Annotated in this window: 55 protein-coding genes; 39 read left to right on the forward strand and 16 right to left on the reverse strand. The window is 56.6% G+C overall.

Annotated features, from left to right (window positions below):
- Positions 1–147: 147 nt before the first annotated feature.
- Entirely contained in the window at positions 148–633 is a 486-nt protein-coding gene (greB, locus tag DBY66_RS16340; RefSeq protein WP_039380962.1) for a transcription elongation factor GreB, read from the forward strand.
- Positions 634–686: 53 nt separating this feature from the next.
- On the opposite strand, the gene yjbE is transcribed toward greB, so the two are convergent.
- Positions 687–932: an exopolysaccharide production protein YjbE gene (yjbE, locus tag DBY66_RS16345; protein ID WP_039380960.1), complete on the reverse strand. Its 246-nt coding sequence runs from the start codon at positions 930–932 to the stop codon at positions 687–689.
- Positions 933–1,430: 498 nt separating this feature from the next.
- Here yjbE and ompR point away from each other — a divergent pair, with 498 nt between their 5' ends.
- Entirely contained in the window at positions 1,431–2,150 is a 720-nt protein-coding gene (ompR, locus tag DBY66_RS16350) for a two-component system response regulator OmpR (protein WP_001157751.1), read from the forward strand.
- Positions 2,147–3,505, forward strand: a complete 1,359-nt coding sequence (gene envZ, locus DBY66_RS16355; RefSeq protein ID WP_039380956.1) for a two-component system sensor histidine kinase EnvZ — start codon at positions 2,147–2,149, stop codon at positions 3,503–3,505. The genes ompR and envZ overlap by 4 nt, the downstream gene beginning before the upstream one ends.
- 55 nt (positions 3,506–3,560) lie before the next feature.
- Here envZ and pckA read toward each other — a convergent pair whose 3' ends face one another.
- The 5 genes from pckA to DBY66_RS16375 all read right to left on the reverse strand — a co-directional run bounded on the left by pckA (position 3,561) and on the right by DBY66_RS16375 (position 9,221).
- On the reverse strand, positions 3,561–5,180 hold the full coding sequence (gene pckA / locus DBY66_RS16360; protein WP_039380954.1) for a phosphoenolpyruvate carboxykinase (ATP): 1,620 nt from the start codon (positions 5,178–5,180) through the stop codon (positions 3,561–3,563).
- A 268-nt stretch (positions 5,181–5,448) separates the two neighbouring features.
- Positions 5,449–6,321, reverse strand: coding sequence for an Hsp33 family molecular chaperone HslO (gene hslO / locus DBY66_RS16365; RefSeq protein WP_039380951.1), 873 nt, complete (start codon positions 6,319–6,321; stop codon positions 5,449–5,451).
- Positions 6,322–6,346: 25 nt separating this feature from the next.
- Entirely contained in the window at positions 6,347–6,748 is a 402-nt protein-coding gene (gene hslR, locus DBY66_RS16370; RefSeq protein ID WP_039380949.1) for a ribosome-associated heat shock protein Hsp15, read from the reverse strand.
- A 13-nt stretch (positions 6,749–6,761) separates the two neighbouring features.
- Complete coding sequence (locus tag DBY66_RS18090; RefSeq protein WP_255421007.1) at positions 6,762–6,890, reverse strand: hypothetical protein; 129 nt, start codon at positions 6,888–6,890, stop codon at positions 6,762–6,764.
- Between the two features lie 195 nt (positions 6,891–7,085).
- Positions 7,086–9,221, reverse strand: coding sequence for an intracellular growth attenuator family protein (locus DBY66_RS16375; RefSeq protein ID WP_071669286.1), 2,136 nt, complete (start codon positions 9,219–9,221; stop codon positions 7,086–7,088).
- 388 nt (positions 9,222–9,609) lie between these two features.
- On the opposite strand from DBY66_RS16375, the gene nudE reads away from it, so the two are divergent.
- Positions 9,610–10,176 (forward strand): ADP compounds hydrolase NudE, encoded by a 567-nt coding sequence (nudE, locus tag DBY66_RS16385; protein ID WP_104086019.1) that lies wholly within the window; start codon positions 9,610–9,612, stop codon positions 10,174–10,176.
- A gap of 30 nt (positions 10,177–10,206) precedes the next feature.
- Here nudE and mrcA read toward each other — a convergent pair whose 3' ends face one another.
- Positions 10,207–12,756 carry a peptidoglycan glycosyltransferase/peptidoglycan DD-transpeptidase MrcA gene (gene mrcA, locus DBY66_RS16390; protein ID WP_039380941.1) on the reverse strand — a complete coding sequence of 850 codons (2,550 nt, stop codon included), beginning with the start codon at positions 12,754–12,756 and terminating at the stop codon, positions 10,207–10,209.
- Positions 12,757–12,909: 153 nt separating this feature from the next.
- Between mrcA and pilM the strand changes: the two genes are divergently transcribed.
- The 12 genes from pilM to trpS all read left to right on the forward strand — a co-directional run bounded on the left by pilM (position 12,910) and on the right by trpS (position 22,932).
- Entirely contained in the window at positions 12,910–13,725 is an 816-nt protein-coding gene (pilM, locus tag DBY66_RS16395) for a pilus assembly protein PilM (protein ID WP_039380938.1), read from the forward strand.
- Positions 13,719–14,261, forward strand: a complete 543-nt coding sequence (locus DBY66_RS16400; RefSeq protein ID WP_039380935.1) for a PilN domain-containing protein — start codon at positions 13,719–13,721, stop codon at positions 14,259–14,261. The genes pilM and DBY66_RS16400 overlap by 7 nt, the downstream gene beginning before the upstream one ends.
- Positions 14,254–14,742, forward strand: a complete 489-nt coding sequence (locus DBY66_RS16405) for a hypothetical protein (RefSeq protein WP_094111195.1) — start codon at positions 14,254–14,256, stop codon at positions 14,740–14,742. Before DBY66_RS16400 ends, DBY66_RS16405 begins: the two co-directional genes overlap by 8 nt.
- Positions 14,732–15,139: a HofP DNA utilization family protein gene (locus DBY66_RS16410; protein ID WP_039380932.1), complete on the forward strand. Its 408-nt coding sequence runs from the start codon at positions 14,732–14,734 to the stop codon at positions 15,137–15,139. Before DBY66_RS16405 ends, DBY66_RS16410 begins: the two co-directional genes overlap by 11 nt.
- On the forward strand, positions 15,057–16,316 hold the full coding sequence (hofQ, locus tag DBY66_RS16415) for a DNA uptake porin HofQ (RefSeq protein ID WP_108570286.1): 1,260 nt from the start codon (positions 15,057–15,059) through the stop codon (positions 16,314–16,316). Before DBY66_RS16410 ends, hofQ begins: the two co-directional genes overlap by 83 nt.
- Before the next feature lie 483 nt (positions 16,317–16,799).
- Positions 16,800–17,321, forward strand: a complete 522-nt coding sequence (gene aroK, locus DBY66_RS16420) for a shikimate kinase AroK (RefSeq protein WP_039380929.1) — start codon at positions 16,800–16,802, stop codon at positions 17,319–17,321.
- A gap of 39 nt (positions 17,322–17,360) precedes the next feature.
- A complete protein-coding gene (aroB, locus tag DBY66_RS16425) occupies positions 17,361–18,449 on the forward strand; it encodes a 3-dehydroquinate synthase (protein ID WP_108570287.1) in 1,089 nt (362 codons plus the stop codon).
- Between the two features lie 120 nt (positions 18,450–18,569).
- On the forward strand, positions 18,570–19,598 hold the full coding sequence (locus DBY66_RS16430) for an SPOR domain-containing protein (protein WP_108570288.1): 1,029 nt from the start codon (positions 18,570–18,572) through the stop codon (positions 19,596–19,598).
- A gap of 94 nt (positions 19,599–19,692) precedes the next feature.
- Complete coding sequence (dam, locus tag DBY66_RS16435; protein WP_039380921.1) at positions 19,693–20,502, forward strand: adenine-specific DNA-methyltransferase; 810 nt, start codon at positions 19,693–19,695, stop codon at positions 20,500–20,502.
- 65 nt (positions 20,503–20,567) lie between these two features.
- Complete coding sequence (gene rpe, locus DBY66_RS16440) at positions 20,568–21,251, forward strand: ribulose-phosphate 3-epimerase (RefSeq protein ID WP_039380919.1); 684 nt, start codon at positions 20,568–20,570, stop codon at positions 21,249–21,251.
- The gene (locus DBY66_RS16445; RefSeq protein WP_094111201.1) at positions 21,235–21,912 is read left to right on the forward strand and encodes a phosphoglycolate phosphatase; all 678 of its coding nucleotides are present in this window, start codon (positions 21,235–21,237) and stop codon (positions 21,910–21,912) included. Before rpe ends, DBY66_RS16445 begins: the two co-directional genes overlap by 17 nt.
- A 15-nt stretch (positions 21,913–21,927) precedes the next feature.
- Positions 21,928–22,932 carry a tryptophan--tRNA ligase gene (gene trpS, locus DBY66_RS16450; RefSeq protein ID WP_094111202.1) on the forward strand — a complete coding sequence of 335 codons (1,005 nt, stop codon included), beginning with the start codon at positions 21,928–21,930 and terminating at the stop codon, positions 22,930–22,932.
- Positions 22,933–23,022: 90 nt separating this feature from the next.
- On the opposite strand, the gene tsgA is transcribed toward trpS, so the two are convergent.
- Positions 23,023–24,201 (reverse strand): MFS transporter TsgA, encoded by a 1,179-nt coding sequence (gene tsgA, locus DBY66_RS16455; protein ID WP_039380910.1) that lies wholly within the window; start codon positions 24,199–24,201, stop codon positions 23,023–23,025.
- Positions 24,202–24,461: 260 nt separating this feature from the next.
- Here tsgA and ppiA point away from each other — a divergent pair, with 260 nt between their 5' ends.
- From ppiA to DBY66_RS16480, 5 genes are all read left to right on the forward strand, one after another.
- Positions 24,462–25,034: a peptidylprolyl isomerase A gene (ppiA, locus tag DBY66_RS16460; RefSeq protein WP_039380907.1), complete on the forward strand. Its 573-nt coding sequence runs from the start codon at positions 24,462–24,464 to the stop codon at positions 25,032–25,034.
- 101 nt (positions 25,035–25,135) lie between these two features.
- The gene (locus tag DBY66_RS16465) at positions 25,136–25,306 is read left to right on the forward strand and encodes a YhfG family protein (RefSeq protein WP_071669295.1); all 171 of its coding nucleotides are present in this window, start codon (positions 25,136–25,138) and stop codon (positions 25,304–25,306) included.
- Positions 25,296–25,889, forward strand: a complete 594-nt coding sequence (locus DBY66_RS16470) for a putative adenosine monophosphate-protein transferase Fic (protein WP_039380904.1) — start codon at positions 25,296–25,298, stop codon at positions 25,887–25,889. Before DBY66_RS16465 ends, DBY66_RS16470 begins: the two co-directional genes overlap by 11 nt.
- Before the next feature lie 41 nt (positions 25,890–25,930).
- On the forward strand, positions 25,931–26,506 hold the full coding sequence (locus DBY66_RS16475) for an aminodeoxychorismate/anthranilate synthase component II (protein WP_104086033.1): 576 nt from the start codon (positions 25,931–25,933) through the stop codon (positions 26,504–26,506).
- An 87-nt stretch (positions 26,507–26,593) separates the two neighbouring features.
- A complete protein-coding gene (locus tag DBY66_RS16480) occupies positions 26,594–27,814 on the forward strand; it encodes an aspartate aminotransferase family protein (protein WP_039380899.1) in 1,221 nt (406 codons plus the stop codon).
- Here the strand turns inward: DBY66_RS16480 and DBY66_RS16485 are convergent, their stop codons facing one another.
- Both DBY66_RS16485 and crp read right to left on the reverse strand, forming a co-directional pair.
- Positions 27,815–29,890, reverse strand: coding sequence for a YccS/YhfK family putative transporter (locus tag DBY66_RS16485; protein WP_108570289.1), 2,076 nt, complete (start codon positions 29,888–29,890; stop codon positions 27,815–27,817).
- Between the two features lie 60 nt (positions 29,891–29,950).
- A complete protein-coding gene (crp, locus tag DBY66_RS16490) occupies positions 29,951–30,583 on the reverse strand; it encodes a cAMP-activated global transcriptional regulator CRP (protein WP_000242755.1) in 633 nt (210 codons plus the stop codon).
- A gap of 290 nt (positions 30,584–30,873) precedes the next feature.
- Here crp and DBY66_RS16495 point away from each other — a divergent pair, with 290 nt between their 5' ends.
- A complete protein-coding gene (locus tag DBY66_RS16495; protein WP_108570290.1) occupies positions 30,874–31,278 on the forward strand; it encodes an OsmC family protein in 405 nt (134 codons plus the stop codon).
- Between the two features lie 127 nt (positions 31,279–31,405).
- Here DBY66_RS16495 and DBY66_RS16500 read toward each other — a convergent pair whose 3' ends face one another.
- The 3 genes from DBY66_RS16500 to DBY66_RS16510 form a co-directional block, all read right to left on the reverse strand.
- Positions 31,406–32,275 (reverse strand): phosphoribulokinase, encoded by an 870-nt coding sequence (locus DBY66_RS16500; RefSeq protein WP_039380889.1) that lies wholly within the window; start codon positions 32,273–32,275, stop codon positions 31,406–31,408.
- Positions 32,276–32,336: 61 nt separating this feature from the next.
- Positions 32,337–32,555 (reverse strand): YheU family protein, encoded by a 219-nt coding sequence (locus DBY66_RS16505; RefSeq protein WP_039380886.1) that lies wholly within the window; start codon positions 32,553–32,555, stop codon positions 32,337–32,339.
- Positions 32,552–33,574 (reverse strand): hydrolase, encoded by a 1,023-nt coding sequence (locus tag DBY66_RS16510; protein ID WP_039380883.1) that lies wholly within the window; start codon positions 33,572–33,574, stop codon positions 32,552–32,554. The genes DBY66_RS16505 and DBY66_RS16510 overlap by 4 nt, the downstream gene beginning before the upstream one ends.
- Positions 33,575–33,634: 60 nt before the next feature.
- On the opposite strand from DBY66_RS16510, the gene DBY66_RS16515 reads away from it, so the two are divergent.
- On the forward strand, positions 33,635–34,237 hold the full coding sequence (locus tag DBY66_RS16515; protein WP_039380881.1) for a LysE family translocator: 603 nt from the start codon (positions 33,635–33,637) through the stop codon (positions 34,235–34,237).
- Position 34,238: 1 nt separating this feature from the next.
- On the opposite strand, the gene DBY66_RS16520 is transcribed toward DBY66_RS16515, so the two are convergent.
- The gene (locus DBY66_RS16520; RefSeq protein ID WP_094111207.1) at positions 34,239–35,219 is read right to left on the reverse strand and encodes a LacI family DNA-binding transcriptional regulator; all 981 of its coding nucleotides are present in this window, start codon (positions 35,217–35,219) and stop codon (positions 34,239–34,241) included.
- 233 nt (positions 35,220–35,452) lie between these two features.
- Here DBY66_RS16520 and tauA point away from each other — a divergent pair, with 233 nt between their 5' ends.
- The 4 genes from tauA to tauD are packed head-to-tail and all read left to right on the forward strand — an operon-like array spanning position 35,453 to position 38,874.
- Positions 35,453–36,433: a taurine ABC transporter substrate-binding protein gene (tauA, locus tag DBY66_RS16525; RefSeq protein WP_108570291.1), complete on the forward strand. Its 981-nt coding sequence runs from the start codon at positions 35,453–35,455 to the stop codon at positions 36,431–36,433.
- Positions 36,434–36,443: 10 nt separating this feature from the next.
- Complete coding sequence (gene tauB / locus DBY66_RS16530) at positions 36,444–37,211, forward strand: taurine ABC transporter ATP-binding subunit (protein ID WP_094111208.1); 768 nt, start codon at positions 36,444–36,446, stop codon at positions 37,209–37,211.
- The gene (tauC, locus tag DBY66_RS16535; protein ID WP_108570292.1) at positions 37,208–38,038 is read left to right on the forward strand and encodes a taurine ABC transporter permease TauC; all 831 of its coding nucleotides are present in this window, start codon (positions 37,208–37,210) and stop codon (positions 38,036–38,038) included. Before tauB ends, tauC begins: the two co-directional genes overlap by 4 nt.
- Positions 38,035–38,874: a taurine dioxygenase gene (tauD, locus tag DBY66_RS16540; RefSeq protein WP_039380866.1), complete on the forward strand. Its 840-nt coding sequence runs from the start codon at positions 38,035–38,037 to the stop codon at positions 38,872–38,874. Before tauC ends, tauD begins: the two co-directional genes overlap by 4 nt.
- 155 nt (positions 38,875–39,029) lie before the next feature.
- Here the strand turns inward: tauD and DBY66_RS16545 are convergent, their stop codons facing one another.
- On the reverse strand, positions 39,030–40,934 hold the full coding sequence (locus DBY66_RS16545) for an ABC transporter ATP-binding protein (RefSeq protein ID WP_039380863.1): 1,905 nt from the start codon (positions 40,932–40,934) through the stop codon (positions 39,030–39,032).
- A 115-nt stretch (positions 40,935–41,049) separates the two neighbouring features.
- Here DBY66_RS16545 and kefG point away from each other — a divergent pair, with 115 nt between their 5' ends.
- From kefG to slyD, 4 genes are all read left to right on the forward strand, one after another.
- A complete protein-coding gene (kefG, locus tag DBY66_RS16550; protein ID WP_039380859.1) occupies positions 41,050–41,601 on the forward strand; it encodes a glutathione-regulated potassium-efflux system ancillary protein KefG in 552 nt (183 codons plus the stop codon).
- Positions 41,601–43,403: a glutathione-regulated potassium-efflux system protein KefB gene (kefB, locus tag DBY66_RS16555; protein WP_094111211.1), complete on the forward strand. Its 1,803-nt coding sequence runs from the start codon at positions 41,601–41,603 to the stop codon at positions 43,401–43,403. The genes kefG and kefB overlap by 1 nt, the downstream gene beginning before the upstream one ends.
- Positions 43,404–43,498: 95 nt before the next feature.
- Complete coding sequence (locus DBY66_RS16560) at positions 43,499–43,693, forward strand: YheV family putative zinc ribbon protein (protein WP_039380854.1); 195 nt, start codon at positions 43,499–43,501, stop codon at positions 43,691–43,693.
- Positions 43,694–43,889: 196 nt separating this feature from the next.
- Complete coding sequence (gene slyD, locus DBY66_RS16565) at positions 43,890–44,432, forward strand: peptidylprolyl isomerase (RefSeq protein ID WP_104086026.1); 543 nt, start codon at positions 43,890–43,892, stop codon at positions 44,430–44,432.
- A gap of 62 nt (positions 44,433–44,494) precedes the next feature.
- Here the strand turns inward: slyD and DBY66_RS16570 are convergent, their stop codons facing one another.
- Positions 44,495–44,713, reverse strand: a complete 219-nt coding sequence (locus DBY66_RS16570; protein ID WP_039380849.1) for a protein SlyX — start codon at positions 44,711–44,713, stop codon at positions 44,495–44,497.
- Between the two features lie 279 nt (positions 44,714–44,992).
- On the opposite strand from DBY66_RS16570, the gene fkpA reads away from it, so the two are divergent.
- The 8 genes from fkpA (at position 44,993) to fusA (ending at position 51,054) form a co-directional block, all read left to right on the forward strand.
- On the forward strand, positions 44,993–45,823 hold the full coding sequence (gene fkpA, locus DBY66_RS16575; protein WP_104086027.1) for an FKBP-type peptidyl-prolyl cis-trans isomerase: 831 nt from the start codon (positions 44,993–44,995) through the stop codon (positions 45,821–45,823).
- A gap of 192 nt (positions 45,824–46,015) precedes the next feature.
- Entirely contained in the window at positions 46,016–46,738 is a 723-nt protein-coding gene (locus DBY66_RS16580) for a transcriptional regulator (protein WP_065648594.1), read from the forward strand.
- Positions 46,738–47,124, forward strand: coding sequence for a sulfurtransferase complex subunit TusD (gene tusD / locus DBY66_RS16585; RefSeq protein WP_108570293.1), 387 nt, complete (start codon positions 46,738–46,740; stop codon positions 47,122–47,124). The genes DBY66_RS16580 and tusD overlap by 1 nt, the downstream gene beginning before the upstream one ends.
- The gene (tusC, locus tag DBY66_RS16590; protein ID WP_039380838.1) at positions 47,124–47,483 is read left to right on the forward strand and encodes a sulfurtransferase complex subunit TusC; all 360 of its coding nucleotides are present in this window, start codon (positions 47,124–47,126) and stop codon (positions 47,481–47,483) included. The genes tusD and tusC overlap by 1 nt, the downstream gene beginning before the upstream one ends.
- Before the next feature lie 9 nt (positions 47,484–47,492).
- The gene (gene tusB / locus DBY66_RS16595) at positions 47,493–47,780 is read left to right on the forward strand and encodes a sulfurtransferase complex subunit TusB (RefSeq protein ID WP_104086028.1); all 288 of its coding nucleotides are present in this window, start codon (positions 47,493–47,495) and stop codon (positions 47,778–47,780) included.
- Positions 47,781–47,904: 124 nt separating this feature from the next.
- The gene (gene rpsL / locus DBY66_RS16600; RefSeq protein WP_010616440.1) at positions 47,905–48,279 is read left to right on the forward strand and encodes a 30S ribosomal protein S12; all 375 of its coding nucleotides are present in this window, start codon (positions 47,905–47,907) and stop codon (positions 48,277–48,279) included.
- Positions 48,280–48,375: 96 nt separating this feature from the next.
- Positions 48,376–48,846: a 30S ribosomal protein S7 gene (gene rpsG / locus DBY66_RS16605; RefSeq protein WP_007886246.1), complete on the forward strand. Its 471-nt coding sequence runs from the start codon at positions 48,376–48,378 to the stop codon at positions 48,844–48,846.
- A 93-nt stretch (positions 48,847–48,939) separates the two neighbouring features.
- Positions 48,940–51,054 (forward strand): elongation factor G, encoded by a 2,115-nt coding sequence (fusA, locus tag DBY66_RS16610; RefSeq protein ID WP_039380834.1) that lies wholly within the window; start codon positions 48,940–48,942, stop codon positions 51,052–51,054.
- The last annotated feature ends 120 nt before the right edge of the window (positions 51,055–51,174 follow it).

Below are 51,174 nucleotides of genomic sequence, written 5' to 3' on the forward strand. Positions count from 1 at the left end.
TAGCCCACGGAGCGACTGTAAACCCTAAAGCCGCGTAATGCGGCTTAGGCAGGTTGCGTTGAAGTGGGAATCCTCGCCCTTTAGGGCGGGGAGCAGTCAATGTACGCAGCTGGCGACCTGCAAAACTGACATAAACGAGCCGATGTAATGAAAACTCAACTGATTACCCGCGAAGGCTACAACAAGCTGCGCGCCGAGCACGATCATCTGTGGAATGAGAAGCGTCCGGAGATCACCCGTATCGTCTCCTGGGCCGCCAGCCTCGGCGATCGGTCAGAAAACGCGGACTATACCTACAATAAACGGCTGCTGCGGCAGATTGACCGGCGGGTACGCTACCTGCGCAAATGCCTCGCTGAGCTGAAAATTGTTGATTACGCCCCGCAGCAGGAGGGCAAAGTCTTTTTTGGCGCGTGGGTAGAAGTGGAGAATGAGCAGGGGGAACAAAAGCGTTTTCGCATCGTCGGACCAGATGAAATCTATGGCGATAATGTGAAAGAGTACATCTCGATCGATTCACCTATGGCGCGGGCGCTGATCAAAAAAGAGGTCGATGATGAGGTCACCGTTAACACGCCTGAAGGACAAAAGATCTGGTTTGTGAATCAGATTACCTATCACGACAAGGCGTAAGTGAACTGCACTGCGCGTGGTGAGCCACAGGCAGCGCAGTCCCGGTATAGCGCTTACTTGCCCGGCACCGTTGCGGTAGTGGTTGAGGTGCTGCTGCCATTGCCATCGCCACCGCCACCGCCCATGGTAGCCAGCGCCACGCCCAGCAGTGCTGCTACTGCGCCCACGCCAATTGCATCCGAGTTGCCTTTTGCTGTCGTTGACGCCTGCGCACCGGCGGCTTCACCGACTGACGTTGCCGCCTGAACCTGGGTAAGGCTGGAGAGAACCAGCGCGCTCAGCAGAACAACTTTTTTCATTTTTCTTCTCCACATGACACCGATCGGGTCGATACAGCAGAAGTGTCGGAGATCATCGGGCCGGGCGAAAGTGGTGTTTACTCGCTGATTTAACTGTCTTTATTTATAAATGGTCTTGGATTGTGCCGCCGCTGGGACTCTTCCGAGAGCGTTATAAGGCGCTAACCAGAATCTGCGCAGTTTTGTGCTGCCGGCGGTCTGCTATCCCGCTGAATTGATGTGAAAGCGCAGGGCAGGCTCTGGCAGAGCGGGAAAAGTGCGGTCGAGCCACGCGCAGTGAGAAAAAGTGCCGTTTTTTCAGACAAGCGCTAATCAGGGTAAAATCGGGTGGCAAAAGCGGGAGCGGAGCCGCATTTCAGGCAAGAAATTAAATATAAGCTCCTGTTTAATATGCTTTGTAACAATTTCGCTTAGAATATAAACCATAAATATCTGTCACAGACAGGTCCCTTATCCTCACAATATTGCTTCAGGCAATGGCGCCTTTGGGAGTTGAACATGCAAGAGAACTACAAAATTCTGGTCGTTGATGACGATATGCGTCTGCGCGCGCTGCTGGAACGCTATCTCACCGAACAGGGCTTTCAGGTGCGCAGTGTCGCTAATGCTGAACAGATGGATCGCCTGCTGACGCGTGAATCGTTTCATCTGATGGTGCTGGATTTAATGCTGCCAGGCGAAGATGGCCTCTCTATCTGTCGCCGTCTGCGCAGCCAGAGTAACCCGATGCCGATTATCATGGTGACAGCTAAGGGTGAAGAGGTTGACCGCATTGTCGGGCTGGAAATTGGGGCGGATGACTATATTCCCAAACCGTTTAACCCGCGTGAACTGCTGGCGCGGATCCGCGCGGTGCTGCGTCGTCAGGCCAACGAGTTGCCGGGTGCGCCTTCACAGGAAGAGGCGGTTATCGCCTTCGGCAAATTCAAACTGAACCTCGGCACGCGTGAAATGTTCCGTGAAGATGAGCCTATGCCGCTCACCAGCGGTGAATTTGCCGTGCTGAAAGCGCTGGTAAGTCATCCGCGTGAGCCGCTTTCGCGTGACAAGCTGATGAACCTGGCGCGCGGACGTGAATACAGCGCCATGGAACGCTCAATCGACGTGCAGATTTCGCGCCTGCGCCGCATGGTGGAAGAAGATCCCGCGCATCCGCGCTATATCCAGACCGTCTGGGGTCTGGGCTACGTTTTTGTGCCGGACGGCAGTAAAGCATGAGGCGACTGCGCTTCTCGCCCCGCAGTTCCTTTGCCCGCACCCTGCTGCTGATCGTTACCCTGCTGTTTGTCAGCCTGGTAACGACGTATCTGGTGGTGCTGAACTTCGCTATTCTTCCCAGCCTGCAGCAGTTTAATAAGGTGCTGGCCTATGAAGTGCGTATGCTGATGACCGATCGGCTGCAGCTGGAAGATGGGACACAGCTGGAAGTGCCACCCGCCTTCCGGCGCGAAATTTACCGCGAGCTGGGGATTTCGCTTTATACCAACGCGGCGGCAGAAGAGAGCGGGCTGCGCTGGGCGCAGCACTATGAGTTTCTGAGTGAGCAGATGGCGCAGCAGCTGGGCGGCCCGACCGATGTGCGCGTCGAGGTCAATAAAAACTCGCCGGTTGTCTGGCTGAAAACCTGGCTTTCGCCCGATATCTGGGTGCGGGTGCCGCTGACGGAAATTCATCAGGGCGACTTCTCGCCGCTGTTCCGCTACACGCTGGCAATCATGCTGCTGGCGATTGGCGGAGCCTGGCTGTTTATCCGGATGCAAAACCGGCCGCTGGTGGATCTGGAGCACGCGGCACTGCAGGTGGGTAAAGGCATTATTCCGCCGCCGCTGCGTGAATATGGAGCCTCTGAAGTGCGTTCGGTGACGCGCGCCTTCAATCAGATGGCGGCTGGCGTCAAGCAGCTGGCTGACGATCGCACCCTGCTGATGGCGGGCGTCAGTCACGATCTGCGCACGCCGCTGACGCGCATCCGTCTGGCGACCGAGATGATGGGTGAGCAGGATGGCTACCTGGCGGAGTCGATTAATAAAGATATCGAAGAGTGCAACGCCATCATCGAGCAGTTCATCGATTATCTGCGTACGGGTCAGGAGATGCAGACCGAGCGGGCCGATCTCAATAGCGTGCTGGGAGAAGTGGTCGCGGCTGAGAGCGGCTATGAACGCGAGATTGAGAATGCGGTGATGACCGATGAGCTAATGCTGAATATCAATCCGCTCTCGATTAAACGCGCGGTGGCAAATCTGGTGGTAAATGCTGCGCGTTATGGTAACGGCTGGATCAAAGTCAGCAGCGGCCAGGAGCTTAACCGCGCCTGGTTCCAGGTTGATGATGATGGTCCCGGTATTAAACCCGATCAGCTGCAGCATCTGTTTCAGCCGTTTGTGCGCGGCGACAGCGCCCGCAGTACCAGCGGCACCGGGCTGGGGCTGGCGATTGTGCAGCGCATAATCGATGCGCATGAAGGATCGCTGGAGATTGGTGCCAGCGAGCGCGGCGGATTACGTATCCGCGCCTGGCTGCCGATGCCGGAAAACAGCACCGCGCTGGCCAGCGTCGCGCACAGCACCTGAGCAGACAGAAAAAAGGGCGGCAGTGATGCCGCCCGCTGCAGTAATTCAGCCGTGCTTACAGCTGCGGACCCGCCTGTACCAGCGCTTTACCCGCGTCGTTGTCGGTATACTTCTCAAAGTTAGTAATAAAACGCTGTGCCAGATCCTGCGCGGCCTGCTGCCACTCCGCTTCGCTCTGCCAGCTGCGGCGCGGATCCAGCGTGGCGGCGTCCACCCCGGCCAGCTGCGTCGGGATCTGCAGATTGAACACCGGCAGGGTCACGGTCGCGGCGTTATCCAGCTCGCCTGCCAGAATCGCGTTGATAATCGCCCGGGTATCTTTCAGTGAGTTGCGCTTGCCGCTGCCGTTCCAGCCGGTGTTAACCAGATAAGCCTGCGCGCCCGCCGCTTCCATGCGCTTAACCAGCACTTCAGCATATTGCGTCGGATGCAGGGTCAGAAATGCGGCGCCAAAGCAGGCAGAGAAGGTTGGCGTTGGCTGCGTGACGCCGCGTTCAGTGCCGGCCAGCTTGGCTGTGAAGCCGGAAAGGAAGTGATACTGCGTCTGCTCTGGCGTCAGCCGCGAAACCGGCGGCAGCACGCCAAACGCATCAGCCGTAAGGAAAATGACCTTTTTCGCATGACCCGCTTTGGAAACCGGCTGCACAATGTTTTCAATGTGATTGATCGGATAGGAGACGCGGGTGTTTTCTGTTTTGCTGCCATCGGCGTAATCCACGCTGCCGTCGGCACGCACCACCACGTTTTCCAGCAGCGCATCGCGGCGGATAGCGCGATAGATTTCCGGCTCTGCCTGTTCAGACAGGTTGATGGTTTTTGCATAGCAGCCGCCTTCAAAATTGAAGACGCCGTCATCATCCCAGCCGTGCTCATCATCGCCAATCAGCTGCCGCTCAGGATCGGTGGAGAGCGTGGTCTTACCGGTGCCGGAGAGGCCAAAGAACACGGCCACGTCGCCCGCTTTACCCACGTTCGCGGAGCAGTGCATGGAGGCGATGCCTTTCAGCGGCAGCAGATAGTTCATGATGGCGAAGAGGCCCTTCTTCATTTCGCCGCCGTACCAGGTACCGCCAATCAGCTGCATGCGTTCTGTCAGGTTAAATGCAACAAAATTTTCTGAGTTCAGCCCCTGCGCCTGCCAGTCCGGATTGGTACACTGCGCCGCGTTCATCACCACAAAATCAGGCGTGAAGCTGGCCAGCTCTTCATCGCTCGGGCGGATAAACATGTTTTTCACAAAGTGTGCCTGCCAGGCCACTTCCATCACAAAGCGTACGCTCAGGCGGGAGTCAGGATTGGCACCGCAAAAGGCATCCACCACAAACAGGCGTTTGCCTGAAAGCTGCTGGGTACAGCGATCCTTCAGCGCCTGCCAGGTCTCCTGCGAAAGCGGCTGATTATCGTTTTTACCGTTGCCGGTGCCATTCCACCACAGCGTATCGCGCGTCGTGTCATCGCGGACAATATATTTATCTTTCGGTGAGCGGCCGGTAAAAATGCCGGTATCCACGGCGATTGCGCCGCTCTGCGTCAGGGTGCCTCGCGCATAACCCTCCAGCTCCGGGCGGGTTTCTTCCTGAAACAGCGTGTCATAGTCAGGGTTATACACCACTTCGGTAGTGCCGCTGATGCCCAGGTCGGCGAGGTCTTGCGATGTCAGGCCGTTAACGCGCATGTGACTGCTCCTTAAATCGGTACTTCATTGCATTTTTAGGGGGTGTCTGCCGCGTGGCGCACTCGGTTGCGCAGGACAGATCGCGCGCAGTGTACACATCTGAGCAGAAGCGGAAAGTGAAGATAGTTAAAAATGCGAACTGGAACGTGACAAGCGGAGAAATCGGCTACTTATAAAAGTAAAGTTAGTGAAAATTAGTTAATTTCCGTGAAAAAACATGGGGGTATAGTTTTACGCGAAACGGGCGGCGTGGCCGCCCGCAGCGGAATCAGTGCAGCTGGTCGCTGTCGCTGACAGATTCGTTCCGGATGGCAGCAATATCGACCGCGTCATAGACATAGTGCGTGCCGCAATAGTCGCAGTGCATATCGATTTTGCCATCTTCTTCGAGGATCTCATCCACTTCGCTCTCTGGCAGCGTTTTAAGCACTTCACCGCAGCGCTGGCGCGAGCAGGTGCACTTAAACATAACGGGCAGCGGATCGTAAACGGTGGCTTCTTCCTGATGGTAGAGACGCCACAGCACATCGTTTGCCGGCAGCGTGATCAGCTCTTCCGCTTTCACCGTCTCCGTCAGCATGGCCAGATGATTGAAATCATCCTGACTGGTCTCCTGCGCGGGCAGCACCTGCAGTAAAATACCGGCTGCGCCCTGCTCAGTAGTACGGATAAACAGGCGGGTAGGCAGCTGCTCAGAACGCATGAAATAGTCTTCCAGACAGCCTGCCAGCGTATCCGCCTCAAGACCCACCACGCCCTGATAACGTTCGCCTTTTTCTGGTGTAATGGTGATAACCAGATAGCCGTTACCTGTCATCTCTTTCAGCGTGCTGCCGGGCGCAATCTCTGCACCTTCTTTCACGCGCGCCACGCCACGCAGCTCCTGACGGTTATTACCGTTGATCACTGCCAGCGTCAGCGGACCGTCACCCTGCAGCTGCACCGTGATATCACCGTCAAATTTCAGCGTGGCGGTCAGCAGACTGGTCGCAACCAGCAGCTCGCCCAGCAGCGTTTTTACCGGCTCTGCGTAGTCATGATTGCGGATAATGTCCTGCCAGGTGTGGGAGACATTGACCAGCTCGCCGCGCACGGCAACGTTTTCGAACAGGTAACGGTGTAATTGATCTTGAACAGACATAAGTTTTCTCTCGCAGGGGTGGAAACTATTCATCACCCGACAGTTTAAATTTCATCAGATCGCGGCGCTCTTTTTTATCAGGCCGGCGATCCGGATGTGGCATAGTCAGCGCGTTCAGTTTGCGTGCCAGCGCCGTTTTTTCCCGTTTTTCCACGCTGGCGGCGGTTTCGCTATACATCAGTTGCGCTTCGCTGGCGGGGCGGCGCTGATCGCTGATGGCGTTAACGATCACCGTCCGCTCATCGTTTCCCTGTCGCAGCGTTAACTCCGCGCCGGATTCAACCAGCTTGCTGGGTTTGCTGCGCTGACCGTTATAGTGAACCTTGCCGCCTTCGATCATTTCACGTGCCAGCGCGCGGGTTTTATAGAAGCGCGCGGCCCACAGCCATTTATCAAGGCGTACGCCGTCGCTGATTTTCTCTTTCATTGTGGCTCCTGCTTTAACGCAGCGTTTCACCTTTACCGGTAAACGGGTCCGGCAGGGCGGCGCTGAAAAAGGGTGGCGGCCAGTCGGCGTCGGAAGCGGCTGACGTCCGGGTCTCTGCACCAGACGCTGGCCGGGCTCTCATCACCGCGTCGCGCTATATGCAACCGGCTCTGACGCGAACTTCGCAGAGGAAAAGCTGCAGATACCCGGAGATATGGGCAGAAAGTGATAAATCAAGGTGCGACGCGATGCCGCACCCTATCAGTTTAGCGTAAATGCCGGCCCCGACAGCCGTCGCAAAAAAATGCGCGTCAGGGTAGCACAGAAGGGCGGAGGGTCAGAACAGCGAGCGCACACTCTGCATAGTGCTGAGATTGTGGTTAAAGCATTTATCGTAATATTGCTGAATTTCAGCCATGCGCAGCCGGTTACGATGGATGCGACGCAGCGTCAGTAACCCGTTCACCAGCGCGGAAATCAGCAGTATCAGCATCAGCACAACGCTGCCGATGTAGCGCCATTGCGCCATGGCATCCGGTTCGTTATGCAGCATGATATGGCGTGTCCCGTTAGCGTCGGTACTCATACTGGTAATGATGCCGCTGGCGCTGAACGGCGTATGCAGCAGCATGCCCGCGATACGCTGCAGTTCGCGCCACTGTGAAGGCGCGTCCAGATCAAACAGGGAGACGGCAGGCTGCGGCTGCGTCACCAGCTGCCGGCCTTCATCGCTGATGATAAGAAAGCCGCCCGGCGGCGGGCTGTTAAGCGTTTCCGCCGCACGACGGGTTTCACGGGAAAAGAAGGTTGACGTCGCGGTATTCACCAGATTCTCCAGCGCCTCGGCACTGACAGGCCTTAACAGCACATTCATGCCGCTGAGTTTGCCGGTGTCCGCGCGGTGGATCAGCGAATCCCAGTCTTTTGCATTGCCCAGGTTAACCAGCGCATTTTTCAGCCGGACGCAATCCTGCTGCTGGCTGCAGAGATCCTGCGTCCTTAGCACCAGCTCGGAAAAATCATCCAGCAAAATCATGCCTGACTTCTGAATTGCTGAGGCGAGCTGCGGATTAAGCTTGGGATCGGTACTGGTTTCCGGATGCAGCTGGCGCAGGGTGGTATCCAGCAGCGCAGCGGCCTTGTCAATAATGTCAGACTGCGGCTGAGGCAGCGGAGCAGCTTTGTTCCAGTAGATAGCAGAGCAGTCAAAAGGCATGTAAGCGTAGGTGCGATTGCTCTGGTAATTGCCTGGCACCGAGCACATACCGGTTCCCGTCACCCTGAGCACATCGCCGACGTGCAGCGGCAGGGCAGAGAGCTTATCCACGCTGTCGACCTCAAGACTTTCCGTGCCTTTGACCCAGGCCAGGCTCAGCTTGAGCGGCATACTGAGCGGGATCCAGGTCAGCAGCATTGCCAGTACCAGCAGTGAACCGCAGGCCAGTACCAGATTCTTGCGCCACCGCTGGACCGGGAAATTCCTGACTTCATCCTGCAGCGACAAAAAACGCCCCTGACGCACAACCTGGCGGTTCAGATAGATATCCACTTCGGTGATCTGTCCCAGATCGTGAGCGATATAAGGCTGCCAGTGCGGCGGGTAGATGAGATCGATAATGCCCAGCGAAATGTTGCTCTGCTCCTGGTTCGATTCACCAAACAGGCCCCAGCGTTTCGGCGCACCGCGCAGGCAGTGAATATCACGCAGTCTTTTCTCACCGGGAAAACGACAGAGGAACCAGAGGCTGACGGCGATCATTACGCAGCCAGGCACCACCAGCCAGAGCAGGAGATTGCCCGGCAGCACCAGACCGAGAAAAAACAGCAAAAAAGCGCAGCTGATAACGACCGCTTCACGCGTACCGTCAGGCCGCGAAAGCTGGTACTCCTCGTGCGACTCTTTGCGCACCCGCAGTAACTCAACGTTTTCACTCTCTGCTTTACGGATAGAGGCGTTGGTACTGGCAGGCTGGATCAGCGGCGGCAGGGCGGGTTGCTCAATGGCGTAGTTAACCAGCGAGTGACCATTCAGCGAGATGACCAGCGGCAGCGTCTGCGTGCGGATCAGCTCAACGTAATTTTCATCGGCAATATACTGTTCCCAGAGCGGTGGCAGATGCACTTCCACTTCATCGAGATAGTAGCGCCATTTGTGCGGATCGTCGGTTGAGAGACCGTAGCGGGTGATGGAACGGGTAACCGGGTAGACATGATTGCTCTGAGCCGTCAGCGTCAGCGCTTCCGCTTCCGTGGCAAAGCGGGCGCGGGTGCGCGGCGGCTGACGTTTTGCCAGCGCAGCCAGATACTTTTCTACTGCGATGCGCTCATCATCAGAGAGTTTGCGGCAGGGCGGACTGATAAACGGCAGAGGTCGCGCTAACGGCGGACGATGCCGCATAGCGTACCAGTAAGTGATACCTGCTAATGATGAGCCGATCAGCATCACTGTCAGGATGACAATAAAAGTGCTCATGCTCAGCTCATTCCAGCCAACGAAATGCCTTCACGTTAACGTTCTACTCCCGGCGAAAATCGTAAGATGTGTCAATTCTGGCGAGCAGAAGAGGTTCTGACAAGAAGAAACACAGATAAAATAATGCGCTAAATCATCGGATTATAAATTATTAGATTAATCCCTGATAGGATGTTAACCAGGCAATACTCAATTAAATATCGGTATTTTCTGAATTTCGCGTTGAGGCGTTGACTTATGCTTAAAGCGAGCGAGCGCATAGCGCGCCATACGGCGGGCCGCGCAATCCGGCAGCGGCTTAGCCTGCGTTGCCTGTCGCACATTTGCGCGGCCTTCGGTATGCTGGCGCTATCGCATTTCACAAGGTTGTGCAACGTCTGAGGCTGATATGACCACTCCATTGAAAAAACCTGACATCCTCAAGGTAGAAGCGGTGGCCCGCTCCCGCCTGTTTACCATTGAAGCCGTCGATCTCGCTTTCAGCAATGGTGCACGCCGCGTTTATGAGCGCATGAAGCCTTCTGAACGCGAAGCGGTAATGATTGTGCCGATTCTCGGCGACGACGTTATCCTGATTCAGGAGTATGGGGTGGGGCTGGAAAGCTATGAACTTGGTTTTCCAAAAGGGCTAATCGATCCGGGCGAAAGCGCCTTTGAGGCGGCCGACCGGGAACTTAAAGAAGAGGCTGGCTACGGCGCGACGCATCTTGAAGCCCTCGGCAAGCTCACCATGGCACCCTCTTACTTCTCCAGCAAAATGAATATCGTTGTGGCTGAAGGCCTCTATGAAGAGAAGCTGGAAGGGGATGAGCCGGAACCGCTGGTGGTACGACGCTGGCCGCTGAAGAATTTGCTGGCGCTGCTGGAAGAACCCGACTTCAGCGAAGCGCGTAACGTCAGTGCGCTGTTTCTGGTGCGCGAATGGCTGGTAAAACAGGGCCGGCTTGATTACTGAATAGAAAAGGCGCCCGCAGGCGCCTGTTTATCAGAACAGTTCGTGGCTTTCGCCATTGTCCATAATGGTTGTGCCGACGTCGTGCACGCTATATTCCACCGGCTGCGTGCCGTCAATGAAATACTCCTGACGCGTATTGCCACCACCGTTAGCCAGTTTGCCGGTTGCCCGGTCAATAGTCACGGTGACCACGCCTTCCGGCGGCGTCAGCGGCTGCACCGGTACGCCCTCCAGCGCAGATTTCATATAGTCATCCCACGCCGGCTGCGCGCTCTTGGCTCCGCCCTCGTAACCGGAAATCTGATCCGGAATCGCACCTGATACGGTTGAACGTCCCAGCGCGCGTGAATCATCAAAGCCAATCCAGACCGACGTCACCACACCCGGGCCATAGCCGGAGAACCAGGCATCTTTAGAGCTGTTTGTCGTACCGGTTTTTCCGCCAATATCATTTCGCTTCAGATCGCGTCCGGCACGCCAGCCGGTACCCATCCAGCCCGGCTCGCCAAAGATATTGGAGTTAAGCGCGCTTTTGATCAGGAAAGAGAGCGGGGTATTAATCACGTGCGGCGCATACTGCTGATCGCCTGCTGGCTGCGGCTGTGCCGGAACCTGCTCCAGCGCTGGCTGTGGCACCGTCTGATTCTTCGACTCATCAGAGGTGGCGACGTTCTCCACGCTCTCTTCATTCAGGGCAACTGACTTCTTCGTATCACCATAGATCACCGGCAGATTACACTGCGGACAGGCAATCTTAGGCTTTGTTTCAAAAATCACGCCTCCCTGCTCATCCTCAATGCGGGTGATGAAATAGGGGTCAACCAGGAAACCGCCGTTTGCCATGACCGCATAGCCACGCGCCACTTGCAGTGGGGTGAATGAAGCCGCACCCAGCGCCAGCGACTCGGTATGAATAATATTTTGCGCCGGGAAGCCAAAGCGCTGCAGATATTCCGCAGCATAATCGACGCCCATCGCGCGCATGGCGCGTACCATCACCACGTTTTTAGACTCTCCCAGCCCCTGCCGTAAACGGATAGGACCAGCATAGGTTGGCGGCGAGTTTTTAGGCCGCCAGTCTGCGCCTGCGCCGGCGTCCCAGCGGGAAATCGGCACATCGTTGAGGATAGAAGCCAGCGTCAGACCACGATCCATAGCGGCGGTATAGAGGAAAGGCTTGATGTTCGATCCCACCTGGCGCAGCGCCTGGGTGGCACGGTTAAACATGCTCTGATTGAAATCGAATCCGCCCACCAGCGCGCGCACTGCGCCATCTTCCGGATTCAGCGACACCAGCGCAGAGTTCACCAGCGGTACCTGACCCAGCCACCACTCATCGCCCACTTTACGTACCCAGATCTGCTGACCAGCCTGCAGCACCTGCGTGATACTGCGCGGCGTCGGGCCCTGCAGCGTGTCTGATTTATAAGGGCGCGCCCAGCGCACGCCGGAGAGTTTCAGCGCGACCGTGCTGCCATCTTTCAGTAAGGCCGTGGCCTCCTGAGCGCTGGCGCTGGTCACCACTGCGGCATTCAGCGGTCCGTAGGCGGGCAGTGTTTTCAGCGTTTTAAGAATACGCGGCTGATCCCAGCTGGTCTCGCCCACTTTCCATAATACGGCGGTCGGGCCGCGATAGCCGTGGCGCATATCATAAGCCATAACGTTATTACGCACCGCCTGCTGCGCCGCCTCCTGCAGGCGACGGGTTACGGTGGTATACACCTTGTAGCCGTCGTCATAGGCGCGATCGCCGTAACGTTTCACCATTTCCTGACGCACCATTTCACTGAGATAAGGGGCAGAAAAGGCGATCTCAGGACCGTGATAGCTGGCGGTCAGCGGCGTATTACGGGCCTCTTCATACTGCTGCTGTGTGATGTCGTTCTGATCCAGCATGCGCGCCAGCACCACATTACGACGCGCCAGCGCCCGGCTGTGCGAATAGAGCGGGTTGAAGGTTGAGGGCGCTTTCGGCAGGCCAGCGATCATCGCCATTTCACTCAGCGACAGCTGATCGACCGTTTTACCGAAATAGACCTGCGCCGCCGCGCCAACGCCATACGCGCGATAGCCGAGATAGATTTTATTGAGGTAAAGCTCAAGGATCTCATCTTTGCTCAGCAGCTGCTCAATGCGGATGGCCAGGAACGCTTCCTTGATTTTACGCATCAGCGTACGTTCAGGGCTCAGAAAGAAGTTACGCGCCAGCTGCTGAGTAATCGTACTGGCACCCTGCGACGCATGGCCTGACATCAGCGCGATGCTGGCGGCACGGAAAATCCCCACCGGATCGACACCGTGATGCTCATAAAAGCGGCTATCTTCGGTCGCGATAAATGCTTTGATCAGCTCTGGCGGCATCTGCTTCAGCGTCAGCGGTACGCGGCGTTTTTCACCATACTGGGCGATCAGCTCGCCATCGGCGCTGTAAACCTGCATCGGCGTCTGCAAACGCACATCTTTCAATGTGTTCACATCGGGCAGCTGCGGCTCTATATACTTGTACAAGCCATAAACCGTACCGGCTCCCAGCAAAATGCAACACACTGCAAGAATCAATAAATACTTTACGAACTTCACCTGAGAATTCCCATCTGTTGGCGTTTGGGCAGTTTATAAACAATCGCGCGGTAGTATAAAGGCAAGCCTGACGCTTTGATATACCCGTCATTTGCCTGTCATTCAGCATAGCCGGGTTTAGCGTTTACCTTTGATGATAAGGAGATCGCGCGTATGGCTTTTCAGCGCTGGCAAATTGGACTGGATATTCAGAACAGGCACCTGTGTGCGCTGGGTATTGAACGCCGTCGTCATGGCTGGCAGCTGCGACACTGGTGGCAGCAAGCGCTGCCGCACGATACGTTACGCAACGGCGTGTTGCAAAGCTCGCCGCTGTTACAGGAGATGTTAGCGTCGTGGCGGCGGCAGCTGCCGGCGCAGTTTTCCCTGCGCGTTGGCCTGCCGCCACAGCTGGTTCTGCAGCGGACCTTGCCGCTGCCCGACACCTCGCTGCGCGAACCCGCTTTAAATCGTTATGTCACTGCCGCCGCCCGTACCCTCTTTCCGGTGGAAACCGCGCTGCTGGCGTTTGACTATCAGTGTGACGCGGCTGAAAACAGGCTGCAGGTTACGGCGGCACGGCGGGACGTAATGGCGCAATGGCTGCAGCCGCTGCAGCAGGCGGGTCTGGAGCCTGACATCTTTGAACTGAGCACGCAGGCCCTGATGCAGGTCGCACAGCAGCTGCCGCTTGCCCCCCATACGCTGCTGATCCACCCGGCAGGCGAGCACGGGTTCTGGGTGTTTAATGATGGCGCGCTGCGCTGCGGGAGCGTCACAGGCGCGCTCGATGCAGACACTGTTACACAGCTCTTTCCGCAGGTATCGGACTCGCTTTGTACCTCTTCGTCAGCCCTGACCACACTACAGGCGAAGCTGTGCCTGCCGCTCTCATTATTACGCTACCAGCAGCCGCCTCTGCCCGCACAGCAGGGCGACTTTACGCTGGCGCTGGGACTGGCGCTGCGTCCCGGAGACAGCTCATGCTAAGGGTTAATCTGCTGCCGTGGCGTGAGCGGCAGTGGCAGAAGTGCTGCCGGCAGACGAAATATCTGCTGATTACCGCGTTAACACTGCCGCTGCTCGTTGCGCTGGTGCTGGGAGGATATAGCAGACAGCAGCTGACTCAGGCTGAAAGCGCGACAGAACAGGCCCGGCAGCGACTGCTCGCGCTGCGGCACCTGCGCACGCAACAGCAATCACTGCTGCAGGCGCGCGACAGGCTGCTGGACTTACAGCAGCAGCGTCAGCAGGTGGCGCTGCAGTATCAGCACTGGCAACGTTTCTGGCAGCAGCTGCCGGGGCTGCTGCCGGATGCATTGTGGCTGGAGCGTATCGATCGTCAGCAGCAGCTGCTGCGCGTCGAAGGGTGGAGTGACAGCGTGGCTGCGGTGAGCGAGCTGCGCCATCGGTTGCTGGCACAGCCGCTGTTTGCCGCCGTCAGGCAGAGGGCGATAACCCGGCAGTCCGATGGCCGATACCGCTTCACGCTGCAGGCGCGGATGCGGGAGCCGCGCAATGAATGAGCTGATGTGGCGCTATGCGCTGTGGCCTTTTGCCTGGCGTGCCGGTTGCAGCACGCTGGTTGCCGCAGCCGTGCTGCTGCTGCTCTGGCTGCTGCTGCTGCAACCCCAGCAGCAAGCGCTGGCACAGCAGCGGACAGCGCTGACAGCGCTTACCGCGCAGCAAAGCCAGCTGCAGCAGGCGCTGCAGCCGTCAGTCGCCACGCTTACGCAGGAGATCGCTATGTTACAGATGCCGCAGCGCGGCAGCGCGGCCAGCGCATCGCTGGAGCAGCTGGTGAACACGCGTGGCGCGCAGCTGCAAAACTGGCAGCCGCAGGCTCAGCCATCAGAACTGGTGCTGCAGCTGGAGTGGCGTGAATTTATGCCGCTGTTCAGTGAGCTGGCCGGAACCGCTCAGCCGGTACCGCAGCGTTTTTCACTGCGGTCCGGCGCGCGTCTGCTGACGGCAGAGCTGTGGCTGGAGCAATCCGATGCGGAGTAGCGCGCTGCTGTGCCTGCTGCTCTGGGTCGGTGCCGTCGCAGCACGCAATCCTTTCGTCCCTCTGACCACCCGCGCCTGCGAACCGCCTGCCGCCACGCCGCAGAACTGGCGTCTGCAGGGCGTGGCAGGTCGCGCACCCCACTTTGTCGCCTGGGTAATATCGCCCGAGGGGAAAAGCTACCGGCTGGAGCCATCCATTCCTTTTCCGGTTTATCCCTGGCAGGTCGCGGGGATAACCGCGCGCACGCTGACGTTAACCGCGCCGCGCCGCTGTGTGAAGCAACAGATCGTTTGGGTAATTAAAGGAGGCTTTTATGAAACGGATCGTGATGCTGCTGGGGCTTATGTTAAGCACCCCGCTGCAGGCGCAGACCAGCACGCTGAGCCTGGTATTTGACGATGCGCCGGTAGAGCGCATTCTGCAGGCGCTGGCGGATTATCAGCAGACTAATCTGCTGATTGCGCCTGGGGTTGAGGGACGACTGTCGCTGCGCCTGGAGAAGGTAAGCGCAGAGCATGCCCTGTCGCTGATTTCCCGCCTGACCGATCTTGTTCTGATAGAAGAGGAGGGGGTGCTGCTGGTCTATCCGCAAAGCTGGCAGCAGCGTCAGATGCAGCGGGTCCGGCAGGAGCAGGAAGATAAACAGGCGCAGCGGACGCTGGAGCAGCGCACCGTTACGCTTCATTATGCCAGCGCCAGCGATATTCACCGCAGCCTGCAGGGAGAGCCTTCACTGATGTCAGCACGCGGCAGCGTCACGGTCGATAGCCGTACTAACTCACTGCTGCTGCGCGACACGGCACCGGCTCTGGAAAGCACGACGCGCTGGATCAAAGCCCTCGACCGGCCGCTGGAGCAGGTGGAGCTGCAGGCGCATATCGTGACGCTTAACGAAGAGCATCTGCGTGAACTGGGCGTCAGCTGGCAGCTCTCTCCGGCAGATGCGGTAGCGGCGACGCTGCGCAATCCGCAGCTTAGCCTGCCGCTGGCGGTCAGTACGCCAGCACTGCGCGCCGGGGTGACGCTGGGTAAAATGAGCGGTGAATTGCTGAATCTTGAGCTGAGCGCGCTGGAGCAGGAGAATCAGATCGATATCATCGCCAGCCCGCGGCTCTTTACTGCGCATCAGCAGACGGCCACCATCAAACAGGGCACCGAAATTCCGTACGAGGTGAAGTCAGGCAACAGCGGTGCGACGGCAATCGAGTTCAAAGAGGCGGTGCTGGGTATGGAGGTCACTCCCACGGTTCTGGGCAACGGTCGCATTCAGCTGCGGCTGCGGCTGAGCCAGAACATGCCTGGCCGCAGCCTGACGCTGGGAGAGAACCAGGTGCTGAGCATTGAAAAGCAGGAAATTGAGACGCAGGTGACGCTGCGTGATGGCGAAACGCTGGCGCTGGGCGGCATTTTTCAGCAGCAGCGCACGCAGAGTGAAAAGCGCGTGCCGTGGCTGGGAGAAGTGCCGCTGCTGGGCGCGCTGTTCCGGCAGCAGCTGCACGAGCAGAAAAAACGTGAGCTGGTTATCTTTATTACCCCCAGACTGGTCAGGGAAGCAGCGCTTTCTGCCGGATAAAGCGGAAAATTCGTTCTGTAGTGCCGTGCGCGTTGACGCCAGAGAGGAATTAGCTTACAAGGTTTAGCGATTTTAAAACGGTGTAGCGGTACGCGGCAGGATAATCTTCCGACGGGCGTCAGTCACAAGCGATACTGGCGTCAAAAAAGAAATATGCCAGCATAAAGTGGGCAGCAGCAAGCAGATAAAGGGCCGTTTTCAGCGCTAATATCAGCCGATGATAAGCACCGGCAACCCCCGGCCTGCGCAGCTGTAGCCCGTTTAATGAAGGCACGTAAGGAAGAGCGTTACCGTCTCGCGAACCAAAGACCATACCTGTGTGCAGGTTGCCGGAGGCGATTTATTCGGTTGCCAAACGGCCATGAGTGTTGAGATAATTTTCTATCTGACTCTTGCTAATGCTTATGAGGTCTCAGTTCCTGTCCCGCCAGCAACGCGCTGAACGCGGGGTATCATCAACGAATTCTTAGTAATACCGACAAAATGGCAGAGAAACGCAATATCTTTCTGGTTGGGCCGATGGGTGCCGGCAAAAGCACTATTGGTCGTCAGTTAGCTCAGCAACTCAATATGGAATTTTTCGATTCCGATCAGGAAATTGAGCGACGTACCGGAGCGGATGTAGGCTGGGTATTTGATGTGGAAGGCGAAGCTGGTTTCCGCGATCGCGAAGAAAAAATCATTAACGAGCTGACCGAGAAACAAGGCATCGTACTGGCGACCGGCGGCGGTTCCGTCAAATCCCGTGAAACGCGCAATCGTCTCTCCGCCCGCGGCGTGGTTGTCTATCTGGAAACCACCATCGAAAAGCAGCTTGCCCGCACGCAGCGCGATAAAAAGCGCCCGCTGCTGCAGGTTGATGAACCGCCTCGTGAAGTGCTCGAAGCACTGGCAGATGAACGCAATCCGCTTTATGAAGAGATCGCTGACGTCACTATTCGCACTGATGATCAAAGTGCCAAAGTGGTCGCCAATCAGATCATCAACATGCTGGAAAAAAATTAATCCAGCATCCTGAGGGCTCAGCAACAGGTATCGGTCATCATGGAGAAGATCACTGTCTCACTGGGGGATCGTAGTTACCCCATTACCATTGCTGCCGGATTGTTTAAGGATCCGGCTTCTTTTTGGCCGCTGAAGGCAGGCGATCGCGCCATGCTGGTAACCAACCAGACGCTGGCCCCGCTCTATCTCGGGAAAGTCGCAACGCTGCTGACCCAGGCGGGCATCCATGTTGATCAGGTGATTTTGCCTGACGGTGAGCAGTATAAAACGCTGACCGTCATGGATGAGGTCTTTACCGCGCTGCTGCAGAAGCCGCACGGCCGCGACACCACGCTGATTGCGCTGGGTGGCGGCGTGATTGGCGATCTCACCGGATTTGCCGCTGCCAGCTATCAGCGCGGCGTCCGATTTATTCAGGTGCCCACCACGCTGCTGGCGCAGGTTGACTCGTCAGTAGGCGGAAAAACCGCCGTCAATCATCCGCTCGGTAAAAACATGATTGGCGCGTTTTATCAGCCCGCCTCAGTGGTTATCGACACGGATTGCCTCTCCACGCTACCGCCGCGCGAGCTGGCGTCTGGCCTGGCAGAGGTGATCAAATACGGCATTATTCTGGACGGTGAATTCTTCCACTGGCTGGAGCAAAATCTTGATGCGCTGCTGGCGCTGGATGCGCGCGCAATCGCCTGGTGTATTCGCCGCTGCTGCGAGCTGAAAGCGGAAGTGGTTGCTGCCGACGAGCGTGAAAACGGCCAGCGTGCGCTGCTCAATCTGGGCCATACGTTTGGTCATGCGATTGAAGCGCATATGGGCTATGGCAACTGGCTGCATGGCGAAGCCGTGGCCGCAGGTATGGTGATGGCCGCGCGTACGGCGCAACGGCTGGGGCAATTTACCGCAGCAGAGAGCGAACGCGTGATTGCGCTGCTGCAGCGTGCTGGCTTGCCGGTAACCGGTCCCGCTGAGATGACAGCTGAAGCGTATCTGCCGCACATGATGCGCGACAAAAAAGTGATCGGGGGCGAGCTGCGTATGGTGCTGCCTCTCGCTATTGGTCGCTCTGAAGTGCGTGCCGGTGTTGCACATGATATGGTGCTGGCTGCAATTAACGATTGTCGCAGTAACTAAGCGCGAATGTAGCGTTCTGACAGCAGACCGTCATATAACGCTGCGGCAGGCAAGTTCAGGCTGAAGAAGAACGTTGTGATACGGTGTGTCGGAGACGCACCGTTTTACGGAGGAGGCGAGATGGATGAGTTCAAACCGGAAGATGAGTTAAAACCTGATGCCAGCGATCGCCGTCCCGCGCGATCCCGTAAAGCGTCTTCTGCGCCAAAGGCCAAAGCGCCGGTCTCCCGTCAGCATATGATGATGGGGATTGGCATTCTGGTGTTGCTGGTTCTGGTGCTGGGCATTGGTTCAGCGCTGACCGGGCCGGATGATAAACCCGCGGCTAACCGCAGCAGCGGCAGTGCGTCGACATCTGGCGGCAGTGAAAAACATATCGATCTCTCTGACTCCACCTCCATGAGCGGCCAGCAGGCAGCGGCCCCAACGGCTGAAGGCAGCGCGCCACAGGATACGACGCAGCCGGCAGCCGGCAGTGAAGGGCAGGCGATCTCAATTCCTTCCGTGTCATCCACGCCAACGCAGGCGCAGGTAACAGAGGCGCCTGCGAATCAGCAGCGCGTCACGCTGCCAGGCGATCTCAACAGTGCGCTGAGTAATCAGCAGGGCTCGGTAGATGCTGCCGCACAGGGTGCGCAGGGCGGCTCTTCTCTGCCCACCGCGCCGGCTACCGTAAGCGGTAATGCTGGCAGCACAGCAGGAAAAGCTGTTACGCCGCCAGCTGTGCGGGCGGATAACGCGCCGCGTGCCAGCAGCAGTTCACGTTCCACCGCATCCGGGACCAGCCATAAACCAGCGGCTGCGGCAAAACCGTCTGCGACCCGCGAGAGCCAGACCCACACCACGGCGGCGCACAACCCGCCTGCCAGCAGCGCCAGCAAGTCTCTGCCTTCAGGGGGTAACTATACGCTGCAGCTGAGCGGAGCGTCGAAGCAGGAGAGCCTGACGGCGTGGGCAAAAAAACAGAATCTGAGCGGCTATCACGTGTATAAAACCACACGTAACGGTCAGCCCTGGTACGTGCTGGTCAGTGGCGCTTACGCGACGCCTGCCGAAGCGAAAAGGGCTGCGGCTGCGCTGCCTGCAGAAGTACGTGCGGTTAATCCGTGGGTAAAACCGCTGAGCCAGGTTAAGAAAGAGAGTCAGTAAATTGATGTGGGGCCCGCTGCTGCGGCCCCGTTTAAGCGCAGATCTGCTGTCGGTTTCACCACAGCTACAATGAAGATGTAATAACCACGACAGCATGAAAAAAAATCGCGCTTTCCTGAAATGGGCCGGTGGGAAATACCCACTGCTTGACGATATTCGTCGTCACCTGCCACAAGGCGACTGCTTAGTTGAGCCTTTTGTGGGCGCCGGTTCCGTATTTCTCAATACCGATTATGACCGCTACCATCTGGCGGACATCAACGGCGATCTCATTAACCTCTACAACATTGTCAAAACGCGTACGCAGACATTTATTGCGGATGCGCGTCAGCTGTTTACGCCGGAAGGAAACAGCGCTGAGCACTATTATGCGCAGCGGCTGGCATTTAACGCCAGCCGCGATCCCTACCAGCGCGCCGTGCTGTTCCTCTATCTGAATCGTCACGGCTATAACGGCCTGTGTCGCTACAACCTGCGCGGTGAATTTAACGTGCCTTTTGGCCGCTACCGCAAACCCTACTTTCCGGAAGCTGAACTACTCTGGTTTGCAGAGCGCGCGCAGAAAGCGACCTTTGTCTGCGAATCGTACGATGTTACCCTGAACAGCGCTGCTGCAGGCTCGGTGGTCTATTGCGATCCGCCCTATGCGCCGCTGTCGGCAACGGCCAACTTCACGGCCTATCACACCAACAGTTTCAGCCTGCGCGAGCAGCAGCATCTCGCGGAGCTGGCCGGGAAGCTGGCTAAGAGCCAGATACCGGTCCTGATTTCCAATCACGATACGCTGCTGACCCGGGAGTGGTATCAGAACGCGGATTTACATGTAGTAAAAGCCCGGCGTTCTATCAGCCGAAGCATAAGTGGTCGTACGCAGGTGGACGAACTGCTGGCGCTTTTCCGCTAGCCTGTTTCGTCCGCGACCAACGCATTACGTCAGCTGAGACTGGCGCACAACATTGGGAGAATCGGATGAAACAATTTTTACTGGCCCCTTCAATTCTTGCCGCTGACTTTGCCCGTCTGGGTGAAGATACCGCCAAAGCACTGGCGGCAGGCGGCGATGTCGTGCATTTCGATGTGATGGATAATCACTATGTGCCCAATCTGACGATGGGACCTATGGTGCTGAAAGCGCTGCGTGACTACGGCATTACGGCACCGATTGATGTGCACCTGATGGTCAAGCCAGTGGATGCGCTTATCCCGGAGTTTGCGAAAGCGGGTGCCAGCTATATCACATTCCACCCGGAAGCCAGTGACCACGTGGATCGCACGCTGCAGCTCATCAAAGAGCATGGCTGTAAGGCAGGCCTGGTGTTTAATCCGGCAACGCCGCTGAGCTACCTTGATTACGTGATGGATAAGCTGGATATCATTCTGCTGATGTCGGTCAATCCCGGCTTTGGCGGCCAGTCATTCATACCGGGCACGCTGGATAAACTGCGCGAAGCGCGCCGGCTGATCGATCAGAGCGGCTATGACATCCGGCTCGAAGTGGATGGCGGTGTGAAAATCGACAATATCGGACAGATTGCTGCCGCCGGCGCAGATATGTTTGTCGCCGGCTCGGCCATCTTCGGTCATCCCGATTACAAAAAAGTTATCGATGAAATGCGCACGGAACTGGAGAAAGTTAATGGCTCATTTCACTGATATCCGCGCGCTGGCCTTTGACCTTGACGGAACGCTGGTGCATAGCGCACCGGGCCTGTCACAGGCGATCGATCGGGCGCTGGGCGATCTGCAGCTGCCGGCGCCGGGCATTGAGCGGGCATCAACCTGGATAGGTAACGGTGCCGATATTATGATGGCGCGCGCCCTGACCTGGGCGCTGGGCCGCGAGCCTCATGCGGAAGAGCAGCGTGACGCACGCGCCTGTTTTGACCGGCACTACGCTGACACGGTTGAGTCAGGCAGCACGCTGTTTCCGCAGGTAAAAGAGACGCTGCTCGCGCTGCGCGACCAGGGATTACCTCTCGCTATCGTTACCAATAAACCAACGCCGTTTGTCGCTCCGCTGCTGGCCTCTCTCGGCATCAGCGACTCTTTTTCACTGATTATCGGCGGCGATGACGTAGCGGTGAAAAAACCGCATCCGGCCGGCATCTTCCTGGTGCTGGGCCATTTCGGCGTACTGCCGGAACAATTGCTGTTTGTCGGGGATTCACGCAATGATATCCTCGCGGCACAGGCTGCCGGTGTACCGAATGTCGGTATGACGTTTGGCTACAACTACGGTGAGTCTATTACCACCAGCCGGCCCGATTTAACTCTCGACACTTTTGGCGAACTTCTGCCCGCACTCGGGCTGTGATTATCAGGATATAACATGAGCAAACCCATCGTTTTCAGCGGCGCCCAGCCTTCAGGTGAACTGACCATTGGCAACTATATGGGTGCGCTGCGTCAGTGGGTGCAGATGCAGGATGACTATCACTGCATTTACTGCATCGTCGATCTGCACGCGATCACCGTGCGTCAGGACCCGGCCACGCTGCGTAAAGCGACGCTGGATACGCTGGCGCTCTATCTGGCCTGCGGCATTGACCCGGAAAAAAGCACCATTTTTGTTCAGTCGCACGTGCCGGAGCATACGCAGCTGAGCTGGATCCTGAACTGCTACGCCTACTTTGGCGAGCTGAGCCGTATGACACAGTTCAAGGATAAATCTGCCCGCTATGAAGAGAATATCAACGCCGGTCTGTTTGACTACCCGGTGCTGATGGCGGCCGATATTCTGCTGTATCAGACCAATCAGGTTCCGGTAGGCGAAGATCAGAAGCAGCATCTGGAGCTGAGCCGCGATATCGCTGCCCGTTTCAACGCGCTTTATGGTGACGTGTTTAAGGTTCCGGAGCCGTTTATTCCGAAATCGGGCGCGCGCGTAATGTCGCTGCTGGAGCCGACGAAAAAGATGTCCAAGTCGGATGACAACCGCAACAACGTTATCGGCCTGCTGGAAGATACCAAATCGGTCGTGAAGAAGATCAAGCGTGCGGTTACTGACTCCGAAGAGCCGCCGGTGGTGCGCTATGATGTCAAAGAGAAGGCGGGCGTCTCCAACCTGCTGGATATTCTCTCAGGCGTTACCGGCAAATCGATTCCGGAGCTTGAACAGCAGTTTGAGGGCAAAATGTACGGGCACCTCAAGGGCGACGTTGCCGAGGCGGTATCCGGCATGCTGACCGAGCTGCAGGCGCGCTATCACCACTTCCGCAATGATGAGGCGCTGCTCAACCAGGTAATGCGTGACGGCGCAGCTAAAGCGCGTGCGCACGCGCAGGAAACGCTGAAGAAAGTGTACGACGCCGTCGGGTTCGTCGCACAGCCGTAAACCGGCACGGATAATGTAAAAAAGGCGAGCCTTCCGGCTCGCCTTTTTATTGGGTCGCATCTGCCGCGCGAGGCGGTAGTGCCGGCATCATCAGTGGGTCACATGACCGTGCTGACGGTGCTTTGTGACAAAGCCGAGCAGCACGCACATGATAAACACCACGGCATAAAGGCCGTTGGCAGTAGAGAGTGCCGCATGCGCGCCACCTTTAGCCACTATCGGTCCGGTAACCACAAAGGTCAGCATGGTGCCCACGGTGCCGCAGGTCAGGATAAAGTTAACCAGCTTAGGCGAGGCCGCTTTGGTCTGCAGCGAGCCCAGCGTAATAATGGTGGTATAAATCGCGCTGGAGAAGAAGCCCAGTGCCATAATGATCCAGTGCAGCATGCCCGCCTCCTGAGAGGAGACAAACCAGTACATCAGGCCGGTGGCCAGCGCAGCCAGCACCATCAGGATGCGCTGCAGGTCAAAGAAGCGCAGCAGGAAGCTAAACGCCCACATACCGACCATGTAAGCGGTCCAGAAGTTGCCGACCAGCTGCCCGGCAGAGGCGATATCCATGCCCATCGATTTGGTTGCATACTCCGGCACCCAGGAGATAAAGCCCAGCTGGCCCAGGATATAACAGAGCGCAGCGATGGAGAGGAACAGCACCCCCACGCCCCATTTCTCTTTTTCCCCACCCTGAACGGCCGCTTCACTTTTGAGAACCGGAAACTCCACCATCAGCGTCAGAACAAAAATAGCCAGGTAGATAACGCCGATGCAGGCATATACCCAGTACCACGGCAGCGCACGCGCCAGCAGTACGCCAGCAATAATCGGGAAAATCGTGCCGGCCATGCTGAAAAATGAATCAGTAAACAGCAGGCGTGAACCGCGCTGGCGACCGTCATAGATATGGGTGATCAGGAAGGTACCAATTGACATGGTAATGCCGCTGACCACGCCCAGAATAAACATGCAGAGTGAAAAGACCTGCAGGTTATGGCTGGTCATCAGGCCCGCTACCGCCAGAATCATCAGCACAAAGCCGAAAATCAGCTGGCGTTTCAGCGGCACAATCACCATCAGCCAGGCGTTCAGGAAAACGGCAACCAGAATGCCGGCGTTAAGGAAAGTAAAAGTGTTACTCATCTCTGAGATGGGTAGCTGGAAATATTGCGCGATATTATCCAGCACCATACCGGTCACAATCACCAGTGCGCCAGTGAGCGCATAAGAGAAAAAGCTGATCCAGGTAAGGCCGATGCGATTACGGTTTGTCATGTTCATAACCTGTGGGGGGACGATGAGGCAAAAGTGTCATGAATTGTAAATGGAACTGTGATCTTAATAAACAAGCAGTGAAATAAGCTACGCAAATTTCATGATATGTGTGATTTCAGTCACGCAAATGATTGCGCGGCGGCAAAAGTATGACGTTTGCAACATTCCGGTAAATATAGGTAAAACGCTGGCTCTTGTATTACATGCTCTTTACAATCAATTCTGTTTTTTAAGCCGATCTCCAGGGTAAGGACTCTTTCATGCTTAAACGTACTTTGACAGCGGCGATCGCCCTGTTAGCACTCTCTTCCGTATCTGCTTCTGCACTGGCTGCAAAAGGGGATACACATGTCCTGCTCACCACGTCAGCAGGCAACATTGAACTTGAACTGGATAACCAGAAAGCGCCGGTTTCAGTAAAAAACTTTGTGGATTACGTTAATAACGGCTTCTACAACAACACCATTTTTCATCGCGTGATCCCGGGTTTTATGATCCAGGGGGGCGGTTTTACCACGGATATGCAGCAGAAGCAGACCAGCGCGCCAGTCAAAAACGAAGCTGACAACGGACTGCGTAATCTGCGCGGTACCATCTCTATGGCGCGTACCGCTGAGAAAGACAGCGCAACCAGCCAGTTCTTCCTGAATGTGGCAGATAACGCTTTCCTGGATCACGGACAGCGCGACTTCGGTTATGCGGTATTTGGTAAAGTTGTGAAAGGGATGGATGTGATCGACAAAATCGCCCAGGTCCCGACTAAAGATGTGGGCCCGTACCAGAATGTCCCGGCAAAACCGGTTGTTATTACCTCCGCGAAAATCCTGCCTTAATCTGTTTCCGCGTCACCTGTAGCGTGACGTCGCTGACCGCGCTCCGGCAAAGCCAGAATTTGCTCTTATACTTAGGGCAAATCTTGTCAGCCGGAGGCGCTATGCCGCAAAAACTCACTGAAAAACAGAAAGCCACTTTGTGGCTGCAGCGTCGTGCTGCCAGCTATCAGGCCAGCTGCAGGCTGTCTGGTTATACCCTGACTGAGCCTGCGGTCACCGCTGAGCAGGCGGAAGATCGGCTTGCTTCGCTGAGGAGGCAGTATGGCGGATAATTCACTGGCGGTACGCGATCCCTACCTGTGGCACAACGATGATGTGCTGAAAAACCGGCTGGAAATTCATGATGCCGCGCAGCTGCGTAAGGCGGAGCTGGCGTTCAGTGCCGCGCGGCTGGCGACGCTGGATCCAGGTCCGCGTACACCGGGTCTGCCGCGTTTACGCCATATTCATCGCACGCTGTTTCAGGATCTCTACAGCTGGGCGGGCGAACTCCGCACCATCGATATCTGGCGCGACGAGACCCCTTACTGCCACTGCGAATACATTGAGAAAGAGGGCAATGCGCTGATGAGCGCGCTGGAGGAGGAGCAGGGGCTGACCGAACTTGATACAGACGCCTTTGTGGCCCGTCTGGCACATTACTACTGTGAACTCTATGTACTGCATCCGTTCCGGGCGGGCAACGGACGCGCTCAGCGCATCTTTTTTGAGCAGCTGGCGCTGCACGCCGGCTATCTGCTGGAGTGGGATCGGCTGGAGCCGGAGCCGTGGCAGAAGGCAATTCGCGAAGCGGTCGCGGGCGATCTCGCCGCGCTGACCGCGCAGCTGACAAAAGTGGTAAGCCCGGCGCGATAAAGTGCGTAGAATAGCGGCGGTTTGATCGACCTGAGGTCATGATGCTGCTGCTGCTTGATAACTACGACTCTTTTACCTGGAACCTTTACCAGTATTTTTGCGAGCTGGGCGCGCAGGTGCGCGTGGTGCGTAATGACGCTATCTCGCTGGCTGAGATGGCGGCATTGCCGCTAAGCCATCTGGTTATCTCCCCTGGGCCCTGCACGCCCGACCAGGCGGGTATTTCTCTGGATGCCATTCGCTATTTTGCTGGGCGGCTGCCGGTGCTGGGGGTGTGCCTCGGACATCAGGCCATCGCTCAGGCCTTTGGCGGAAAGGTGATACGTGCGCGTCAGGTCATGCACGGGAAAACCTCGCCGGTACGCCACACTGGCGAAGGCGTGTTTCGCAACCTCGCTAATCCACTCACCGTAACGCGCTATCACTCACTGATTGTGGCGGATGGATCGCTGCCTGACGCGTTTGAGATCACCGCCTGGAGCCTGCGTGATAATCAGCCCGATGAAATCATGGGCTTTCGTCATCGCACGCTGCCGCTGGAAGGCGTGCAGTTTCACCCCGAAAGCGTGCTCAGCGAGCAGGGCCATCAGCTGCTGAAAAATTTCCTTGAACGCTAACTTCCGTTTGCCATTCCGTGATTTTTTATGCATATTCCGTGATTATAATTTCATTTAAGATCACTCAATAGCCGGATGAGGTCAGCAATGGCAGCGGAAAACATAGCGGTAACCCGGGAGACGTTTGATAACGTCATTTTGCCTGTTTATGCACCTGCGCAGTTTGTGCCCGTAAAGGGCAAAGGCAGCCGCGTCTGGGATCAGCAGGGTAAAGAGTATATCGACTTCTCCGGCGGTATAGCGGTCACCGCGCTGGGTCACTGCCATCCGGCGCTGGTTGAGACGCTGAAGCGCCAGGGCGAAACGCTGTGGCACACCAGTAATGTTTTTACCAACGAGCCGGCGCTGCGTCTGGCGACGAAGCTGATTGCTGCTACCTTCGCCGACCGCGTATTTTTTGGCAATTCCGGTGCGGAAGCTAACGAAGCGGCGTTCAAGCTGGCGCGCTACTACGCCTGTAAAAAGCACTCGCCGTTCAAAAGTAAGATCATCGCGTTTCACAACGCTTTCCACGGCCGCACGCTGTTTACCGTCTCCGTTGGCGGACAGCCTAAATACTCTGACGGCTTCGGCCCCAAACCGGCCGATATCGTCCACGTCCCGTTTAACGATCTGGCGGCGGTAAAAGCCGTGATTGATGATCATACCTGCGCGATCGTTGTTGAACCGATTCAGGGTGAGGGCGGTGTGATGCCGGCAACGCCGGAATTTATGCAGGGACTGCGTGCGCTGTGCGATGAGCATAACGCGCTGCTGGTGCTGGATGAAGTACAGAGCGGCATGGGGCGCAGCGGCAAGCTGTTCAGCTATGAGCACTACGGTATTCAGCCTGACATTCTTACGACGGCGAAAGCGCTGGGCGGCGGCTTCCCGGTGAGCGCGATGCTGACCACGCATGAGATCGCTTCCGTCATGGCGCCCGGCGTACATGGCACTACCTACGGCGGCAATCCGCTCGCCTGCGCGATTGCAGAAACCGCGCTGGATATCATTAACACGCCGGCGGTGCTGGCTGGGGTGGAGGCGCGGCGGCAGCAGTTTACCGACGCGCTGAGGGCGCTGGATAGTGAGCTGGATATCTTTAGCGAAATTCGCGGAAAGGGTCTGCTAATGGGCGCGGTACTGAAACCGGAACATGCCAGTAAAGCCCGCGATATTCTCAATGCAGCAGCGGCAGAAGGCGTGATGATCCTGACCGCCGGCAGCGATGTGATCCGCTTTGTGCCGTCGCTGGTTATCACTCCGGAGGAGATCGACGCCGGAATGACGCGCTTTGCGGCCGCGCTGCGCAGGGTTATTGCAGCCTGACTATCCTTTCGGACGAATAGCCCGCAGCCAGCGGCCATGATGCGGTCGCTGGCTCCACGCCAGAGACGAGATGGTGTGCATGACGCTGAGATGCTGCAAAATGCGTTTAACATGCTGCTCGACAATCGTCACCGGCCCCTCATGCAGGTTTTCCGGCGCCTCCATAACGTTGCTCTCACTGCCCGGTCCGTCGTAGGTCAGCCGCTGCTGACAGCGCTGCAGGGCAATTTCGCACGACTGCAGATAGCGCTCTGCCAGAGCCGGGGTCAGCATGGTGTGCTCACGCGCCAGAATAGTCATGGCGTTAATATGCTCTACGATAAACTGACTGTGCGTGACCCACAGCCGCATATCCTTCAGATACTGCGCGTTAAAACCAGGCTCGCTGGTCGCCTGATTCAGCGCATTAAACAGCGCGTTATGCGCCTGGTTAACCTTTACCCGCTGGTAAGCCAGTTTTTCCGGCGCGTGATCCGGCCCCAGCAGCATGCGCAGCGCCTCCTGATACGCTTCCAGCGCATCGTGCGCATTCTGGCGCAGCAAACCACTCTGCCACTGCGGCCATAGCCAGATCATACCGGCGAAGGCGATCAGACAGCCCATCAGCGTATCCATCATCCGCGGCAGCAGGAACTGAGCACCATTCAGCGACAGCAGCTGCAGCGAGTAGACCGCCGTCACGGTAAAGCCAATCATCGACCAGCCATAATATTTGCGCGTCACCAGATAACTGGCCAGCGTGATTGCCAGCATAAACAGCAGCGCGATCGATTCCGGTACGGCGAAACGCAGTGATGCGGCGGCAATCAGAAGCCCGGCAAAGGTGCCGAGCGCCCGGTGCTGAATGCGCACGCGCGTGGCGCTGTAGCCGTTCTGGCTGACAAACATAATGGTCATCAGGATCCAGTAGGGCTTGGGAATATTAAAGAATAGCGCAACAGAGCTGCCAAACATCAGCATAACGGCAAAGCGGGCCGCGCTGCGCAGCGCGCCGGACCTGAAGGACAGATAGCTGCGCAGCGCGGGCAGCAGCGGCAGGCGCCGCTGGCGATCGGCCATCAGGTCGCGCGTATAGAGCGGTTTCTGGGTGCGCAGCACGCGGGCGATGCGGCTGAAATGATAAAGGCAGAAGTGGCCAACCGGATTATCCGGATGCTGCCGCGCAATTTTTTCCAGCGCGCCGAGCGGCTTTTCCATCTGAAAGCGGGCGGGCAGCTGGTGATAGAGAATGGCATCGGCCAGCAGCCTGAGCTGTGCCGAAATGGTTTTTGCATTCCAGCGGATAACCGCTTCCGCATGACTCTGTTCTACCAGCTTTTGCACTTTCTCCGGCTGATGCAGGCTGACAGCGATATGCTCCTGCAGATCCAGCGCCACCTGAAAAGCGCGCGTCAGCCGCTTATGGCTGTTATCGCGGCTGGCAGAAAGCATATGCATCTGCTGATAGCAGGTGGTGATCAGGTCAACCGCTTTCTGCTGGCGCGCCAGCAGCGGCGGCAGCGCTTTTTCCGGATCGGTCAGCTGTGTCAGCAGGGTATATTTGGCATCGCAGTAGTCAGCCAGCTCACGATAGAGCAGGCTCAGCGTTTCACGCATGGGCTGCTCTTTCCACAGCCAGTACCAGAACCAGTTAAACAGGCCATACCAGAACGTGCCGCCGATATAGAGCAGCGGCGGAACCCAGATCGGCATACGCCCTACCAGACTCAGCGTAAAGATCGCTGCAATCAGCGTGCCGGGCAGCAGACGCCCGTGCAGCGGACTGATTTCGCCCGTCACGCCAATCAGCAGCGGCAGCGCCAGCATAATAAGCGGCAGCGGAACCGCGGCGTTGGTGAGGTACTGGATCAGAAAACTGCCGGTGGCGAAAAGCGTACCGCCCACGATCAGGCGTTTGAAAAAGCGTTTATGCGGCGTATCAAGGCCGGCAATATTGCAGCATGCGGGGACCAGCGAGAACAGCAGGCCTTTTTGCAGATCGCCACACAGCCATCCCAGCGCGACAGGCAGGCACAATACCAGCGTCTGACGCAGAGCGTAATTGACTTCGGGATGATAGATGATTCGGCGCCACATCAGCTTATCGCAAACAGAAACGGCGTGATGGTGCCATCACGCCGTGGGGGGTGAAACAGCTTAGCGGGTGCCGTAAACGACGATGGTTTTACCGTGTGCGGAGATCAGGTTCTGATCCTCCAGCATTTTCAGGATGCGACCAACGGTTTCCCGTGAGCAACCCACGATCTGACCAATCTCCTGACGGGTAATTTTAATCTGCATACCGTCGGGGTGGGTCATGGCATCCGGCTGTTTAGCCAGATTAAGCAGCGTCTGCGCAATACGGCCGGTAACATCCAGGAAAGCCAGGTTACCCACCTTTTCTGATGTCACCTGCAGGCGACGTGCCATCTGCGCCGACAGGCGCATCAAAATATCCGGGTTAACCTGAATCAGCTGACGAAATTTTTTGTAGGAAATTTCAGCAACTTCACAGGCTGTTTTCGCACGCACCCAGGCACTGCGCTCCTGGCCCTCTTCAAACAGGCCGAGTTCGCCGATGAAATCTCCCTGATTCAGATAGGAGAGGATCATCTCTTTGCCTTCTTCATCTTTAATCAGTACCGCAACGGAACCTTTAACGATGTAGTAGAGCGTTTCTGCTTTTTCACCCTGATGGATCAGCGTGCTTTTGGATGGATATTTGTGAATATGGCAATGGGACAGGAACCATTCGAGTGTAGGGTCTGTTTGCGGTTTGCCGAGAACCATTCGCTATTATCCTCTATTGTAATCGTGCCCAAAACACAGGGGCATTCATTCCCTGTCAGGCGATGAAATCGTCCAGCGCGTCCTGTTAATAAAAATTATCCGGGCGGATGTGTAAGCTCTGCTTTTGATTCTGCCCGTCCTCATCAGCCACGACGAAGAAATTTTCAGCTCTGTTTGTAGCACAGCTTTTGCAGGCTGTCTTGTGTTGTCTCGCTTCAGCAGGCGGGCGATTGCTGTTTGCCGGATGAACGCGTACTCTGGCGCAAAACGCCGCTTCAGGAGAAAGAATAATGCAGGCACGTGTGAAATGGGTGGAAGGGCTGACCTTTCTCGGAGAATCCTCATCAGGACATCAGTTATTAATGGACGGGAATTCAGGCGATAAAGCGCCAAGTCCGATGGAGATGGTACTGATGGCCGCCGGCGGCTGCAGCGCGATTGATGTGGTCTCGATTCTGCAAAAAGGGCGTAATGACGTGGCTGACTGTGAGGTCAAACTGACTTCAGAGCGGCGCGAAGAAGCACCACGTATTTTTACACAGATTAACCTGCATTTTATCGTCAGCGGCAAAGCGCTGAGCGAGAAAGCGGTGGCACGGGCGGTTGATCTGTCGGCAGAAAAATATTGCTCAGTGGCAATCATGCTTGGCAAAGGGGTGGAGATCACCCACAGTTATGAAGTGGTCGCGCAGTAATCGGTGCCGGTGCGCATAAATGCGCACCCTACGATGGCTGGTGCTGTCATTTGTGAAACATGGCACTATACCCTGCAGGGTCGCCATTTATGGCGACCGATGCCACATAGTCTGGCAGATATGGCCTCTACTCTATCCGTTTTCCTTCAATCAGCCGCTGCACCAGTGGCATCATGATCAGCTCCATCGCCAGTCCCATTTTGCCGCCCGGTACCACCAGCGTATTCATATGCGAAATAAACGATCCCTGAATCATCGCCAGCAGATAGGGGAAAGCGATACCTTCCAGGCCGCGAAAATGGATCACGACAAAACTCTCATCCAGTGAGGGGATCTCGCGCGCCGCGAACGGGTTAGAGGTATCAACTGTCGGTACCCGCTGAAAGTTAAGGTGCGTGCGCGAAAACTGCGGCGTGATGTAGTTGATATAATCTTCCATCGACCGTACCACGGAGTCCATCACCGCTTCGCGCGAATGGCCCCGTTCGCTGGTATCGCGTACCAGTTTCTGTATCCACTCAAGATTGACGATCGGCACCACGCCCACCAGCAGATCAACATGCTCCGCCACGTTATGCTGCTGCGTAACCACTCCGCCGTGCAGACCCTCGTAAAACAGCACATCAGTATTCTCCGGCAGCGGCTGCCAGGGAGTAAAGGTGCCCGGCACCTGATTCCACGGCACGGCCTCATCATAGGTGTGCAGATATTTGCGCGACTCTCCGATGCCGCTTTCGCCATAGCGCCGGAACGTCTGCTCCAGCAGGCCAAAGTCATTGGCGTCCGGACCAAAATAGCTGATGTGACGACCCAGATCGCGTGCTTTGCGGATCGCCATATCCATTTCCGGCCGGGTATAGCGATGAAAACTGTCGCCTTCTACTTCGGCTGCATGCAGCCCCAGCTGCTGAAAAATTTTACGGAACGCAAGGCTGGTTGTCGTGGTACCGGCTCCGCTGGAGCCGGTAACGGCGATAACGGGGTGTCTGGCTGACATACGGGTGCTCCCTGTGAGGTCGGGCGATGAGCATTGTTACCATGAATTATCCGGCAGTGCATCAGCCGCGAAACTCGCGCCGCGGCATAATATTGACCGTTTCATGCAGCTCAGACCAGACCAGCACCACCTCGCCCTGCTGCAGCTGGCGGCGCACGTCGGCTACCTTCTGCGCCAGGCTGCGCTCCTGCTCACCGTAGTCAGTGCCTTCGCGCAGAACAAAACTTTCAATCAGGTTTTCCAGCGTTGTTACATCCAGTTCCTGCCACGGAATAATCACAATTGCCCATCCAGATAAGTTGAGAGCCACTCCGGCACGCGCTGCTCCAGCCACATATGCGGTTGAAGCAGGCTGCCGCCGACAAAGCCAACGTGTCCACCCTGCTGCGTCAGCTGATACTCAATTGTGGCAGACAATTGCTGCGGCTGCGGGATCACCGCATCTGTCATAAAGGGATCGTCTTTGGCGTGGATGATCAGCATCGGCTTGCGCACGCCGGTTAACAGCGGCAGGGCGCTGGCGCGCTGGTAGTAATCGCTGGCGTCAAGAAAGCCGTGCGCCCGGGCGGTGATCGCATCGTCAAATTCGCGCAGGCGGCGAAACGCGCGCAGCTGCAGTACATCAACCGGCAGCGTGCCGGGCCAGGCGCGCAGTTTGCGCAGCGCATTCTTTTTCAGCTGCGTCAGCAGATAGTGCTGGTAGAAGCGGGAGAAGCCGATATCGAGCTTTTCACTGCAGGGGGCGAGCGCCAGCGGCGCTGATATCGCCACGGCCGCATCCAGCGGTGCCTCATTGCCCTGCAGGCCCAGTAAACAGGCGAGCATGTTACCGCCCAGCGACACCCCTACCGCAGCTGTCGGCACGCTGCCCCATTCACGCCGCAGCCAGTGCAGGAAATAGGTCGCGTCTTCCGTTTCACCGGAGTGATAGATGCGCTGCAGCCGGTTAGGTTCGCCGCTGCAGCCGCGAAAGTGCATCACCACGCCAAGCCAGCCGCGCGCTTTGCACGCCTGCATCAGGCCGTGTGCATAAGGGCTGCGAAAATGGCCTTCGAGCCCGTGGAACATCACCATGCGCGGTTTGTGTCGCGCGCCGGCCGGATCTTCGCTCCAGGCGAGATCGACAAAGTCGCCATCCGGCAGCTCCAGCCGCTGCCAGTGTGGTTTAAGCGTGACGCGACGCCGTAGCAGGCGCGGCAGCAGGGTCTGCAAATGCGCATTGCCGAAGCCGCGCAGCGGAATAAAGGGATTGCCGGTGGGGCAATCTAAATAACCAGGGATAGTGCTTGTCTGATGCATAACTCGCTGATAGCTTCGATGGGTTGTCTGCTTTTAAGGATGAGGAGCATCCGGATACTCATGGAACTCAGTCTTTTTTTGTCGATGTTAGGGTTTCTCTGGGTCGCGGCCATCACGCCGGGGCCCAATAATATGTTACTTACGGCCTCAGGTGCTAATTTTGGCTTTCTGCGCACGCTACCGCTGCTTATTGGTATCATGCTGGGTATGCAGGTGATGTTGCTGATGGTGGCATTTGGCATTGGCGGACTGATCCTGCTCTATCCGTCGCTGCATCTGGTACTGAAGATTGCCGGCAGTCTCTATCTGCTCTGGCTGGCGTGGAAAATCGCGACGGCCGCCTATGAGACGCTGGAAACCGAAGACCGTTCGGTAAAGCAGATGCCGTTCTGGCAGGGCGGACTGCTGCAACTGATCAATCCTAAAGCCTGGCTGATGGCGCTGGGGGCGATAGCGAGTTTCAGCCTGGCAGGAGCTGCCTATCAGCACTCTGTGGTTGCGATCAGCATGGGCATGGCGCTGGTGAATCTGGTATCCGGCCTGATCTGGATGGGATTTGGTTCACTGATTGGCCGCCTGCTGCATAGCCCGCGTGCCTGGAAGCTGTTCAACCTCGCGATGGGCGCACTGACCGCTGCCTGTGTGCTGCTGATCTGGCGCTAGATTAGCTGGATGCGCGCTCCAGACGCTGCCAGGGCAGGACTTCATGCACAATGGCAGCATGCGGCTGGCGAATGCGGTTCAGCAGCAGCTGTACGCTGCGGGCGCCCATCTGATTCATCGGCTGCGCAATGGTGGTCAGCGGCGGATTCAGGCTGCTGGTAAACGGAATACCGTCAAAACCTACCACGGCCAGATCCTCCGGAACGCGCAGTCCCGCTTCCAGCGCGGCGTGAATAACGCCAACGGCCAGCACATCTGACACGGTAAAAATGGCATCGGGCGGAGAGGGCTGTGCCAGCAGCGCATGCAGCGCGGCGCTGCCCGCTTCGCAGGAGATATTCTCCGCATACGCCACGCGATCCCACGTCATATTCAGCGCCTTCAGCGCCTCGCGGTAGCCGCTCTCACGCTGATGTGAATAGAGATAGCGCATGTCGCAGTTGACCAGCGCAATCTGTTTTCGGCCCTTTCCGGCCAGGTAGCGGACCGTCTCAAAGGCCGCCTGCCGGTTATCAATAGTCACGCTGGATGCATTAATAGAGGGATCGTATTCAGCACACTGCACCCACGGCGCATCACCAATCAAATCTTTCAGCCCCTGCAGACAGGCGGCGGCATCCATTGTGATCACGCCATCGACGACCTTGCCAGCCAGCAGCGCCAGATAGGCGGTTTCGCGCCGCAGCTGAGAGGCGCTGTTGCAGAGCAAAATGTGATAGCCCTGCGCCTCCGCCTCCGCTTCAATCCCCTGCACAACGCGCGAACAGAAGGGGTTGGTAATATCTGAAATCAGCACCAGCAGCATGTTGCTTTGCGCCGTGCGCAGCTGGCGCGCCAGCAAATTAGGCTGGTAGTCACACGCGCTGATCGCTGCCAGCACTTTACTGCGCGTATCGGGACGCACGCCGGGATGCTGGTTCAGAACCCGGGAAACGGTAGCTTTTGATACGCCCGCCAGGTGCGCGACTTTTTCGATGGACATGGAGATAACAACCGCTATTCAGGTGATGAAATCAGGTAGAGATCAATAACACAGTAGCGATGTGAGCGCCTGACAAATTTGTCACCGTTTCTGTCCGGCCTATTTGCTTTTTTTGCATAGCCTTGCCTGATGTTGATCTAAGAACTGATTGGCATGAGGGATAATTTTTAATTCCTTTATGAAACTTTCACCGCTGGCGACACTGCCATCATAACTTCACTTCGGGGAACAGGATGATGGCAATGCAAAAAACAATAATCTCGCTGGCAGCAGTACTGGGACTGATAGCGTTTCAGGCACGGGCAGTCAACGTCACCGTGGCGTACCAGACCTCCGCAGAGCCTGCCAAAGTCGCTCAGGCGGATAACACCTTTGCCCGTGAGAGCGGAGCAACCGTGGACTGGCGCAAATTTGACAGCGGCGCCAGCGTGCTGCGTGCGCTGGCGTCCGGCGATGTGCAGATTGGCAATATTGGCTCCAGTCCGCTGGCGGTCGCTGCCACACAGCAGCTGCCGATTGAAGCGTTTCTGCTTGCATCACAGCTGGGTAACTCCGAGGCGCTGGTCGTGAAAAAAGGGATCAGCGATCCGAAACAGCTCATCGGCAAACGTATTGCCGTACCTTTCATCTCCACCACGCATTACAGCCTGCTGGCGGCGCTGAAGCACTGGGGCATTAAGCCCTCACAGGTGCAGTTAGTGAACCTGCAACCGCCTGCGATTGTTGCCGCCTGGCAGCGTGGCGATATTGACGGCGCGTACGTCTGGGCCCCGGCCGTTAATGAGCTGGAAAAAGAGGGCCACGTGCTGACCGACTCCTCGCAGGTGGGACAGTGGGGCTCACCAACGCTCGATGTCTGGGTGGTGCGTAAAGATTTTGCGCAGCAGCATCCGGAGGTGGTTACTGCGTTTGCCCGCAGCGCCATTGATGCACAGCAGGCCTATCTCGCCCAGCCCGAACAGTGGCTGAAGCAGCCGGATAACCTGAGCAAGCTGTCGCGCCTGAGCGGCGTACCGGAAGGGGATGTGCCGGGTCTGGTTAAAGGCAATACCTATCTGACGGCGCAACAGCAGGTTGAGCAACTCGGCAAGCCGGTGAATAAAGCCATTGTTGATACCGCGCACTTCCTGAAAGAGCAGGGGCGGGTGCCGGAAGCGGCCAGCGACTACAGCAGCTTTGTGACCACCCGCTTTGTTGCACCTTTAGCGAAATAACGGAGGCCATATGCTCAGCATCACGCATCTCAACGCACGTTACGCCGGTCAGCCCGCGCTGCAGGATATCAACCTGCAGCTGGATAGCCGTGAATTGCTGGTGGTGCTGGGTCCATCCGGCTGTGGCAAAACCACGCTGCTGAACCTGATTGCCGGTTTTCTGCCGCTGGAGTCCGGCAGCATTACGCTGGATGGCAAAGCGGTGACCGGGCCAGACGCCAGCCGCGGCGTGGTGTTTCAGCATGAAGGGCTGCTGCCGTGGCGCAACGTGATCGATAACGTGGCATTTGGCCTGCAGCTGGCCGGTATGGCAAAAGCGGAGCGTCACGCCGTTGCCCGCCGGCTGATTCGCAACGTCGGGCTGGAGGGGGCAGAAAAGCGTTTTATCTGGCAGCTCTCCGGGGGACAACGTCAGCGCGTGGGGATTGCGCGTGCGCTGGCGGCCGATCCGCAGCTGCTGCTGTTAGATGAGCCCTTTGGCGCGCTGGATGCGTTTACCCGCGAGCAGATGCAAACCCTGTTGCTGACGCTGTGGCGCGACACCGGCAAGCAGATTTTGCTGATTACCCATGACATTGAAGAAGCGGTGTTTCTGGCCAGCGAACTGGTGCTGCTGTCGCCCGGACCGGGACGCATAGTAGAGCGGCTAAAGCTCAATTTTGGTCAGCGCTTCGCGGATGGCGAACCGTGCCGCAGCATCAAATCCGATCCGGCGTTTATCGAACGTCGTGAATATGTGCTGAATCAGGTGTTTGCCCGGCGGGAGGCGTTTGTATGAGTGCAGTTATTGATGAGAAACGCGGTACAGCGCGCACCCGCGGCCTGCGCTGGCCGCTGTCACGCCAGCTGTCGCTTAGCCTGCTGAGCATCGCGCTGCTACTGCTGGTGTGGTGGGGCGTGACGGCGCTGGGGCTGATTGCGCCGCTGTTTCTGCCCGCGCCGCAGCAGGTGCTGCAGAAACTGCTGCTGATTGCCAGTGCGCAGGGCTTTATGGACGCCACGCTGTGGCAGCATCTGGCCGCAAGCCTGACGCGCATGCTGGTGGCGCTGTTTTTTGCCGCGCTGATTGGTATCCCGACCGGCATTGCGATGGGACTGAGCCCGGCGCTGCGCGGGCTGCTCGATCCGCTGATTGAGCTTTACCGGCCGGTGCCGCCGCTGGCCTACCTGCCGCTGATGGTGATCTGGTTTGGTATTGGTGAAACCTCAAAGATTTTACTTATCTATCTGGCGATTTTTGCGCCGGTGACGCTGGCCACGCTGGCTGGCGTGAAAAACTGCCGGCAGGTCCGCGTGCGCGCGGCACAGGCGCTTGGCGCATCCCGCTGGCAATTGCTGCGCTTTGTGATCCTGCCGGGCGCGCTGCCGGAGATCCTGACCGGTCTGCGTATCGGGCTGGGCGTCGGCTGGTCAACGCTGGTGGCTGCAGAGCTTATCGCCGCCACGCGGGGCCTGGGGTTTATGGTGCAGACGGCAGGAGAGTTTCTTGCTACGGATGTGGTGCTGGCGGGTATCGGCGTCATTGCCGTTATCGCATTTAGTTTAGAAGTGGGTCTGCGCGCGCTGCAACGCCGCCTGACGCCCTGGTATGGAGAGCAGCAATGAACGAACGTCTTACTTTTACCGCGCTGGGCCCCTGGATCGGCGCGCAGGTCAGCGATGTCGATCTCAGCCGTCCGCTGAGCGATGCGCAGTTTGAACAGCTCTATCACGGCCTGCTGCGTCATCAGGTGCTGTTTTTACGCAACCAGGTGATTACGCCGCAGCAGCAGCGGGCGCTGGCGGTGCGTTTTGGCGATCTGCATATTCATCCGGTCTATCCGCATGCGGCTGGCGTGGAAGAGATCATCGAGCTGGATACCCATCAGGATAATCCGCCGGATAACGACAACTGGCATACCGATGTCACCTTTATTGAAACGCCGCCGGCCATTGCTCTGCTGGCCGCGAAACTGCTGCCGGAAAGCGGGGGCGATACGCTCTGGAGCAGCGGAATTGCCGCTTATGAAACCCTTTCTGAGCCGGTTAAGCAGCTGCTGAGCGGGTTACAGGCGGAGCACGATTTTAAGAAGTCGTTTCAGGAGTATAAATATCGCCGCACGCCGGAGGAGCATCAGCGCTGGCAGCAGGCGGTGGCTAAGCATCCCCCGGTCCGGCATCCGGCGATCCGCACCCATCCGGTCAGCGGGCGTAAGGCGCTGTTTGTGAACGAGGGGTTTACCACGCGTCTGCTGGGCGTCAGTGAAAAAGAGAGCGACGCGCTGCTGAACTATCTGTTTGCGCACGCTACGAAGCCGGAGTTTCAGGTGCGCTGGCGCTGGCAGGAGAACGACATCGCTATCTGGGATAACCGCGTGACGCAGCATTACGCTAATGCCGATTACTATCCGGCGCGCAGGATTATGCATCGCGCGACGGTGCTGGGGGATGTGCCGTTTTAACCCGTTGCGGTGATGAGCCAGGTCGGCATAAATGCCGCCCCTGGAAAAGAGACAGATCCGTCATGGAGACGTTCATTGCGGTGATGGGCTGGACGGCATGAATGCCAACCCTGCAGAAGAGAGAAAAGCTGCAGGGTCGGCATAGATGCTGGCCGCTAATTCGCCAGCATCTGCTCCAGCTGCTCCTGCGCATCCAGCCACGCCATTTCGACGTCTTCCAGCGCCGATTTGCTCTCCGCCTGGCGCTGCAGGGCGGCGGTTAAATCGGCTTTGCGGCTTTGATCGTAAATCGCGCTGTCAGCCAGCAGGGCTTCAGCCTCGCTCAGCTGACTCTGCCACTTAGCCATCTGCTTCTCCAGCTTCTCAATCTCTTTGCGCAGCGGCTGCGTCTGCGCGCGCAGCTCAGCATCACGACGCTTCTGATCTTTGCGCGACTGAGCGCTATTGGCATTATCCTGCTTTGGTGCGGCATCCTGCTGCGCCTGCTGCTTTTGCAGGTCGCTCAGCCACTGCTGATAATCATCCAGATCGCCGGCAAACACGTCCACTTTGCGGTCGTGGACCAGATAGAGATCGTCAGTGGTGGAGCGCAGCAGATGCCGGTCATGCGACACCACCACCAGCGCGCCTTCAAAGTCGATAAGCGCTTCGGTCAGCGCCTGACGCATGTCGAGATCGAGATGGTTAGTTGGCTCATCCAGCAGCAGCAGGTTAGGACGCTGCCAGACGATGAGCGCCAGCACCAGGCGCGCTTTTTCGCCGCCGGAAAAACGCGCGGTGGCTTCGCTGACTTTATCGCCCTGAAAGCCAAAACCGCCCAGGTAATCGCGCAGCTGCTGCTCCAGTACGGCTGGCGCGATACGCGCCAGATGCTGCAGCGGTGACTCCTCGGCGCGCAGATACTCAAGCTGGTGCTGCGCGAAGTAGCCGAGCTTAATGCCTTTCGCCAGACCCACTTTGCCCTCCAGCGGATCGATCTCTCCCGCCAGCAGCTTGATCAGCGTAGATTTACCCGCACCGTTTCGGCCCAGCAGACCAATACGCGAGCCCGGCACCAGATTGAGCTTGATCGCGTCAAGAATAATGCGATCGCCATAACCCGCCGTGACCTTCTCCATTTTCAGCAGCGGATTGGGCAGGCTTTCCGGCGCGCGGAAGCTGAAGCTGAACGGGTTATCCACGTGCGCTGGCGCAATCAGCTCCATGCGCTCCAGCATTTTGATGCGGCTCTGCGCCTGTTTGGCTTTGGTCGCCTGGGCACGGAAGCGATCGATATACTTCTGCAGGTGCGCGACTTTTTCCTGCTGGCTTTGATAGAGCGCCTGCTGTTGCGCCAGTTTAGCGACGCGCTGTCGCTCGAAAGAGCTGTAGTTGCCGGTATATTCAATCAGCATCTGCTGCTCAATATGAATAATTTTATCCACGACCGGATCGAGAAAGTCGCGGTCGTGTGAGATCAGAATCAGTGTGCCCTCATAGCTTTTCAGCCAGCGCTCCAGCCAGATCACGGCATCAAGATCGAGGTGGTTAGTCGGCTCATCCAGCAGCAGTAAATCGGAGCGGCACACCAGCGCCTGCGCCAGGTTGAGACGCATGCGCCAGCCGCCGGAGAAGTCGCTGACCGGCCGCATCAGCTGCTCCTGACTAAAGCCCAGACCGTGCAGCAGACTGGCCGCGCGCGCGTGTATACTCCACGCCTGAATCGCATCCAGCTTGCCGTGCAGCAGCGCAATCGCGTTGCCATCATCGCGCGCATTGGCATCCGCTAATTCAGATTCAAGCTGACGATATTCGCGGTCGCCGTCGATAACATATTCCAGCGCGGCTTTACTCAGCGCTGGCGTCTCCTGGTTGACCCACGCCAGCGCCCAGCTGCCGGGGAAGGTGACGCTGCCGGCATCGCTGCTGATTTCACCTTTAAGCAGCGACAGCAGGGTGGATTTGCCGCAGCCGTTTTTACCCACCAGGCCCACTTTCTGGCCGGGGTTAATGGTTGCGGTTGCGTTGTCCAGCAGCACAGTGGTGCCGCGTCGTATCTGTAGTGCGGAAAAGACAATCATAGGCGCCGTGTCGTCAGAATATGGTAATTTATCGGCAACATAATTCGATAATGTTTAGTTGCGTTGAGCATGGTAGCGGAATTCCGCTGCGGTGACGACGCTTTGGAGGGGAAGGATGTCGCAGCCACCAAAAGTTTTGCTGCTTTACGCCCATCCGGAGTCACAGGATTCGATCGCCAATCGGGTTTTGCTGCAGTCGGCCAGGGAACTTGAACACGTCACCGTGCACGATTTATATGCGCACTATCCGGATTTTTTTATAGATATTCATTATGAACAGCAGCTGCTGCGCGACCATGAGATCGTCGTGTTTCAGCATCCGCTCTATACCTACAGCTGTCCTGCCCTGCTGAAAGAGTGGCTGGATCGCGTACTGTCGCGTGGTTTTGCCAGCGGCGTGGATGGGAACGCGCTGGAGGGGAAATACTGGCGCAGCGTAGTGACTACCGGTGAGCCTGAAGCGGCCTACCATCACGACGGCCTGAACCGCTATCCGATGAGCGATATTATGCGGCCATTTGAGCTGACGGCGCAGATGTGCCGTATGCACTGGATGACACCGATGGTGATTCACTGGGCGCGGCGGCAGACGCCTGAAACGCTGCGTCATTTTGCCCGCGCCTACGGCGACTGGCTCGCGTCACCACTGCCGCAGGGAGGAGTGTAATGCAAGGTGAAACGTTACTGACAGCGGGCGTCATCTATCTGGTGGCGGCGGTGCTGGTGGTCCCTGTTGCTGCCCGGCTGGGAATTGGTGCCGTGCTGGGTTATCTGCTCGCAGGTATTGCGATCGGCCCGTGGGGGCTGGGCTTTATCAGCGATGTGGATGAGATCCTGCACTTCTCCGAGCTGGGCGTCGTGTTTCTGATGTTTATCATTGGCCTGGAGCTGAATCCAGCCAAACTCTGGTCACTGCGACGCTCAATTTTCGGCGTCGGCGCGGCGCAGGTGATATTTTCTGCGGCGATCCTCGGTGTGCTGCTCTGGCTAAGTGACTTCAGCTGGCAGGCGGCCGTGATAGGCGGTATCGGTCTGGCTATGTCCTCTACGGCTATGGCGCTGCAGCTGATGCGCGATAAAGGAATGAACCGCAGCGAATCAGGACAGCTGGGCTTTTCGGTGCTGCTATTTCAGGATCTGGCGGTGATCCCGGCGCTGGCGCTGGTGCCGTTACTCTCCGGCGGCGACAGCGGGCACGTTGACTGGCTTAAAGTTGCGATGAAAGTGCTGGCCTTTGCCGGCATGCTGGTGGGCGGCCGTTATTTACTGCGCCCTATTTTGCGCTTTATTGCCGCTTCCGGCGTCAGAGAAGTGTTTACCGCCGCCTCGCTGCTGCTGGTACTGGGCTCGGCGCTATTTATGGATGCGCTGGGCCTGTCGATGGCGCTGGGCACCTTTATCGCCGGGATCCTGCTGGCGGAGAGCGAGTACCGGCACGAACTTGAAGTGGCTATCGAGCCGTTCAAAGGGTTGCTGCTGGGCCTGTTCTTTATCTCTGTTGGTATGGCGCTGAACCTTGGCGTGCTCTATACGCATATCGTGGCTATTTTGATCGGCGTACTGGCGCTGGTGGCGATAAAAGCGCTGGTGCTCTACGTGCTGGCGCGCATTTACGGCCTGCGCAGTTCAGAGCGTCTGCAGTTTGCCGGTGTGCTCAGCCAGGGCGGCGAATTTGCGTTTGTCCTGTTCTCCGCCGCGTCATCCGCCCATCTGTTCAGCGGCGATCAGCTGCCGCTGCTGCTGGTCACGGTGACCCTCTCGATGATGACAACCCCGCTGCTGATGCAGGGCGTGGATAAGATTCTGGCCCGTCGCTTTAATGACAAAGACGACAGTGATGAGAAGCCTTTTGTTGAGGACGATCAGCCGCAGGTTATTGTGGTGGGTTTTGGCCGCTTCGGGCAGGTGGTAGGGCGTCTGCTGATGGCTAACAACAAGCGCATCACGGTGCTGGAGCGGGATATTTCTGCGGTCAGCCTGATGCGCAAGTATGGCTATAAAGTTTACTACGGTGACGCCACCGAGCTGGAGCTGTTGCGGGCCGCAGGCGCAGAGAATGCGCAATCTATTGTTATTACCTGCAGCGATCCCGAAGATGCCATGACCATTGTGCACCTCTGCCAGCACCATTTTCCGCAGCTGGAGATTCTGGCGCGGGCGCGCGGGCGCGTCGAGGCGCACGAACTGCTGCAGGCAGGCGTCACGCTATTCTCCCGTGAAACGTTCTCCAGTGCGCTGGAGCTTGGTCGCAAGGCGCTGATCTCTCTTGGCATGCATCCTCATCAGGCGCAGCGTGCGCAGCAGCATTTCCGCCGGCTGGATATGCGCATGCTGCGTGAGCTGATGCCAGGCCATGATGACAGCGTGCAGGTCTCCCGCGTGCGTGAAGCGCGACGCGAACTGGAGGATATCTTCCAGCGCGAGATGCAGCATGAAAAGCGGCAGATAAATGGCTGGGATGATGAGTAAGCCGGCAGCCTGGGCTATTCAGGGCCATCGCTGCAATTTGCGGTGTGCAGGGTATACACTTAAGGTTTCCGTGAACAACAGGCGGGCAGGAAAAAATGCGTAAACGTTTTATCGCCGGTGCGGTCTGTCCGCACTGTCAGGAAAAAGACACCCTGGCCATGTGGCGCGAAAACAGTGTCGATGTGGTGGAATGCGTAAAATGCGGACATCAGATGCGCGAGGCCGATAAGCAGGCGCGCGATCAGATCCGCAGTAATGAGCAGGTGATCGGCATTTTTCATCCCGAGTAGCGTGCCGGCACAGCTTTTTTTACGCTTAGACTTACAGTGGTGTTGAATTCCGTTACAATCGGCGCCACTAATGCTGAATGGTCTGCATATTCTGCAGGATAAAATCTGTTCAGCTTTAAACCTTTCTGGTTGGTTATTGCACGCAAAAATAGACCAATGAGACGGGATCCTTAGTTCTCAACGGTTAGGAGATATCATGAAAGTAGCAAAAGACCTGGTGGTGAGCCTGGCGTATCAGGTTCGTACCGAAGATGGCGTGTTGGTTGACGAGTCACCGGTAAGTGCACCGTTAGACTATCTGCACGGTCATGGTTCCCTGATTTCTGGTCTGGAAAAAGCGCTGGAAAATCACGCGGTCGGCGACAAGTTTGACGTGCATATCCCGGCAAATGACGCTTATGGCCAGTATGATGACAATCTGGTACAGCGCGTACCTAAAGATGTCTTCATGGGTGTGGATGAGCTGCAGGTTGGCATGCGCTTCCTGGCAGAAACCGACCAGGGCCCGGTGCCGGTTGAAATCACTGAAGTAGAAGATGAGCACGTTGTGGTTGATGGTAACCATATGCTGGCTGGTCAGAACCTGAACTTCAACGTGGAAGTGGTTGCTATCCGCGAAGCCACGGAAGAAGAGCTGGCGCACGGTCACGTGCATGGCGCAGATGGTCATCATCACGACCACGACCACGACCACGACCACGACCATGGTCACGGCGGCGGTTGCGGCTGCAACCACTAAGCGTTGCCGGTACAAAAAGGCCACCTGCGGGTGGCCTTTCTGTTTTCTGCTGCCGGCAGGTATTAATAATGCGGCGGAGGTGTCTCTTCCGACGGCGAAGCAACCATCGAGGGCGCTGCCGCTTTAACTTTGTCGACCAGCAAGCGAACATGTTCCCGCAGCCTGCTCATCTCCAGTTCATGTTCGACCACCGTCTGATTAAGCTGCTCAATGGTGTCTTCCTGAAAAGCCAGCTTGCTCTCCAGCGCTTCAAGGCGCCGATCCCAGTCTGTCTGTTGCATCGTTACTCCTCCTGTCATCGTACTGCGCATTGATATGAACCGGCGTGATTCTACGGCCTTTACGGTCAGAATCACCTGATATTTACCCGGCGTTTATCTCCTGCCATTGAATTTACCCGCAGCGCCTACATCTCAGATGAAACTTCCTGAAGCAAAAAAGGTCGGAGGTTAACCGGGTAATTACACTGCGGGAGTGTTCGTTACTGCCGCGTAAAGTTATAGTGTGGACCACTGTCCGCAATGATTCCCGAGGTTTGAAGCTTCGGTTTTGGAGAAAGGATGAAATCACTGTTTAAAGTCACATTGTTAGCTACCACTATGGCTGTCGCACTTAATGCACCGCTGGCGATGGCAGCAGAAACCGCTGCAGCTCCGGCTGACGCGGCGCAGGCTGCGCCACAGGCACCAAAAAATGCTGCTTTCAAAAACGAAGATCAGCAATCTGCCTATGCACTGGGTGCTTCGCTGGGTCGCTACATGGACAACTCTCTGAAGGAACAGGAGAAACTGGGCATCAAACTGGACAAAGATCAGCTGATTGCTGGTGTTCAGGACGCGTTTGGCGGTAAAAGCAAACTCTCTGACCAGGAGATCGAACAGACTCTGCAGGCCTTTGAAGGTCGCGTGAAGGGTGCTGCTCAGGCGAAGCTGGAAAAAGATGCAAAAGAGAATGCTGACAAAGGCAGCGCTTTTGCTGAAAAATTCGCGAAAGAGAAGGGCGTGAAGAAGACCGAATCTGGTCTGCTCTATCAGGTTGAGAAAGAGGGCAGCGGCGCCGCACCTAAAGATAGCGACACTGTTGTGGTCAATTACAAAGGTACGCTGATCGACGGCACCGAGTTTGATAACTCTTACACCCGTGGCGAACCGCTCTCTTTCCGTCTGGATGGCGTCATTCCGGGCTGGACTGAAGGCCTGAAGCACGTGAAAAAAGGTGGCAAGATCAAACTGGTGATCCCGCCGAACCTCGCCTACGGCAAAAATGGCGTACCGGGTATTCCGGCTAACTCCACGCTGGTGTTTGATGTTGAACTGCTGGATATCAAAGCAGCACCAAAAGCGGATGAAAAAGCACAGGCTCCGGCCGCTGCTGAGAAAAAAGCACAGTAATCGCTCTGTTCTGCCGCCTTCGGGCGGCAGTTCCCTCTGCATTCCCCCGCACGTTCAATTCCTGCTGCATATGTGCAAAGCTCTGGCTAAAGCGGACGACATTTGCCAGACTAACGCCTGCATAATGATCATAAGATGAGTCTGCCCCAATGCTGTCGCGACAGGCTCCAGCCACGTAGGGTAATGTCTTCGATGTCTAATCCATTTAATCCCGGTGAACTGACTGACTTCGATTTACTGGAGCAGCGCCCTTTTGAGCAAGCAGATTACGATATTCTCAAATCTTACGAGGCAGTGGTCGACGGTCTGGCGATGCTGATTGGCTCGCACTGCGAAATCGTGCTGCACTCGCTGGAAGATCTGAAATGTTCAGCTGTGCGTATTGCTAACGGCGAACATACGGGGCGCAAAGTCGGATCGCCGATTACCGATCTGGCGCTGCGCATGCTGCATGATATGCATGGCGCTGACAGCAATGTCTCCCGCGCCTACTTTACGCGCGCCAAAAGCGGTGTCCTGATGAAATCGGTCACCATTGCTATTCGTAATCGCCAGCAGCGCGTCATTGGTTTGCTCTGCATCAATATGAATCTGGATGTACCGTTCTCGCAAATCATGTCAACCTTTATGCCGCCAGAGATGCAGCAGGTCGACTCAAGCGTAAACTTTGCCAGTTCGGTAGAAGATCTGGTGATGCAGACGCTGGAGTTCACCATTGAAGAGGTCAGCGCGGATCGCAACGTCTCTAACAACGCCAAGAACCGGCAGATCGTGCTTAATCTGTATGAGAAAGGCATTTTTGACATCAAGGATGCCATCAATCAGGTTGCCGCCCGTCTGAATATCTCGAGGCATACGGTCTATCTCTACATACGTCAGTTTAAGAACGGCGATTTTCAGGGACAGGATCGCTGATGCGCTATACCCTGCTGGTGACCGGGCCGGCTTACGGCACCCAGAACGCGACCAGCGCGCTGCTGTTTGCCCGCGCGCTGATTGCTGCAGGCCACGTGCTGGAGAGCATATTTTTTTACCGTGAAGGTGTGCTGAACGCCAGTGAGCTGAGCGCACCTGCCAGTGACGAAGCTGACATTGTGCGCAGCTGGCAGCAGCTGCACGACGCCTGCGGTGTCGCGCTTAACGTCTGCGTGGCTGCCGCGCTGCGGCGTGGCATTACCGATCGGCAGGAGGCCGCGCGTTTGCAGCTGGCGGGCAGCAATCTGCAGCCGGGTTTTGAACTCAGCGGTCTGGGTGCACTGGCTGAAGCGGCGCTCAGCTGCGATCGTCTGGTGCAATTCTGATGAACCGCGTTGCGTTCCTCTTTACCCGCGCGCCACACGGCAGCAGTGCCGGCAGGGAAGGGCTGGATGCCGTTCTGGCTACCGGCGCGCTGAGCGAAGATGTTGGCCTCTTTTTTATCGGCGACGGTGTGCTGCAGCTGACTGAGCAGCAGCAGCCGAAAACTATACTGGCGCGCGACTATATCGCCACCTTTGGTGTGCTGGCGCTTTATGATATTGAGCAGTGCTATATCTGTCAGCATTCGCTACTGGCGCGCGGAGTGAGCCTGAGCGCAGAGCGCGTGTTAACAGCCCAGGTGCTGGAGAGTGACGCATTACGCCAGACGCTTGCCTCCTTCGATCGCATTATCTGTTTTTGAGAAACTGCCATGCTTTATACGCTGATGAACTCCCCCTGGCAGTGCGATATCGAAACGCTGCTGCTGCTGCTGCGCCCGGAGGATGACCTGCTGCTGCTGCAGGATGGGGTCACCGGCGCGCTGCAGGGCAGCACAATGCTGGCCCGGCTCAGCGCGGCACCGGCTACGCTATGGGTGCTGGAAGAGGATGTTGTCGCACGCGGATTATCTGCTCAAATTTCAACCAGTGTTGCCCGTCTGGACTATACTGGATTCGTTGCGCTGACGGTAAAGCATCAACAGCAAGTGGCCTGGTAAACGCGAAAACCTGGTTATTTCTTGACACCCTATAGGCACAGCCCTAAAATTCTGCCTCCTCGTAGAAATGCGAGGTGATTTATTACGTGTTTACGAAGCAAAAGCTAAATCCAGGAGCTATTTAATGGCAACAGTTAACCAGCTGGTTCGCAAACCACGCGTTCGTCAGGTTGCTAAAAGCAACGTGCCAGCGCTGGAAGCTTGCCCGCAAAAACGTGGTGTTTGTACTCGTGTCTACACCACTACCCCGAAAAAACCAAACTCAGCACTGCGTAAAGTTTGCCGTGTGCGTTTGACTAACGGTTTTGAAGTTACCTCCTACATCGGTGGTGAAGGTCATAACCTGCAGGAACACTCCGTGATCCTGATCCGTGGCGGTCGTGTTAAAGACCTGCCAGGTGTGCGTTACCACACCGTTCGTGGCGCGCTGGACTGCTCAGGTGTTAAAGACCGTAAGCAGGCTCGCTCCAAGTATGGCGTGAAGAAGCCAAAGGCTTAATGGTTCTCCGTTAAGTAAGGCCAAACGTTTTAACTTTAATGTCAAAATAAACTCGTAGAGTTTTGGACAATCCTGAATTAACAACGGAGTATTTCCATGCCACGTCGTCGCGTCATTGGTCAGCGTAAAATTCTGCCGGATCCTAAGTTCGGATCAGAGCTGCTGGCTAAATTTGTAAATATCCTGATGGTAGATGGTAAAAAATCTACTGCTGAATCAATCGTCTATACCGCACTTGATACCCTGGCTCAACGTGCTGGTAAAGACGGTCTGGAAGCTTTCGAAGTTGCACTCGAAAACGTACGTCCGACTGTCGAAGTGAAGTCACGTCGCGTTGGTGGTTCAACTTACCAGGTTCCAGTTGAAGTCCGTCCGGTTCGTCGTAATGCTCTGGCAATGCGTTGGATCGTTGAAGCTGCTCGTAAACGCGGTGATAAATCAATGGCTCTTCGCCTGGCGAACGAACTTTCTGACGCTGCAGAGAACAAAGGTACTGCAGTTAAGAAACGTGAAGACGTTCACCGTATGGCTGAAGCCAACAAGGCGTTCGCACACTACCGCTGGTAACAGCAAGGTAGTTGTTATTAACCCAGCGGGCGTCCCAGTGGCTTACCTGCTGGGCTTTTTTAACTATGAACGTCTCAGAATCAGAGGAATCAAATGGCTCGTAAAACACCCATTGAGCGCTATCGTAACATCGGTATCAGTGCTCACATCGACGCCGGTAAAACTACCACTACCGAACGTGTTCTGTTCTACACCGGTGTAAACCATAAAATCGGTGAAGTACATGACGGCGCCGCAACCATGGACTGGATGGAGCAGGAACAGGAACGTGGTATTACCATCACTTCCGCTGCGACCACCTGTTACTGGTCTGGTATGGCTAAGCAGTTCGAGCCACACCACGTCAACATCATCGACACCCCGGGACACGTTGACTTCACCATCGAAGTAGAGCGCTCTATGCGTGTGCTTGATGGCGCAGTTATGGTTTACTGTGCGGTTGGTGGTGTTCAGCCACAGTCTGAAACCGTATGGCGTCAGGCTAACAAATATAAAGTTCCACGCATCGCGTTCGTTAACAAAATGGACCGCATGGGTGCTAACTTCCTGAAAGTTGTTGATCAGATGAAAGTGCGTCTGGGTGCAAACCCGGTTCCACTTCAGCTGGCAATCGGCGCAGAAGAGAAATTCACCGGTGTTGTTGACCTGGTGAAAATGAAAGCCATCAACTGGAACGATGAAGATCAGGGCGTTACCTTCGTTTACGAAGATATCCCGGCTGATATGCAGGATCTGGCTGATGAATGGCGTGCGAAGCTGGTTGAATCTGCAGCTGAAGGTTCTGACGAGCTGATGGAGAAATTCTTCGGCGGCGAAGAGCTGACTGAAGAAGAGATCAAAACGTCTCTGCGTAAGCGCGTTCTGAACAACGAAATCATCCTGGTAACCTGTGGTTCTGCATTTAAGAACAAAGGTGTTCAGGCGATGCTGGATGCGGTAGTTGAATACCTGCCAGCACCGACTGACGTTACCGCGATCAACGGTATGCTGGACGACGGTAAAGACACACCGGCTGAGCGTCACTCTGACGACAACGAGCCGTTTGCTGCGCTGGCGTTCAAAATCGCAACCGACCCGTTTGTTGGTAACCTGACCTTCTTCCGCGTTTACTCTGGCGTGGTTAACACCGGTGATACCGTGTTCAACCCGGTCAAGTCAAACCGTGAGCGTCTGGGCCGTATCGTTCAGATGCACGCTAACAAGCGTGAAGAGATCAAAGAAGTTCGTGCGGGCGACATCGCTGCTGCGATCGGCCTGAAAGATGTGACCACCGGTGACACCCTGTGTGACCCGGATAACGTCATCATCCTTGAGCGCATGGAGTTCCCGGAGCCGGTAATCTCTATCGCCGTTGAGCCGAAAACCAAAGCTGACCAGGAAAAAATGGGTCTGGCTCTGGGTCGTCTGGCGAAAGAAGACCCATCATTCCGCGTATGGACTGATGAAGAGTCTAACCAGACCATCATCGCTGGTATGGGTGAGCTGCACCTCGACATCATCGTTGACCGCATGAAGCGTGAATTCAACGTTGAAGCGAACATCGGTAAACCTCAGGTTGCGTATCGCGAAGCGATCCGCTCTAAAGTTACCGGTATTGAAGGTAAACACGCCAAGCAGTCTGGTGGTCGTGGTCAGTATGGTCATGTTGTTATCGACATGTACCCACTGGAGCCGGGTTCAAACCCGAAAGGCTACGAATTTGTTAACGACATTAAAGGTGGTGTGATTCCTGGCGAATACATCCCTGCCGTTGATAAAGGTATCCAGGAGCAGCTGAAGTCTGGTCCACTGGCGGGTTACCCGGTAGTTGATCTGGGCGTGCGTCTGCACTTCGGTTCTTACCATGACGTTGACTCCTCAGAGCTGGCGTTTAAACTGGCTGCTTCTCTTGCGTTTAAAGACGGCTTTAAGAAAGCAACCCCGGTTCTGCTTGAGCCAATCATGAAGGTTGAAGTAGAAACGCCAGAAGAGAACACCGGTGACGTTATCGGTGACCTGAGCCGCCGTCGTGGTATGCTTAAAGGTCAGGAATCTAACGCTACCGGCGTTCAGATTCACGCTGAAGTCCCGCTTTCCGAAATGTTCGGTTATGCAACTCAGCTGCGTTCACTGACAAAAGGCCGTGCTTCTTACTCCATGGAGTTCCTGAAGTACGATGATGCGCCGAACAACGTCGCTCAGGCCGTTATTGAAGCTCGTGGCAAATAAGGCTACGGTTTAAAAATTGTTAACTGATGCCTTCATCAATGATGAAGGCATAACGTAAGGATTATCGCCATGGCGAAAGAGCAATTTCAGCGTAACAAACTGCACGTAAACGTGGGCACC

Source organism: Pantoea sp. RIT413 (assembly GCF_003057675.2).
Taxonomy (GTDB): domain Bacteria; phylum Pseudomonadota; class Gammaproteobacteria; order Enterobacterales; family Enterobacteriaceae; genus Pantoea; species Pantoea eucrina.

Excerpts from the sequence above, each read along its gene's own strand:
- greB (WP_039380962.1), top strand. The coding sequence starts at position 148 with ATGAAAACTCAACTGATTACCCGCGAAGGCTACAACAAGCTGCGCGCC.
- yjbE (WP_039380960.1), bottom strand. The coding sequence starts at position 932 with ATGAAAAAAGTTGTTCTGCTGAGCGCGCTGGTTCTCTCCAGCCTTACC.
- ompR (WP_001157751.1), top strand. The coding sequence starts at position 1,431 with ATGCAAGAGAACTACAAAATTCTGGTCGTTGATGACGATATGCGTCTG.
- envZ (WP_039380956.1), top strand. The coding sequence starts at position 2,147 with ATGAGGCGACTGCGCTTCTCGCCCCGCAGTTCCTTTGCCCGCACCCTG.
- pckA (WP_039380954.1), bottom strand. The coding sequence starts at position 5,180 with ATGCGCGTTAACGGCCTGACATCGCAAGACCTCGCCGACCTGGGCATC.
- hslO (WP_039380951.1), bottom strand. The coding sequence starts at position 6,321 with ATGTCTGTTCAAGATCAATTACACCGTTACCTGTTCGAAAACGTTGCC.
- hslR (WP_039380949.1), bottom strand. The coding sequence starts at position 6,748 with ATGAAAGAGAAAATCAGCGACGGCGTACGCCTTGATAAATGGCTGTGG.
- DBY66_RS18090 (WP_255421007.1), bottom strand. The coding sequence starts at position 6,890 with ATGAGAGCCCGGCCAGCGTCTGGTGCAGAGACCCGGACGTCAGCCGCT.
- DBY66_RS16375 (WP_071669286.1), bottom strand. The coding sequence starts at position 9,221 with ATGAGCACTTTTATTGTCATCCTGACAGTGATGCTGATCGGCTCATCA.
- nudE (WP_104086019.1), top strand. The coding sequence starts at position 9,610 with ATGACCACTCCATTGAAAAAACCTGACATCCTCAAGGTAGAAGCGGTG.
- pilM (WP_039380938.1), top strand. The coding sequence starts at position 12,910 with ATGGCTTTTCAGCGCTGGCAAATTGGACTGGATATTCAGAACAGGCAC.
- DBY66_RS16400 (WP_039380935.1), top strand. The coding sequence starts at position 13,719 with ATGCTAAGGGTTAATCTGCTGCCGTGGCGTGAGCGGCAGTGGCAGAAG.
- DBY66_RS16405 (WP_094111195.1), top strand. The coding sequence starts at position 14,254 with ATGAATGAGCTGATGTGGCGCTATGCGCTGTGGCCTTTTGCCTGGCGT.
- DBY66_RS16410 (WP_039380932.1), top strand. The coding sequence starts at position 14,732 with ATGCGGAGTAGCGCGCTGCTGTGCCTGCTGCTCTGGGTCGGTGCCGTC.
- hofQ (WP_108570286.1), top strand. The coding sequence starts at position 15,057 with ATGAAACGGATCGTGATGCTGCTGGGGCTTATGTTAAGCACCCCGCTG.
- aroK (WP_039380929.1), top strand. The coding sequence starts at position 16,800 with ATGGCAGAGAAACGCAATATCTTTCTGGTTGGGCCGATGGGTGCCGGC.
- aroB (WP_108570287.1), top strand. The coding sequence starts at position 17,361 with ATGGAGAAGATCACTGTCTCACTGGGGGATCGTAGTTACCCCATTACC.
- DBY66_RS16430 (WP_108570288.1), top strand. The coding sequence starts at position 18,570 with ATGGATGAGTTCAAACCGGAAGATGAGTTAAAACCTGATGCCAGCGAT.
- dam (WP_039380921.1), top strand. The coding sequence starts at position 19,693 with ATGAAAAAAAATCGCGCTTTCCTGAAATGGGCCGGTGGGAAATACCCA.
- rpe (WP_039380919.1), top strand. The coding sequence starts at position 20,568 with ATGAAACAATTTTTACTGGCCCCTTCAATTCTTGCCGCTGACTTTGCC.
- DBY66_RS16445 (WP_094111201.1), top strand. The coding sequence starts at position 21,235 with ATGGCTCATTTCACTGATATCCGCGCGCTGGCCTTTGACCTTGACGGA.
- trpS (WP_094111202.1), top strand. The coding sequence starts at position 21,928 with ATGAGCAAACCCATCGTTTTCAGCGGCGCCCAGCCTTCAGGTGAACTG.
- tsgA (WP_039380910.1), bottom strand. The coding sequence starts at position 24,201 with ATGACAAACCGTAATCGCATCGGCCTTACCTGGATCAGCTTTTTCTCT.
- ppiA (WP_039380907.1), top strand. The coding sequence starts at position 24,462 with ATGCTTAAACGTACTTTGACAGCGGCGATCGCCCTGTTAGCACTCTCT.
- DBY66_RS16465 (WP_071669295.1), top strand. The coding sequence starts at position 25,136 with ATGCCGCAAAAACTCACTGAAAAACAGAAAGCCACTTTGTGGCTGCAG.
- DBY66_RS16470 (WP_039380904.1), top strand. The coding sequence starts at position 25,296 with ATGGCGGATAATTCACTGGCGGTACGCGATCCCTACCTGTGGCACAAC.
- DBY66_RS16475 (WP_104086033.1), top strand. The coding sequence starts at position 25,931 with ATGCTGCTGCTGCTTGATAACTACGACTCTTTTACCTGGAACCTTTAC.
- DBY66_RS16480 (WP_039380899.1), top strand. The coding sequence starts at position 26,594 with ATGGCAGCGGAAAACATAGCGGTAACCCGGGAGACGTTTGATAACGTC.
- DBY66_RS16485 (WP_108570289.1), bottom strand. The coding sequence starts at position 29,890 with ATGTGGCGCCGAATCATCTATCATCCCGAAGTCAATTACGCTCTGCGT.
- crp (WP_000242755.1), bottom strand. The coding sequence starts at position 30,583 with ATGGTTCTCGGCAAACCGCAAACAGACCCTACACTCGAATGGTTCCTG.
- DBY66_RS16495 (WP_108570290.1), top strand. The coding sequence starts at position 30,874 with ATGCAGGCACGTGTGAAATGGGTGGAAGGGCTGACCTTTCTCGGAGAA.
- DBY66_RS16500 (WP_039380889.1), bottom strand. The coding sequence starts at position 32,275 with ATGTCAGCCAGACACCCCGTTATCGCCGTTACCGGCTCCAGCGGAGCC.
- DBY66_RS16510 (WP_039380883.1), bottom strand. The coding sequence starts at position 33,574 with ATGCATCAGACAAGCACTATCCCTGGTTATTTAGATTGCCCCACCGGC.
- DBY66_RS16515 (WP_039380881.1), top strand. The coding sequence starts at position 33,635 with ATGGAACTCAGTCTTTTTTTGTCGATGTTAGGGTTTCTCTGGGTCGCG.
- DBY66_RS16520 (WP_094111207.1), bottom strand. The coding sequence starts at position 35,219 with ATGTCCATCGAAAAAGTCGCGCACCTGGCGGGCGTATCAAAAGCTACC.
- tauA (WP_108570291.1), top strand. The coding sequence starts at position 35,453 with ATGATGGCAATGCAAAAAACAATAATCTCGCTGGCAGCAGTACTGGGA.
- tauB (WP_094111208.1), top strand. The coding sequence starts at position 36,444 with ATGCTCAGCATCACGCATCTCAACGCACGTTACGCCGGTCAGCCCGCG.
- tauC (WP_108570292.1), top strand. The coding sequence starts at position 37,208 with ATGAGTGCAGTTATTGATGAGAAACGCGGTACAGCGCGCACCCGCGGC.
- tauD (WP_039380866.1), top strand. The coding sequence starts at position 38,035 with ATGAACGAACGTCTTACTTTTACCGCGCTGGGCCCCTGGATCGGCGCG.
- DBY66_RS16545 (WP_039380863.1), bottom strand. The coding sequence starts at position 40,934 with ATGATTGTCTTTTCCGCACTACAGATACGACGCGGCACCACTGTGCTG.
- kefG (WP_039380859.1), top strand. The coding sequence starts at position 41,050 with ATGTCGCAGCCACCAAAAGTTTTGCTGCTTTACGCCCATCCGGAGTCA.
- kefB (WP_094111211.1), top strand. The coding sequence starts at position 41,601 with ATGCAAGGTGAAACGTTACTGACAGCGGGCGTCATCTATCTGGTGGCG.
- DBY66_RS16560 (WP_039380854.1), top strand. The coding sequence starts at position 43,499 with ATGCGTAAACGTTTTATCGCCGGTGCGGTCTGTCCGCACTGTCAGGAA.
- slyD (WP_104086026.1), top strand. The coding sequence starts at position 43,890 with ATGAAAGTAGCAAAAGACCTGGTGGTGAGCCTGGCGTATCAGGTTCGT.
- DBY66_RS16570 (WP_039380849.1), bottom strand. The coding sequence starts at position 44,713 with ATGCAACAGACAGACTGGGATCGGCGCCTTGAAGCGCTGGAGAGCAAG.
- fkpA (WP_104086027.1), top strand. The coding sequence starts at position 44,993 with ATGAAATCACTGTTTAAAGTCACATTGTTAGCTACCACTATGGCTGTC.
- DBY66_RS16580 (WP_065648594.1), top strand. The coding sequence starts at position 46,016 with ATGTCTAATCCATTTAATCCCGGTGAACTGACTGACTTCGATTTACTG.
- tusD (WP_108570293.1), top strand. The coding sequence starts at position 46,738 with ATGCGCTATACCCTGCTGGTGACCGGGCCGGCTTACGGCACCCAGAAC.
- tusC (WP_039380838.1), top strand. The coding sequence starts at position 47,124 with ATGAACCGCGTTGCGTTCCTCTTTACCCGCGCGCCACACGGCAGCAGT.
- tusB (WP_104086028.1), top strand. The coding sequence starts at position 47,493 with ATGCTTTATACGCTGATGAACTCCCCCTGGCAGTGCGATATCGAAACG.
- rpsL (WP_010616440.1), top strand. The coding sequence starts at position 47,905 with ATGGCAACAGTTAACCAGCTGGTTCGCAAACCACGCGTTCGTCAGGTT.
- rpsG (WP_007886246.1), top strand. The coding sequence starts at position 48,376 with ATGCCACGTCGTCGCGTCATTGGTCAGCGTAAAATTCTGCCGGATCCT.
- fusA (WP_039380834.1), top strand. The coding sequence starts at position 48,940 with ATGGCTCGTAAAACACCCATTGAGCGCTATCGTAACATCGGTATCAGT.